The organism is Isoptericola hypogeus, assembly GCF_039531145.1.
GTDB classification, from domain to species: Bacteria; Actinomycetota; Actinomycetes; order Actinomycetales; family Cellulomonadaceae; genus Isoptericola; species Isoptericola hypogeus.
Genome location: NZ_BAAAPM010000008.1, coordinates 1 through 57,671, shown reverse-complemented (window position 1 = coordinate 57,671; position 57,671 = coordinate 1). Strand labels below are relative to the sequence as shown.

Annotated in this window: 46 protein-coding genes and 1 pseudogene (1 of these 47 running past the window's edge); 19 read left to right on the top strand and 28 right to left on the bottom strand. The window is 74.9% G+C overall.

Annotated elements, in window-relative coordinates:
* Positions 1-262, bottom strand: partial view of an AraC family transcriptional regulator gene (locus tag ABD254_RS15980; protein ID WP_344249553.1) — the 5' portion only. Its footprint begins 749 nt before the window's first position; only the first 262 of its 1,011 coding nucleotides appear in the window; the start codon lies at positions 260-262; the stop codon falls past the left edge of the window.
* Positions 263-395: 133 nt separating this feature from the next.
* Between ABD254_RS15980 and ABD254_RS15975 the strand changes: the two genes are divergently transcribed.
* Together ABD254_RS15975 and ABD254_RS15970 are read left to right on the top strand one after the other, a co-directional pair.
* Positions 396-1,073 (top strand): NAD(P)-dependent oxidoreductase, encoded by a 678-nt coding sequence (locus ABD254_RS15975; protein WP_344249551.1) that lies wholly within the window; start codon positions 396-398, stop codon positions 1,071-1,073.
* Positions 1,074-1,237: 164 nt separating this feature from the next.
* Positions 1,238-1,771: a GNAT family N-acetyltransferase gene (locus tag ABD254_RS15970; RefSeq protein WP_344249549.1), complete on the top strand. Its 534-nt coding sequence runs from the start codon at positions 1,238-1,240 to the stop codon at positions 1,769-1,771.
* 48 nt (positions 1,772-1,819) lie between these two features.
* On the opposite strand, the gene ABD254_RS15965 is transcribed toward ABD254_RS15970, so the two are convergent.
* From ABD254_RS15965 to ABD254_RS15940, 6 genes are all read right to left on the bottom strand, one after another.
* The gene (locus ABD254_RS15965) at positions 1,820-3,850 is read right to left on the bottom strand and encodes an ABC transporter ATP-binding protein (protein WP_344249547.1); all 2,031 of its coding nucleotides are present in this window, start codon (positions 3,848-3,850) and stop codon (positions 1,820-1,822) included.
* 85 nt (positions 3,851-3,935) lie between these two features.
* On the bottom strand, positions 3,936-5,687 hold the full coding sequence (locus ABD254_RS15960; protein ID WP_344249545.1) for an ABC transporter ATP-binding protein: 1,752 nt from the start codon (positions 5,685-5,687) through the stop codon (positions 3,936-3,938).
* Positions 5,688-5,751: 64 nt separating this feature from the next.
* A complete protein-coding gene (locus ABD254_RS15955) occupies positions 5,752-6,444 on the bottom strand; it encodes a TetR/AcrR family transcriptional regulator (protein ID WP_344249543.1) in 693 nt (230 codons plus the stop codon).
* A gap of 172 nt (positions 6,445-6,616) precedes the next feature.
* Positions 6,617-7,825 (bottom strand): SPFH domain-containing protein, encoded by a 1,209-nt coding sequence (locus tag ABD254_RS15950; RefSeq protein ID WP_425553830.1) that lies wholly within the window; start codon positions 7,823-7,825, stop codon positions 6,617-6,619.
* A 102-nt stretch (positions 7,826-7,927) separates the two neighbouring features.
* On the bottom strand, positions 7,928-8,407 hold the full coding sequence (locus ABD254_RS15945; protein WP_344249542.1) for an NfeD family protein: 480 nt from the start codon (positions 8,405-8,407) through the stop codon (positions 7,928-7,930).
* A 94-nt stretch (positions 8,408-8,501) separates the two neighbouring features.
* Positions 8,502-9,299 (bottom strand): ABC transporter ATP-binding protein, encoded by a 798-nt coding sequence (locus tag ABD254_RS15940; protein WP_344249540.1) that lies wholly within the window; start codon positions 9,297-9,299, stop codon positions 8,502-8,504.
* A 205-nt stretch (positions 9,300-9,504) separates the two neighbouring features.
* Here ABD254_RS15940 and ABD254_RS15935 point away from each other — a divergent pair, with 205 nt between their 5' ends.
* Entirely contained in the window at positions 9,505-10,284 is a 780-nt protein-coding gene (locus tag ABD254_RS15935) for a hypothetical protein (RefSeq protein WP_344249538.1), read from the top strand.
* A gap of 70 nt (positions 10,285-10,354) precedes the next feature.
* Here ABD254_RS15935 and glgA read toward each other — a convergent pair whose 3' ends face one another.
* Positions 10,355-11,659 (bottom strand): glycogen synthase, encoded by a 1,305-nt coding sequence (gene glgA, locus ABD254_RS15930; protein WP_344249536.1) that lies wholly within the window; start codon positions 11,657-11,659, stop codon positions 10,355-10,357.
* 133 nt (positions 11,660-11,792) lie between these two features.
* Between glgA and glgC the strand changes: the two genes are divergently transcribed.
* From glgC to ABD254_RS15910, 4 genes are all read left to right on the top strand, one after another.
* Positions 11,793-13,037 (top strand): glucose-1-phosphate adenylyltransferase, encoded by a 1,245-nt coding sequence (glgC, locus tag ABD254_RS15925; protein ID WP_344249534.1) that lies wholly within the window; start codon positions 11,793-11,795, stop codon positions 13,035-13,037.
* On the top strand, positions 13,030-13,752 hold the full coding sequence (serB, locus tag ABD254_RS15920; protein WP_425553829.1) for a phosphoserine phosphatase SerB: 723 nt from the start codon (positions 13,030-13,032) through the stop codon (positions 13,750-13,752). The genes glgC and serB overlap by 8 nt, the downstream gene beginning before the upstream one ends.
* 91 nt (positions 13,753-13,843) lie before the next feature.
* Positions 13,844-15,268 carry a purine-cytosine permease family protein gene (locus ABD254_RS15915; protein ID WP_344249532.1) on the top strand — a complete coding sequence of 475 codons (1,425 nt, stop codon included), beginning with the start codon at positions 13,844-13,846 and terminating at the stop codon, positions 15,266-15,268.
* Positions 15,269-15,339: 71 nt separating this feature from the next.
* Entirely contained in the window at positions 15,340-15,945 is a 606-nt protein-coding gene (locus ABD254_RS15910) for a cysteine hydrolase family protein (RefSeq protein WP_344250064.1), read from the top strand.
* A 36-nt stretch (positions 15,946-15,981) separates the two neighbouring features.
* Here the strand turns inward: ABD254_RS15910 and ABD254_RS15905 are convergent, their stop codons facing one another.
* The 3 genes from ABD254_RS15905 to fabG all read right to left on the bottom strand — a co-directional run bounded on the left by ABD254_RS15905 (position 15,982) and on the right by fabG (position 18,148).
* The gene (locus ABD254_RS15905; protein ID WP_344249530.1) at positions 15,982-16,533 is read right to left on the bottom strand and encodes a SixA phosphatase family protein; all 552 of its coding nucleotides are present in this window, start codon (positions 16,531-16,533) and stop codon (positions 15,982-15,984) included.
* Between the two features lie 27 nt (positions 16,534-16,560).
* Complete coding sequence (gene fabI, locus ABD254_RS15900; RefSeq protein ID WP_344249528.1) at positions 16,561-17,325, bottom strand: enoyl-ACP reductase FabI; 765 nt, start codon at positions 17,323-17,325, stop codon at positions 16,561-16,563.
* Between the two features lie 70 nt (positions 17,326-17,395).
* Positions 17,396-18,148 (bottom strand): 3-oxoacyl-ACP reductase FabG, encoded by a 753-nt coding sequence (fabG, locus tag ABD254_RS15895; protein WP_344249526.1) that lies wholly within the window; start codon positions 18,146-18,148, stop codon positions 17,396-17,398.
* Positions 18,149-18,501: 353 nt separating this feature from the next.
* On the opposite strand from fabG, the gene ABD254_RS15890 reads away from it, so the two are divergent.
* From ABD254_RS15890 to ABD254_RS15880, 3 genes are read left to right on the top strand one after another with little or no spacing between them, the layout of a single operon-like run.
* Complete coding sequence (locus ABD254_RS15890) at positions 18,502-18,981, top strand: DUF3099 domain-containing protein (RefSeq protein ID WP_344249524.1); 480 nt, start codon at positions 18,502-18,504, stop codon at positions 18,979-18,981.
* Positions 18,981-19,265 (top strand): hypothetical protein, encoded by a 285-nt coding sequence (locus tag ABD254_RS15885; RefSeq protein ID WP_344249522.1) that lies wholly within the window; start codon positions 18,981-18,983, stop codon positions 19,263-19,265. Before ABD254_RS15890 ends, ABD254_RS15885 begins: the two co-directional genes overlap by 1 nt.
* The gene (locus tag ABD254_RS15880; RefSeq protein ID WP_344249520.1) at positions 19,262-20,275 is read left to right on the top strand and encodes an SURF1 family cytochrome oxidase biogenesis protein; all 1,014 of its coding nucleotides are present in this window, start codon (positions 19,262-19,264) and stop codon (positions 20,273-20,275) included. The genes ABD254_RS15885 and ABD254_RS15880 overlap by 4 nt, the downstream gene beginning before the upstream one ends.
* Here ABD254_RS15880 and ABD254_RS15875 read toward each other — a convergent pair.
* The gene (locus ABD254_RS15875; protein WP_344249518.1) at positions 20,248-21,846 is read right to left on the bottom strand and encodes an ABC-F family ATP-binding cassette domain-containing protein; all 1,599 of its coding nucleotides are present in this window, start codon (positions 21,844-21,846) and stop codon (positions 20,248-20,250) included. The genes ABD254_RS15880 and ABD254_RS15875 overlap by 28 nt on opposite strands.
* A gap of 120 nt (positions 21,847-21,966) precedes the next feature.
* The gene (locus tag ABD254_RS15870; RefSeq protein WP_344249516.1) at positions 21,967-22,680 is read right to left on the bottom strand and encodes a Type 1 glutamine amidotransferase-like domain-containing protein; all 714 of its coding nucleotides are present in this window, start codon (positions 22,678-22,680) and stop codon (positions 21,967-21,969) included.
* 97 nt (positions 22,681-22,777) lie between these two features.
* Between ABD254_RS15870 and ABD254_RS15865 the strand changes: the two genes are divergently transcribed.
* The 3 genes from ABD254_RS15865 (at position 22,778) to ABD254_RS15855 (ending at position 25,731) form a co-directional block, all read left to right on the top strand.
* Complete coding sequence (locus tag ABD254_RS15865) at positions 22,778-24,256, top strand: DUF2809 domain-containing protein (protein WP_344249514.1); 1,479 nt, start codon at positions 22,778-22,780, stop codon at positions 24,254-24,256.
* Positions 24,257-24,355: 99 nt separating this feature from the next.
* Positions 24,356-25,000 (top strand): dihydrofolate reductase family protein, encoded by a 645-nt coding sequence (locus ABD254_RS15860; RefSeq protein ID WP_344249512.1) that lies wholly within the window; start codon positions 24,356-24,358, stop codon positions 24,998-25,000.
* Between the two features lie 122 nt (positions 25,001-25,122).
* Positions 25,123-25,731 carry a DUF2231 domain-containing protein gene (locus ABD254_RS15855; protein WP_344249510.1) on the top strand — a complete coding sequence of 203 codons (609 nt, stop codon included), beginning with the start codon at positions 25,123-25,125 and terminating at the stop codon, positions 25,729-25,731.
* Positions 25,732-25,753: 22 nt separating this feature from the next.
* On the opposite strand, the gene ABD254_RS15850 is transcribed toward ABD254_RS15855, so the two are convergent.
* Positions 25,754-26,752: an FUSC family protein gene (locus ABD254_RS15850; RefSeq protein WP_344249508.1), complete on the bottom strand. Its 999-nt coding sequence runs from the start codon at positions 26,750-26,752 to the stop codon at positions 25,754-25,756.
* A 222-nt stretch (positions 26,753-26,974) separates the two neighbouring features.
* Positions 26,975-28,015, bottom strand: a complete 1,041-nt coding sequence (locus tag ABD254_RS15845) for a LacI family DNA-binding transcriptional regulator (RefSeq protein WP_344249506.1) — start codon at positions 28,013-28,015, stop codon at positions 26,975-26,977.
* A gap of 158 nt (positions 28,016-28,173) precedes the next feature.
* Here ABD254_RS15845 and ABD254_RS15840 point away from each other — a divergent pair, with 158 nt between their 5' ends.
* The 6 genes from ABD254_RS15840 to ABD254_RS15815 all read left to right on the top strand — a co-directional run bounded on the left by ABD254_RS15840 (position 28,174) and on the right by ABD254_RS15815 (position 37,445).
* Positions 28,174-29,418, top strand: a complete 1,245-nt coding sequence (locus ABD254_RS15840) for an amino acid ABC transporter substrate-binding protein (RefSeq protein ID WP_344249504.1) — start codon at positions 28,174-28,176, stop codon at positions 29,416-29,418.
* Positions 29,419-29,422: 4 nt separating this feature from the next.
* Entirely contained in the window at positions 29,423-30,307 is an 885-nt protein-coding gene (locus ABD254_RS15835) for a branched-chain amino acid ABC transporter permease (RefSeq protein WP_344249502.1), read from the top strand.
* Positions 30,291-31,541, top strand: coding sequence for a branched-chain amino acid ABC transporter permease (locus ABD254_RS15830; protein WP_344249500.1), 1,251 nt, complete (start codon positions 30,291-30,293; stop codon positions 31,539-31,541). The genes ABD254_RS15835 and ABD254_RS15830 overlap by 17 nt, the downstream gene beginning before the upstream one ends.
* Positions 31,538-32,293 carry an ABC transporter ATP-binding protein gene (locus ABD254_RS15825; protein WP_344249498.1) on the top strand — a complete coding sequence of 252 codons (756 nt, stop codon included), beginning with the start codon at positions 31,538-31,540 and terminating at the stop codon, positions 32,291-32,293. Before ABD254_RS15830 ends, ABD254_RS15825 begins: the two co-directional genes overlap by 4 nt.
* Entirely contained in the window at positions 32,286-33,068 is a 783-nt protein-coding gene (locus tag ABD254_RS15820; RefSeq protein ID WP_344249496.1) for an ABC transporter ATP-binding protein, read from the top strand. The genes ABD254_RS15825 and ABD254_RS15820 overlap by 8 nt, the downstream gene beginning before the upstream one ends.
* A gap of 180 nt (positions 33,069-33,248) precedes the next feature.
* The gene (locus ABD254_RS15815; RefSeq protein WP_344249494.1) at positions 33,249-37,445 is read left to right on the top strand and encodes a PQQ-dependent sugar dehydrogenase; all 4,197 of its coding nucleotides are present in this window, start codon (positions 33,249-33,251) and stop codon (positions 37,443-37,445) included.
* A gap of 84 nt (positions 37,446-37,529) precedes the next feature.
* Here ABD254_RS15815 and ABD254_RS15810 read toward each other — a convergent pair whose 3' ends face one another.
* From ABD254_RS15810 to ABD254_RS15750, 13 genes and pseudogenes are all read right to left on the bottom strand, one after another.
* Positions 37,530-41,636, bottom strand: coding sequence for a helix-hairpin-helix domain-containing protein (locus ABD254_RS15810; RefSeq protein WP_344249492.1), 4,107 nt, complete (start codon positions 41,634-41,636; stop codon positions 37,530-37,532).
* A 13-nt stretch (positions 41,637-41,649) separates the two neighbouring features.
* Positions 41,650-42,636 (bottom strand): hypothetical protein, encoded by a 987-nt coding sequence (locus ABD254_RS15805; protein WP_344249490.1) that lies wholly within the window; start codon positions 42,634-42,636, stop codon positions 41,650-41,652.
* A 41-nt stretch (positions 42,637-42,677) separates the two neighbouring features.
* On the bottom strand, positions 42,678-47,081 hold the full coding sequence (locus tag ABD254_RS15800) for a hypothetical protein (RefSeq protein ID WP_344249488.1): 4,404 nt from the start codon (positions 47,079-47,081) through the stop codon (positions 42,678-42,680).
* Entirely contained in the window at positions 47,068-48,549 is a 1,482-nt protein-coding gene (locus ABD254_RS15795) for a baseplate J/gp47 family protein (RefSeq protein ID WP_344249486.1), read from the bottom strand. Before ABD254_RS15795 ends, ABD254_RS15800 begins: the two co-directional genes overlap by 14 nt.
* Positions 48,546-49,040, bottom strand: a complete 495-nt coding sequence (locus ABD254_RS15790) for a GPW/gp25 family protein (protein ID WP_344249484.1) — start codon at positions 49,038-49,040, stop codon at positions 48,546-48,548. Before ABD254_RS15790 ends, ABD254_RS15795 begins: the two co-directional genes overlap by 4 nt.
* A gap of 22 nt (positions 49,041-49,062) precedes the next feature.
* The gene (locus ABD254_RS15785; protein WP_344250062.1) at positions 49,063-49,386 is read right to left on the bottom strand and encodes a hypothetical protein; all 324 of its coding nucleotides are present in this window, start codon (positions 49,384-49,386) and stop codon (positions 49,063-49,065) included.
* Between the two features lie 38 nt (positions 49,387-49,424).
* Positions 49,425-50,228, bottom strand: coding sequence for a phage baseplate assembly protein V (locus ABD254_RS15780; protein WP_344249482.1), 804 nt, complete (start codon positions 50,226-50,228; stop codon positions 49,425-49,427).
* On the bottom strand, positions 50,225-51,253 hold the full coding sequence (locus tag ABD254_RS15775; protein ID WP_344249480.1) for a hypothetical protein: 1,029 nt from the start codon (positions 51,251-51,253) through the stop codon (positions 50,225-50,227). Before ABD254_RS15775 ends, ABD254_RS15780 begins: the two co-directional genes overlap by 4 nt.
* Positions 51,253-52,143: a hypothetical protein gene (locus ABD254_RS15770; protein ID WP_344249478.1), complete on the bottom strand. Its 891-nt coding sequence runs from the start codon at positions 52,141-52,143 to the stop codon at positions 51,253-51,255. Before ABD254_RS15770 ends, ABD254_RS15775 begins: the two co-directional genes overlap by 1 nt.
* Positions 52,140-56,189 carry a peptidoglycan-binding protein gene (locus tag ABD254_RS15765; protein ID WP_344249476.1) on the bottom strand — a complete coding sequence of 1,350 codons (4,050 nt, stop codon included), beginning with the start codon at positions 56,187-56,189 and terminating at the stop codon, positions 52,140-52,142. The genes ABD254_RS15770 and ABD254_RS15765 overlap by 4 nt, the downstream gene beginning before the upstream one ends.
* Positions 56,190-56,231: 42 nt before the next feature.
* Positions 56,232-56,648: a hypothetical protein gene (locus ABD254_RS15760; protein WP_344249474.1), complete on the bottom strand. Its 417-nt coding sequence runs from the start codon at positions 56,646-56,648 to the stop codon at positions 56,232-56,234.
* Between the two features lie 70 nt (positions 56,649-56,718).
* Entirely contained in the window at positions 56,719-57,249 is a 531-nt protein-coding gene (locus tag ABD254_RS15755; RefSeq protein ID WP_344250060.1) for a hypothetical protein, read from the bottom strand.
* 12 nt (positions 57,250-57,261) lie between these two features.
* Positions 57,262-57,671, bottom strand: a pseudogene (locus ABD254_RS15750) (hypothetical protein); the annotation flags it as partial.

The window sequence follows — 57,671 nt, the reverse complement described above, 5'->3', positions numbered from 1 at the left end:
GCACCAGCACGAGATCCCCCGGCGCGAGGTCGTACGTCTGGCCGTCCACGTCGACGACGGCGCGCCCGGTGAGCAGCAGGTGGTACATCAGGATGCCCGGCAGGGCCGGCAGCGCGATCCCCCACGGCTCGCTGAACCGGCCCGTGGAGCAGAACACGCCGGCCATCTCGAGGTCGCCGAGCACGTCGGCCCACGGGTCGTCCCGGCGGGGCTCGGTCAGGACCGCCGTGTCGGGCACGATCGACCCCGAGTTCTGCGTCATCACCCCATGGTCGAGCGTTCGGGACGATCGGTCAAGAGTTCCGGCGGAAGGCTCATTGTCCGTCCGGCGCCGGCCCTCCAGGCTGGGAGCACCGCGGGGCCACGACGGCCCCCAGCCCGGAAGGAGACCGATCATGGACGTTCTCGTGGTAGGAGCGACGCGGGGCACCGGCCTCGCCGTGACCCGGCGGCTCGTCGCCGAGGGGCACACCGTCACCGCGTTCGGCCGGACGGCGAGCGCCGCCTTCGCCGTGCCGGTAGGTGGGCCCGGCGTCGTCCGCCCCGTCGACGGCGACGCCCTGGACCCGGACGCCGTCACGAAGGCCGTCGCGGGGCACGACGCCGTCGTCGTCACGCTCGGCATCTCCGACAACCCGCTCGCGGTCCAGTGGCTGCGCCGGGCGAGCACCGCGTTCGACGTGCGCTCCCGGGGCACCGCGGTCGTGATCGGTGCCATGCGCGAGACCGGGGTGCGCCGCCTGGTCGCGCAGACCACGTACGGACTGGGCGACTCGTGGCGGCACCTGGACCTCCCGTGGAAGCTGGTGTTCCGGTTCGTCATCGGGCGGCAGTTCGCCGACTCCGCCCGGCAGGAGGAGGCGGTGCGCGCGAGCGGCCTCGACTGGACGATCGTGCGGCCCGTCTCGCTCACCGACGCCGACGCGGCCGCGGAGCCGGAGGCGCCGGCCCACGTCACGACCGACGACACCCGGCGCGGGCTCAAGGTCTCCCGCGCGCAGCTCGCGGGCGCGCACGCCGGCGCCCTCGCCGACCCTGCGACGATCGGCGCCACGCTGAGCGTCTCGGCCTGACAGGCCTCCGCGAGAGCGCATGGACACCCTTCCGTGACGCGATCCCTGCCGCCGACGGGGTTGCCCGGCGTTTGCTCGGCGGCAGAGATCGCGTCATGGAAGGGACGTCACGCACGGGTGGACCGCGGGGGCAGATGTCGGGGGCGCGTCCTATCCTCGCCGACGTGACGCACGCCCCCGCCCCCGCGCCCGCCGTGGTCGTCCGCGACCGCGTGCCCGCCGACCTGCCCGCGCTCGCGGAGGTCCTCGCCGCGCAGCGGCCGGCCTCCGGCTACCCGCACCGGTGGCCGCTGCCCTTCCCCGTCGAGGAGTTCCTCGTGCGCCCGGACGAGGAGCGCGCGTGGGTCGCGGAGTCCGGCGGCCGGATGCTCGGGCACGTCAGCGTCACCACCGTGCCCGACGACCGGTACGGGGCCATCTGGTCCGCCGGGGCGGGCCGCCCGGTCGCCGAGCTGGGCTGCGTGTCCGTGCTCTTCGTCGCCCCCGCTGCCCAGGGCCGCGGCGTCGGCGGCGCGCTGCTCGACGTCGCCGTGGCGCACCTGCGCGACCAGGACCGCACCCCCGTCCTCGACGTCGACGACCGCGACGGCGTGGCGCACGCCGTCTACCTGCACCGCGGGTGGCGCGTCGTGGGCGAGGCCAGGTTCGACTGGCAACGGCCCGAGGCGCCGCCCGCCCGGCTGCTCGTGCTGCCCTGAGGCGGCACGGCGGGCGGCGGACGACGCCCCGTCGTCGTGAGCCCGGGGCTAGACCCCCGCCGGGCCGACCACCACGTCCTCCTCGTCCACGGCGGGGGCGCTGAACTGCGACTCGTACAGCCGGGCGTACGCCCCGCCGGCGGCGAGCAGCGTGTCATGGTCGCCCTGCTCCACGATCTGCCCGTGCTCCATCACCACGATGGTGTCGGCGTCGCGGATCGTGGACAGCCGGTGCGCGATGACGAACGACGTGCGGTTCGCCCGCAGCGCGTTCATCGCCTGCTGCACCAGCACCTCGGTGCGGGTGTCGACCGAGCTCGTCGCCTCATCGAGCACGAGGATCTCCGGGTCGGCGAGGAACGCGCGGGCGATGGTCAGCAGCTGCTTCTCGCCCGCGGACAGAGCCGTCGCCTCGTCGTCCAGCACGGTGGCGTACCCGTCGGGCAGCGTGCGCACGAACGGGTCCACATGCGTGGCCTCCGCGGCGGCGAGGAACTCCTCCTCGCCCACCGTGGCGTCGTCGCGGACCCCGTACCGCAGGTTCTCCTCGATGGTCCCCTTGAACAGCCAGGTGTCCTGGAGCACCATGCCGATCCGCGAGCGCAGGTCGTCCCGCGTCATCGCGCGGCTGTCCACGCCGTCCAGCGTGATCCGGCCCTCGTTCACCTCGTAGAACCGCATGAGCAGGTTCACCAGCGTCGTCTTGCCGGCGCCCGTCGGTCCGACGATCGCGATCGTCTGGCCCGGCTCCGCGACGAGATCCAGGTGCTCGATGAGCGGCGTCGCGGGGTCGTAGGAGAACGACACGTCCTCGAACGCGACCCGGCCGCGCACGTGCGCCAGCCGGCGCGGCTCGTCCGGGTCCGGGCTCTGCTCGGGGGCGTCCAGCAGCTCGAACACGCGCTCCGCCGACGCGACGCCGGACTGGAGCAGGTTCATCATCGACGCGATCTGCGTCAGCGGCTGCGTGAACTGGCGCGAGTACTGGATGAACGCCTGCACGTCGCCCAGGGAGAGCTGGCCGGAGGCCACGCGGAGGCCGCCGACGACGGCGACCACCACGTAGTTGAGGTTCGCCAGGAAGCCCATCGTCGGCTGCATCGTGCCGGAGATGAACTGCGACTTCCGGGACGCGTCGTACAGCGCGTCGTTCTCCGCGCCGAACTTCGCCGCGGCCGCCTCCTGCCGCCCGTAGACCTTGACCAGCGAGTGCCCGGTGAACATCTCCTCGACGTGGGCGTTGAGCCGGCCGGTGGCCGCCCACTGGGCCACGAACTGCGGCTGCGACCGCTTGGCGATCTGCATCGTGAGGATCACGGACAGCGGCACGGTGACGAGCGCGACGAGCGCCAGCACCCACGAGATCCAGAACATCATCCCGAGCACGCCGATCACCGTGAGCACGGACGTCACGAGCTGCGCGAGCGTCTGCGTCGTCGTCTGCGCCACGTTGTCGATGTCGTTGGTGACGCGCGAGAGGATCTCGCCCTTGGCCTGCTTGTCCACGTAGCTCAGCGGGATGCGGTGGAGCTTGGCCTCCACCTCGTCGCGCAGCCGCCGCATCGTGTTCTGCACCGCGATCGTCATGATCCGCGCCTGCAGCCACCCGAAGAGGAAGGCGCCCAGGTAGATGGCGAGCACCCACATCAGGATCTCGGAGAGCCGGGTGAAGTCGACCCCCTGGCCGACGACGACACCGTTCATCGAGGCGAGCATGTCCGCCTGGGTCGTGTCGCCGGAGGCGCGCAGGCCCTCGACCACCTGGTCGATCGGTGTCCCGGCGGGGACCTGGGGCGACTCGATCGCCTTGCCGACCACGCCCGCGAAGATGACGTTGGTCGCGTCGCCCAGGATCTTCGGGCCCACGACGGTGAGCGCCACCGAGACGACGCCGCACAGGGTGAGCAGGACGACGCGCGCCCGCTCGGGTCGCATCACCCGCGCGAACCGCTTGAGCGACCCGGTGAAGTCCATCGCCTTCGCGCCGGGAGCCCCGCCGCCCATGCCCATCGGGCCGCCGCCGCGGGGGCCGCCGGCGGGACGCGCGCTCGCTGCCGGCGCCTTGCGTTCCGTGCTCATGCCGGGCTCCTCTCGCATGACCGCTGCGGTGCCTCGCTCCGCCAGCCCTCGTTCCTCGCGCTCGCTCCGCGGGGGCTCCTCGCGCTCATGCCGCCTCCTCGAGGGACATCTGGGAGGAGACGATCTCCTGGTAGGTCTCGTTGTCGGCGAGCAGCTCGGTGTGCGTGCCGCGCCCGACGATGCGGCCGTGGTCCAGCACGAGGATCTGGTCCGCGTCACGGATGGTCGCCACCCGCTGGGCGACGACGAGGACGGTCGCATCCTGCGTGCGCGGTCTCAGCGCCGCGCGCAGCCGCGCGTCCGTGCTGTAGTCGAGCGCCGAGAACGAGTCGTCGAACAGGTAGACCCACGGCCGACGCACCACGGCGCGCGCGATCGCGAGCCGCTGCCGCTGGCCGCCCGAGAACGTGGTGCCGCCCTGCGCCACCGGCGCCTCGAGGCCCTCGGGGAGCGCCTCGACGAAGTCGCGTGCCTGCGCGATCTCCAGCGCGGCCCACATCTCGTCCTCGGTCGCGTCGGCCTTGCCGTAGCGCAGGTTGTCGGCGATGGTGCCGCTGAACAGGAACGCCTTCTGGGGCACCAGCCCGAGCAGGGAGCCCAGGTCGCCGGAGGCCAGGTCGCGCACGTCGACGCCGTCCACGAGCACCCGCCCGCCGGTCACGTCGAAGAGCCGTGGCACCAGGTTGAGCAGCGTCGTCTTGCCCGCGCCGGTGGAACCGATGATCGCGGTCACCCGGCCGGGCGACGCAGTGAACGTCAGGTCGTGCAGCACCGGCTCGTCCGCGCCCGGGTACCGGAACTCGACGCCCTCGAACCGCACCTCGCCGCGCGGCCCCTCGCCGTCGGACAGGGAGGTGAGGCCGACCGCGGCAGCCGGCTCCGTGACCGAGGTCTCGGTGCCGAGCACGTCGCTGATGCGGCCCGCCGCCACCGAGGCGCGCGGCACCATCATCACCATCATCGTCGACATCATGACGGCCATGAGGATGTACATGATGTAGCTGAGGAAGGCCATGAGCGCGCCCACCTGCATCTGGCCGTTGTCGATCCGCTGCGCGCCGAACCACAGCACCGCGACGCTCGAGGCGTTCATGATCAGCATGACCATCGGGAAGGCCAGCGCCATGAGCTTGCCGGCGTTCAGCGACGTGTCGTAGAGCGCCTCGTTGGTGGCGCCGAACCGCTCCAGCTCGCGGCGCTCGCGGACGAAGGCGCGCACGACGCGCAGGCCGGTGATCTGCTCGCGCAGCACGCCGTTGATCGCGTCGATGCGCTTCTGCATCGCCTTGAAGTACGGCACCATCCGCCACATCAGCAGCCCCATGGCGATGCCCAGGACCGGCACCACGACGAGCAGCAGCGCGGACAGCTCGACGTCCTCCTGCAACGCCATGATGACGCCGCCGACCAGCATGATCGGCGCCATCACCATGATGGTGAAGGTCATGAGCACGACCATCATCACCTGCTGCACGTCGTTGGTCGTGCGGGTGATGAGCGACGGCGCGCCGAACTGGCCGAGCTCACGCGCGGAGAATCCCTGCACGGAGTCGAACAGGTCGCGCCGCACGTCGCGGCCGAGCGCCGTGGCGGCCCTGGCCCCCAGGAAGACCGCGCCGACGGCGCAGACGACCTGGGCGAGGCTCACGACCAGCATCCAGCCGCCCACGCGCATGATGTAGCCGGTGTCGCCCTGCGTCACGCCGTTGTCGACGATGTCCGCGTTGAGCGACGGCAGGTAGAGGGAGGCCAGCGTCGCGAGCAGCTGCAGCGCGAGCAGCAGCCAGACGGCTCCGGCGTACGGGCGCAGATAGGTCCGCGCCAGGGAGACGAGCATCAGAGGCTCCTGGGGTGGTGAGGCGGTGGTGTCGCCGGGCGGCGCGGCTGCGGGTTCGCCCGGTTCATGGCTGGGGTTCCTCGGTCCGATCCTGCGCGATGCCGTGCACGAGCGCATCGGCGACGACGCTCGCCGACGGAGCGGGCACGAGGTGATCGATCCGTCCGTGCGTGCCGGCGATGCTCGCCTCGAGCAGGGCGATCGCGACGTCGAGCGGCACCCGGAGGCGGTGCGCGTCGGGGGCGAGCACGCTCGTCAGACCCTCGACGGTGGCCCGGCGCTGCAGCTCCCGCTGCTCCAGGAGGTGGGAGCGGAAGTCCCGCACGTGCTCCGGCGGCGTCCCGCCGCCCGTGCGGTGGTGCAGCATCCGCAGCACACTCATCCAGCGCACGACGTCGGCCATGCGGCGCCGTCCGAGCTCGATGACCTCGGTGAGCCGGTCCTCGAGCGGGAGGGTCCTGTCGATCGCGGCCAGCTCGGTCCGCGTCTCCTCGGGCCCGGAGGCCCGGTGCAGACCCTCGACCGCGACGGCGCCCACGAGCGTGAGCTTGTCGCCGAAGGCCCGGAAGATCGTGCCCTCCGCGACCCCGGCGGCGTCGGCGAGCTCGCGGCTCGTGACGTCGACGCCGCGCTCGCCGACCAGCGGCAGCACGGCGTCGACGATCGCCGCGCGGCGGTCGTCCGGGGTCATCGGTGCGGCGCGACCGCCCACGCCCGGCGCCGGCCCGCCCGGCGGTGCTGCGTCCTGTGGCGACATGACCGCCACCCTAGATGAGTGAGCACTCACTCCGCAACGGGGTGCTCGGCACCTCCGCCCGGTCGGAACGTCGGCGGCCGGCCCGCGCGACGCCGACGCACGACGAGGGGCCGCCATCCGTGCCGGATGACGACCCCTCGCGTACCGCGCGCCGCCCGTCGCGGGCGGGCGGTCACTGCTGCTGCGGCGGCTCCTCCTGCTCGCCCCCGAGCGTGCGCGGCTCGGGCCCCGGGACCGGCGGCACCGGCGGCCGCTCCCCCGAGGGGCGCTGCCCGCGCGTCGCGCCCGGGTCGAACGGCGCGCCCGAACGGGTGCCCGCGCTGGTCGCGTCGGCCGTGGCCGCCTCGGCCTGCCGGCGCGCCTCGGCGAGGGCCTCGCCCGGGTCGGTGAGGGCCGACTCGCCCAGCATGGAGCTGCGCCGCCGCTGCGCCTCCGCGTCCTCGTCCTCGGCAGCCGCCGCCGAGGGCGGCGCGGGGATCCCGGGCGTGCCCGGCACTCCCCCGAAGCCCTGGGCGATCGAGCCGAGCGCCGCCGTGAACTCCGTCGGCACGACCCACAGCTTCGAGGCGGTGCCGTTGGCGATCTGGGGAAGCATCTGCAGGTACTGGTAGGCGAGCAGCTTGGGGTCGGCGTCGCCGGTGTGGATGGCGTCGAAGACCTGCAGGATCGCCCGCGCCTCGCCCTCGGCCGTGAGGATCGCCGCCTGGGCGTTGCCCTCCGCCCGCAGGATCTGGGACTGCTTCTCGCCCTCGGCCGTGAGGATCTGCGACTGCTTGACGCCCTCGGCCGTGAGGATCGTCGCGCGGCGGTCGCGCTCGGCGCGCATCTGCTGCTCCATCGCGCCCTGCACGCTCTGCGGCGGGTCGATCGACTTGAGCTCGACGCGGTTGACGCGCACGCCCCAGCGCCCGGTCGCCTCGTCCAGCACGCCGCGCAGCTGGCCGTTGATCTGGTCGCGGCTGGTCAGCGTCTGTTCGAGGTCCATGGACCCGACGACGTTGCGCAGCGTGGTGACCGTGAGCTGCTCGATACCGGTGATGTAGTTCGCGATCTCGTACACCGCCGACTTCGGCTCGGTCACCTGGAAGTAGATGACGGTGTCGATGCTCACCACGAGGTTGTCCGACGTGATCACCGGCTGCGGCGGGAACGAGACGACCTGCTCGCGCAGGTCTACCTTGGCACGCACCTTGTCGATGAAGGGCACCAGCCAGTGCAGGCCCGGCTCGAACGTCTTGCTATAGCGTCCGAGCCGTTCGATGACCTGCGCGGTGGCCTGTGGTACGACCTGCACCATCTTGAAGAGCGCCACGACCACGAAGACGACGAGTGCGAGGATGACGATCCACAACACGATGGTGCTGGCGGAGGGGTCGGACACGAGGGTCCCTTTCTGTCGACGTCGAACAGGGGCGCCGGCGGGCCGGCGGGTGGTGCGGGACGTGCGCGACGCCCGGCCGCGGTGACGCGGGCCGGGCGCCGATCAGGCGCTGTGCTCGGGCTGGGAGCGGGTGGACCCGGCGGGCTCGACGACGGCGGTGGCGCCGTCGATCCGCACCACGCGCAGCTCGGCGCCCTCGGGCACGCGGCCCGTGGAGTCGGGCACGCCGTCGTCGACCAGGCGGGCACTCCAGACCTCGCCCATGAGCTTGACGCGGCCGCCGGCCTCGGTGACCTCCGTGATCGCCACGGCGGGCCGCCCCACGTGGGCGGCGGCGTTCGTCTCGACGAGGGGGACCCGCTGACGCAGATGCTGCAGCAGCCAGGGCCGCAGCACGAAGAGCAGGAGCAGGGCGGTCACGCACGCGACGACGAACTGCAGCCACACCGGCCCGCCCGCCGCCGCGGTGACGGCCCCGCCGAGGGCGCCGCCCGCGAGCATGATGAAGACGAGGTCGAGCGACAGCATCTCGACGGCGGCGAGCACCAGCGCCGCGCCGACCCACCACAGCCACGAATCCATGGTCACCTCCGCCCGACCCCGGGCCGGGACCCTAATGTCGCGGCCACGAGGTTTTGCACAGACTTTACCAACCAAACCCCGTGCGCGGGAACACTCAGCGCCCGGCGGGTCGGGCGGCGCGCGCGAGCCAGCGCCCGCCGCCGTGGGCCACCATGAGGGGGATGCCGAAGGCCGCCGACAGGTTGTCCGCGGTGAGCACCTCCTCGATCGGCCCGGCCGCCTGCACGGAGGCGTTGCCCATCAGCAGCAGGTGGGTGAAGCCCGGCGGGATCTCCTCCACGTGGTGGGTCACCAGGACCAGCACGGGCGAGGCCTCGTCGGCGGCGAGCTCGGAGAGCGCCGCCACGAGCTCCTCGCGCCCGGCCAGGTCCAGCCCGGCCGCGGGCTCGTCGAGGAGCAGGATCTCCGGGTCGGTCATGAGCGCCCGCGCGATCTGCACGCGCTTGCGCTCCCCCTCGGACAGGGTGCCGTAGTGCCGGTCGGCGAGGTCGGCGACGTCGAACGCCGCGAGCAGGTCCTTGGCGCGCTGCTCGTCGAACTCCTCGTAGGCCTCCTGCCATCGGCCGGTCACGCCGTACGCGGCGGTGAGCACGACGTCGCGCACCCGCTCGTGGCCGGGGATCCGCTCCGCGAGCGCCGCGGACGAGAAGCCGATGCGCGGGCGCAGCTCGAACACGTCGACGCGGCCCAGCCGCTCCCCCAGCAGGTCGGCGGTGCCCGACGTCGGGTGCGAGCGCCCCGCGAGGATCTGCAGCAGCGTCGTCTTGCCCGCGCCGTTCGGGCCCAGGACGACCCAGCGCTCGCCCTCGTTCACCTGCCAGTCGATGCCGCCGAGGAGGGTGGAGGTGCCGCGTCGGACGGTGACGCCCTTCAGGTCGAGAACCGCGCTCATGAGGCCCGACCCTACCCGAGCGACCGGCGCCTCCCGGCACCCGCGCGCCGGGTCCGGCGCTCGTCGTCGGGCACCTCCTCCGGTGCCTCCGCGCGCGCCCGGCGCACACCCCGACAGGCGCCGCGACCTGCCCGGCGACCGGCCACGGGCCCAATGGGACGGACCGCCCTGCGGGGGTCCAACCCGAACGTCTACTGTGTGGCGGGTGGACGCCGACCCGAACGCCCTGCCGCGCAGCGTGGTGCTGGCGCTGTGGCTCGGATCCGTGGGCGCCGCCCCCGGGCTGGTGGTGCGCAGCGTGCAGGACGACGACGAGCCGCACACGGTCACGGGCCTGCCGGGCTCGGCTTCCGGCCTCGGCGACGCGGGCCTCAAGGAACTCGTCGCGTCCTGGTCCGCGGGCCCCCGCGAGGTGTGCGCGCTGCTCCCCGCGCCCGGCGACCCGGGCGGCGTCCCGGCCGCGGCCAACCCCGGCGCGACGGACGCCGGCGAGTGCGTGGTCGTCACCACCCCCGCCGGGTCGTTTGCCGCCGTCCCGGAGGTCACGGCCTTCGGCAGCGCCCTCGAGCCGGGCCACCTGGTCCGCTGGGAGGTCGTCCCGGTGCCGGCCTGGTCCACCCTCGTTGCCGGCGCGCTCGGTTCGCTCGCCGACGCCGAGCGCGAGCTCCGTACCAACCTCGTGGTCGCGACGGACGCGCTCGACACCCTCGACGTGGCCCGGTGGCGCGACGACGCCGCCGACGCCATCGAACGGGTGCGGCGCACCACCACCGCCGGCTGGCCGGTCCCCACGCTCGACGGCCGCCGCGCCCGGGTGCTGCAGCTGGCCACGAAGCTCCTGGCCATCGTCGACCTCGCCACCGCCGACGACGGGGGCGCGGTCAACCTGTGGCAGTCCGACCAGCGCTCCACGGCGCTGCGCGAGGTCGAGCGCACGGCCCGGCACGCCCTGTCCGCCGCGACCTACGCCACGCTCCCCGGCTGACCCGCCGACGGCCCGGGCCGCGCGTCCGAGGCCTACCGAAGGTCACCACCCGAGGCCGGCCTCGACCGGCTCAACCAGCGGGTGCTGCCAGGACGGCCCGGTAGACGTCCATCGTCCGCTCGGCGATCGCCGACCACGCGAAGTGCTCCTCGGCTCGACGACGGCCCGCGGCCCCCATCACGGCGGCGCGGGCCGGGTCCTCGACGGCGGCGGTGAGCGCCGCGGCGAGGTCGGCCACGAACCGCTCCGGGTCCACGGGCGTCCCCGTCCCGTCGTCCGCCTGCTCGATCGGCACCAGCGCGCCCGTGACACCGTCGTCGACGACCTCGGGGATGCCGCCCGTCGCCGTGCCGACGACCGGCAGCCCGACCGCCATCGCCTCCAGGTTGACGATCCCCAGCGGCTCGTAGACGGACGGGCACACGAAGACCGTGCACGCCGCGAGCACGGCGACGAGGTCGGGTCGCGGCAGCATCTGCTCGATCCACACGACGCCCGCCTCCTCGGACGAGCCGGACGGCCCGGACGACCCGCCGCGCGCACGCCGCAGGTCGTCCACCAGCGCGCGCACCTCCGCCAGGATCTCGGGGGTGTCCGGGGCGCCCGCGCACAGCACCAGCTGCACCTCGCGCGGCAGCCGGGCGGCGGCCCGCAGCAGGTAGGGCAGGCCCTTCTGCCGGGTGATGCGGCCCACGAAGACCACCGCCGGGCGCTCGGGGTCGATGCCCAGCTCGCGCACCACGCGCTCCGCCGCCGCGTCGCCGGCGGGCGGGCGCTGCCAGCCCGCGAGGTCGATGCCGTTGTGCACCACGTGCACGCGCGCCGGGTCGAGCTCGGGATAGACCCGCAGGATGTCGGCCCGCATGCCCGCCGACACGGCGATCACGCCCGCCGCGCCGTGGTACGCCGTGCGCTCCGCCCACGACGACAGCGCGTACCCGCCGCCGAGCTGCTCGGCCTTCCAGGGCCGCAGGGGCTCCAGCGAGTGCGCCGTGACGACGTGCGGCGCCCCGTGCAGCAGCGAGCCGAGGTGGCCCGCGAGGTTGGCGTACCAGGTGTGCGAGTGCACGACGTCGGCCCCCGCCACGTCCGCGGCCATCTCCAGGTCGACGCCGAGCGTCCCGAGCGCCGGGTTCGCATGCGCGAGCCTCGCCGGCACCGCGTAACCCGTGACGCCGCCGTCGCCCGGGTCGGGGCGCTCGCCGTCGAAGCAGCGGACCCGGACGTCCGCATGGGGACGCAGCACGGCCGACAGCTCGGCCACGTGCACCCCCGCCCCTCCGTAGACGTGGGGCGGGTACTCGCGGGTCAGCAGGTCGACCCGGACCGGGGTGCTCGACCCGATGCCCGGCGACGTGCTCGGCGGCGTGCTCACGCCGCCCAACCTATCGCCCGGGGGCCGACCCGCCCGGGCGGACCCGGGACGGATCCGAGGTCGTGGCCGGTCCGCGGCGGGTGTCGCGCCGGGTCGCGCGGCGCGGCGACCGCCGAGGTCCTAGGGTCGGGGCATGGTGACGTCGCACCCCCGCGTGCTCGCGATCGTCCTCGCCGGCGGCGAGGGGAAACGGCTCATGCCACTGACGGCGCACCGCGCGAAGCCCGCGGTGCCGTTCGGCGGGATCTACCGGCTGGTGGACTTCGCCCTGTCGAACCTCATCAACTCGCACTACCTGCAGGTCATCGTGCTGACGCAGTACAAGTCGCACTCGCTGGACCGGCACATCTCCAAGACGTGGCGGATGTCGGCGCTGCTGGGCAACTACGTCTCGTCGGTGCCCGCGCAGCAGCGCGTCGGCAAGCACTGGTACCTCGGCAGCGCCGACGCGATCTACCAGTGCCTCAACATCATCGACGACGAGCGGCCCGACATCGTCGTCGTGCTGGGCGCCGACCACGTGTACCGGATGGACTTCTCCCAGATGGTCGACGCGCACGTGTCCTCGGGCGCCCGGGCCACCGTCGCGGCGATCCGGCAGCCGATCTCGTTCGCGGACCAGTTCGGCGTCATCGACGTCGAGCCGGACGACCCGACGCGGATCCGCGACTTCCTCGAGAAGCCCGTCAACCCCGTGGGACTCCCCGACTCCCCCACCGAGATCCTCGCGTCGATGGGCAACTACGTGTTCGACGCCGACGCCCTGGTCGAGGCGGTCACGAAGGACTCGTCCGACCCCGACTCCCGGCACGACATGGGCGGGGACATCGTCCCGGCGTTCGTCGCCGAGGGCACGGCCGGGGTGTACGACTTCATCCGCAACGACATCCCCGGCTCCACCGACCGCGACCGCGACTACTGGCGCGACGTCGGCACGATCGACGCCTACTTCGAGGCCAACACGGACCTCATCGCCGTGCAGCCGGTGTTCAACCTCTACAACATGGACTGGCCGGTGTACACGGGGTACACCGGGCTGCCGCCGGCGAAGTTCGTGCACGCCGGCGCCGGGCGCCTCGGGCACGCCGCCGACTCGATCGTCTCGCCTGGTGTCCTCATCTCCGGCGCGACGGTCGCAGGGTCCATCCTGTCCCCGGGCTCGCACCTGCACTCCTGGGCCACCGTCACGGACTCCGTCCTGATGGACAACGTCCAGGTGCAGCGGCACGCCCAGGTCCACCGCGCCATCCTCGACAAGAACGTGGTGGTGGGCGAGCGGGCACGCGTCGGCGTCGACCACGAGCAGGACCGGGCCCGCGGGTTCACCGTCACCGACTCGGGGATCACCGTCGTCCCGAAGGGCACCGTCCTTGCCTGACCCCACGCACCTCGACCGTCCCGCGCACGACCCCCACCCCGCCCCGCCCGCTCCCCGCCGGCTCGTGGTGACCGACGTCGACTCGACGTTCATCACGGCCGAGGTCATCGAGCTGATCGCCGACCACGCCGGGACGCGCGCCGAGGTGGCCGCCGTGACCGAGCGGGCCATGCGCGGCGAGCTCGACTTCGCCGGGTCGCTGCGCGAGCGCGTCGCGACCCTGGCCGGCGTGCCCGTCTCGGCCCTCGACGCCGTGCGCGCCGAGCTCGAGCTAACGCCGGGCGCCGCCGAGCTGCTCGCCGAGACCCGCCGCCGCGGCTGGGAGTTCGGCCTCGTCTCGGGCGGGTTCGCCGAGATCCTGGAGCCGCTCGCCGCGTCGCTCGGGATCCGGCTGTGGCGCGCCAACCGGCTCGAGGTCTCCGGCGGGGTGCTCACCGGCCGCACGCTCGGGCCGGTGATCGACCGGGCGGACAAGGCCGCGACGCTGCGCCGCTGGGCCTCCGAGTGCGGGATCGCGATGATCGACACCGTCGCGGTGGGCGACGGCGCGAACGACCTCGACATGATCGAGGCCGCCGGCATCGGGATCGCCTTCGCCGCCAAGCCCCTCGTGCGGGCGCAGGCGCCGTTCAGCATCGACGGCCCGCGGCTGGACGCCGTGCTCGACGTCGTCGACGAGGTGGACGCCGCCGCCGGGCGCCCGCCGGCCCCCTGACACCGCGCGGTCCCCGCCCTCGGGCGGCGTCCGGCCTGATGGTCGCGGCGCAGCCGTAGCGGCCCGGACCGCGCCGCGGGAGGATCGTGGGATGGCGACCACCGTCGAGACCAACGCGCTCAACACGATCGACGAGTCCGAGCGGCACGGGCGCCCGCGCGACCTGTTCTGGCCCTGGTTCGCGGCGAACGTCTCCGTGCTCGGGCTGGGGTACGGGTCGTACCTGCTCGCGTTCGAGGTGTCGTTCGCCCAGGCGGTGGCGGTCGGGGTCGTCGGGATCGTCGTCTCGTTCCTCTTCTGCGGGTTCGTCTCGCTCGCCGGCCGGCGCGGCTCGGCGCCGACGATGGTGCTCAGCCGCGCCGCGTTCGGGGTGCGCGGCAACGCCCTGCCGTCGCTGCTGTCCTGGGTGCTGACGGTGGGCTGGGAGACGGTGCTGGTCTCGCTCGCCACGCTCGCGACCGCGACCGTGCTGGGCACCCTCGGCTGGGGCGGCGGCACGGTCACGCAGGCGGTGACGCTCGGCGTCGTGGCGCTCGTCGTTGTCGCCGCCGGGGTCTTCGGGTTCCAGCTCGTGATGCGCCTGCAGCAGGTGATCACGGTGCTGACGGCGGTGCTCACCGTCGTGTACGTGGTGCTGGTCGCCGGCCACGTGGACTGGGCCACCGTCGCGTCGATCCCGCCGGGCACCGCCCCGCAGGTCGTGGGCGGGCTGGTCTTCATGATGACCGGGTTCGGGCTCGGCTGGGTGAACATGGCCGCCGACTACTCCCGCTACCTGCCCCGCTCGGCCTCCGGGCCGGGCGTCGTCGGCTGGACGACGTTCGGCGCCTCCCTGCCGCCCGTGCTCCTGCTGGTCGCGGGGCTGCTGCTCGCCGGGTCCGACCCCGCGCTGGCGGACGCGATCGGGACCGACCCGATCGGCGCGCTCGCGGTGCTGCTGCCGACGTGGTTCCTCGTGCCGTTCATGCTCGTCGTGCTGGCGGGGCTCGTCGGCGGCGCGGCGCTCGACATCTACTCCTCCGGCCTGGCGCTGCTGTCCCTGGGGCTGCCCGCGCCGCGCTGGGCCGCCGCGGCGATCGACGGCGTCCTCATGGTGCTCGGCGCGATCTACGTCGTCTTCGTCGCCGACGAGTTCTTCGGCCCGTTCCAGGGTTTCCTCATCACCCTCGGCGTCCCGATCGCCGCGTGGTGCGGGGTGCTGCTCGCCGACATCGCGCTGCGGCGCCGCGACTACGCGGAGCGGGACCTGTACGACCCCGCCGGCAGGTACGGGCGGGTGCGCTGGTCGGCCGTCGGGCTCGTGGTGATCGGCACCGCGATCGGGTGGGGCCTGGTCACCAACACCTACGCCGGCTGGCTCGCCTGGCAGGGCTACCTGCTGGGGCCGCTCGGCCTCGGCGGTCGCACGGGCACGTGGGCGGGCGCGAACGTCGGCGTGCTGGTGGCGCTCGCGCTCGGCTTCGTCGTCACCCTGGCGGTCACCGCCCGCTCGGTGCGGCGGCAGGAGGAGCGGTGAGCGCCGGGGCGCCAGGCCCGGCGGCCGAGGCCGAGCCGGCGGCGGGCGACGCACGGCTCGTCGTCGTGGACATGCAGCGCGTCTTCGCCGAGCCGCCCAGCCCGTGGGCGTCCCCGGGCTTCCCGGGCGCCCTGGCCGGAGTGCGCCGCCTGCTGCCGGCGTTCGCCGGCCGCGTCGTGCTCACCCGGTATGTCGCGCCGGCCGAGCCGCGCGGCGCCTGGGCCGACTACTTCGCGGCGTGGCCGTTCGCGCTCGTGCCCCCGGACGACCCGTGGTACGACCTGGTCGACGGGATGGTCGACGGGATGGTCGACGGGATGGTCGACGGGATGGTCGACGGGATGGTCGACGGGACGGGCGACGGGATGGACGACGGGATGGTCGACGGGCCCGGGCGGGCGCCCGTCGTCACCCGGACGACGTTCGGCAAGTGGGGCCCCGAGCTGGCGGCGGCGACCGGCGGCGCGACGACGTTGGTGGTGGCCGGCGTCTCGACGGACTGTTGCGTGCTGTCCACGGTGCTCGCGGCGGCCGACGCCGGCCGGCGGGTCCGCGTCGTCGCCGACGCGTGCGCCGGGGCGAGCGCCGCCGACCACGAGCGGGCGCTCGACGTCATGCGCCTGTACGCGCCGCTCGTGGAGGTCACGACGGTGGCCGACGTCGTCGGCCCCCGCTGAGGCGCGGGCCGACCAGCGAGGCCGGGCCGACGAGGGTCAGGACGGACGGCCGACGTGCACCAGCCGCGCCGACGACCGGCCCCAGTCGGCCCACGGCCGGTCGGTCGACTCCAGCACCGAGTAGGTTGCCGTCGGCACACCCACGCGCACCTGCGCGAGCGCCGCGTCGTCGGAGCCCTCGTCGGCGAGGTAGGCGGCCGTGGCCGCCATCGTCGGCTCGTGCCCGACGACGAGCACGGTGCGCCGCGAGGCGGGGACGGTGCGCAGGAGGTCGAGCACGTCGCCGACGCTCGCCTCGTAGAGCTCCTCCCGCACCTGGAGCGAGACCGCGGACGCGCCGTCGAGATGGGCCGAGGCGAGGTCCCACGTCTGGCGGGTGCGCAGCGCGGACGAGACGAGCGCGACCTCCGGGACGAGGCGACCGGCGGTGAGCGCCATGCCGACCCGCCCGGCCTGCCGGCGTCCGTTGAGGGCCAGCGGGCGCTGGACGTCGGGGACGACGCCACGGCCGGGCTCGGCCTTGGCATGGCGCAACAGCACGAGCCGCCATCGCGGCGCGGCGCCCTCAGGCTGAGTTACCGCTCTCATGCGCTCCGTCTCATCACGTCGGTCCGGTCACTGGCCCATCGCGTGGACACCGCCGTCGACGTGGACGATCTCACCGGTCGTGGCGGGGAACCAGTCCGACAGGAGCGCCACCACGGCGCGCGCGGCAGGCTCCGCGGTCGTCTGGTCCCAGCCGAGCGGGGCCCGCTGCGGCCAGGCGTCCTCCATGGTCGCGAAGCCCGGGATGGACTTGGCGGCCGTGGTGCGGATCGGCCCGGCGGAGACGAGGTTACACCGGATGCCGTGCGGCCCGAGGTCGCGCGCCAGGTAACGGTTCGCGGACTCCAGGCCGGCCTTCGCCACGCCCATCCAGTCGTACACGGGCCAGGCGAACGTGGCGTCGAACGTGAGGCCGACGTAGGCGCCGCCCGTCATCAGCGGGCGGGCCGCCTCGATGAGCGACTTGTACGAGTACGTCGAGATCTGCAGCGCCGTGGCGACGTCGTCCCACCCGGCCGACAGGAAGTTGCCGCCCATCACGGACTGGGGCGCGAAGCCGATGGAGTGCACGACGCCGTCGAGGGTGTCAGTGTGCTCGCGCACGCGGTCGGCGAGCGCGCCGAGGTCCTCGCCGCTCGTCACGTCGAGCTCGACGACGGGCGCCTCGGCCGGCAGCCGCTTGGCGAACGCCTGGGTGAGCTTCATCTGCCGCCCGAACGAGCTGAGGATGACCTCGGCCCCCTGCTCCTGCGCCAGCCGGGCCGCGTGGAACGCGATCGAGCTGTCGGTGAGGACGCCGGTGATGAGGAGCTTCTTGCCGTCGAGCAGAGCCATGATGACCTTTCGCTGGGTGCTGGTGGGAGCGTAGCGGCCCGTGGCCGCCGGGGGGAGGCGAGCGGCTGGGTCAGTGCCCCATGCCGAGGCCGCCGTCGACCGGGACGACCGCGCCGGAGACATAGGCGGCCGCGTCGGACGCGAGGAACTCGACGACTCCGGCGACCTCGTCGGTGGCGGCGAACCGCCCGGCGGGGATCGACGCCTTGTACTGCTGCTGGGTCGCCTCGGGCAGGGCGGCCGTCATGTCCGTCTCGACGAAGCCGGGCGCGACGACGTTCGCCGTGATCCCGCGGCCCCCGAGCTCCCGCGTGATGGACCGGGCCATGCCCACCAGCGCGGCCTTGGACGACGAGTAGTTGACCTGGCCCGGGCCGCCGTACAGGCCCACGACCGACCCGACCAGCACGATGCGGCCCTTGCGCGCCCGGATCATGCCCTTCGAGGCGCGCCGCACGCACCGGAACGTGCCCGTGAGGTTGACGTCGAGCACGGTCTCGAACTCCTCGTCGCTCATGCGCATGAGCAGCTGGTCGCGGGTCACGCCCGCGTTGGCGACGAGCACCTCGACCGGCCCGAGCGTCTTCTCGATCTCGGCGAAGGCGGCGTCGACGGCGGCGCTGTCGGTCACGTCGGCGACGAAGCCGTGCACGCCGGCGGGCAGCTCACCGCTGCGGTAGAGCGTGGCGACCGTGTCCCCCGCGGCGACGAAGCGCTCCGCGATGGTGCGGCCGATGCCGCGCGCGGCGCCGGTCACGACGACGACGCGGCCGGTCGGACCGGTGGCTGCAGTCTCGGGCGGCGTGGCGGGGGCGTCGGTCACGGTGTGGTCTCCTCGGTCGGCGGACGGTCTGCGGGTGGGTGCGTCGGGCCCGCGCTGGTCGGCGGCGCGGCCGGCCGTCGTGCGCCGGGGCCCCGAGGCACCCGGACGACGGTACCCCGCGCCAGGCCCCCGGCCTGGTCGCGACGAGCCACAGGAGACCTCGGCCGTTTGTCGGATCCCTACAACCCTCGCGGGACGGGTCCGGCCGCGGCCGACCCCCGCCGGGCGCGCTCCGGCGCTGGTCGGGAGCGGGTGGGCGGCGGGTCGGGGGCGGGTCGGCGGCGGGTCGGCGGCGGGTCGGCGGCGGGTCGGGGGCGGGTCGGGGGCGAGGTCGAGCGCCGTAGACTGGCCGGGTGAGCAACGCCCACGCGACCTCGCCCGGGCCGCTCCCGTCGGGGCACCGCCGGCCGGCAGGGGGTCAGCACGTCGAGGTCCCCTCGATCACGAGCGCCCCCGAGACGCTCGCCGAAGACCAGGCCCGCCGCACGCGCCGGTACCTGGTGCAGATGGGCCTGCGCCTCGTCCTCTTCCTCGCCGCGATCTTCCTCGCCAAGGGTGTGCTGTGGCTGCAGCTGGTGCTCCTCGGCTTCGCCGTGGTGCTCCCCTACTCCGCGGTCCTGTTCGCCAACGCGGGCCGCGACCGCGTCTCCTACGACACGTCGCCCGTGACGCCCCGCGCGCCCGCCGCCCTGCCCCGGACGCCGTCGGCCGAGGCCGACGGCCGCGTCGTCGAGCACCGCGTCGTCGAGCACGAGGACGACGCGACCGGCGACGAGGCGACCGGCGACGAGGCGACCGGCAGGCCCGGACGCACCGAGGGGACGGACCGCTGATGGACGTGCTCGGGCTCGGCGCCGACCCCGTGGCCGGCGAGCTGGTCTGCTCCGCGAAGGGCTGCCGCTCCGAGGCCCGCTGGGGCCTGCTGTGGAACAACCCCCGCCTGCACACCCCCGAGCGGCGCAAGGTCTGGCTCGCCTGCGACGACCACCGCGAGCACCTCGAGCAGTTCCTCGGGGCCCGGTCGTTCTGGAAGCAGACCGTCCCCGTCACCGACCTCGACCGCGCGACCGACCAGGGACCCGACGTGCCGACCGACCAGGAGCCCGGCCGAGCGTGAGCACCTCGACGACGCCCGCGCCCGAGGCCGCGCCCGCCCCGGCGGCGCCCCGCACCCGGCGCCAGTGGATCACCCTCGGTCTCGCCGCGGTGCTGCTCGCCGCCCTGTGCGTGCTCGCCGCCTTCTGGCAGTGGCACCGCTACACCGACCGCGAGGCGCAGATCGACCTCGTCGAGGCCAACTACGCCGCCGAGCCCGTCCCGCTGGGCGACGTCGTGCCCGCCGCGGGTTCGACGCTCGCCGGCGACGACGTGTGGCACCCGGCCGTCGCCACCGGCACCTACCGGCCCCAGGACACCGTGCTGCTGCGCAACCGCCCGGTGGGCGGCAAGCCGGGCTTCCATGTGCTCGTCCCGTTCGAGACCACCGCCGGAGACGGGTCCCGGCTCGTGCTCGTCGTGGACCGCGGCTTCGTCCCGCTGGGCGAGGACGCGAGCTCGCCCTCGTCCGTGCCCGCGCCGCCCGAGGGCGACGTCGAGGTCGTGCTGACGATGCGCGCCGACGAGCCGGCGTCGGGCCGCGGGGCGCCCGCCGGACAGGTGCAGGCGATCAGCACCGACCAGGTGCTCGCCGCGGGCGCGGACGGCGCGGCGTGGGCCGACGGCGCGACGGCCGGCGCGTACGGGCAGCTGCGCAGCGAGGACCCGGCGCCCGCGACGACCCTCGGCGCGCTGCCGGAGCCGGACACGGACCCGGGCTCGCACCTCAGCTACACCGTGCAGTGGTGCATCTTCGCCCTGGGCGCCGTCGGCGGCTACGTGGTGCTGTGGCGCCGCGAGACGCGGCCCGTGACGGTCACCGCCGGGGACCTCCTGGCCGCGGGCGGCCCCGACCCGGACCCGGACGGCACCCCGGGGGCCGGGGTGCGCGCCCGCCGCGCGCCGCGCCGTCGCGTCGACGAGGACTACGAGGACGCCCTCCTCGACGCCGCTCACGAGCAGCCGCCGCCAGCCGGCGCGGAGGCCGGCCGGCGCGAGGCGCGTCAGGCCAGCGACACCAGCTCGGCGTAGTCGTCCGACCAGAGGTCCTCGTCGCCGTCCGGCAGCAGGAGCACGCGGTCGGGCTCGAGCGCGTCCACGGCACCGTCGTCGTGCGTGACCATGACGACCGCGCCCTCGTACGTGTTGAGCGCGCCGAGGATCTCCGCGCGCGACGCCGGGTCGAGGTTGTTCGTGGGCTCGTCGAGGAGCAGGACGTTCGCGCTCGAGACGACGAGGGTCGCGAGGGCGAGGCGTGTCTTCTCCCCGCCGGAGAGCACGTGCGCGGGCTTCTCGGCGTCGTCCCCGCTGAACAGGAACGAGCCGAGCACCGAGCGCACCTGCGTGTCGGTGAGGTCGGGGGCGGCGTGCCGCAGGTTCTCCACGACGGTCGCGTCCATGTCCAGGGTGTCGTGCTCCTGGGCGTAGTACCCGATCTTCAGCCCGTGCCCGGGCACGACCCGGCCCGTGTCGGACTCCTCGACCCCCGCGAGGATGCGCAGCAGCGTCGTCTTGCCGGCGCCGTTGAACCCGAGCACGACGACGCGCGACCCGCGGTCGATCGCGAGGTCGACCCCGGCGAAGACCTCCTGCGAGCCGTAGCTCTTGGACAGCTCCTCGGCGGTGAGCGGGGTGCGGCCGCACGGAGCCGGCTTCGGGAACCGCAGGTGCGCGACCTTGTCGGCGCGCCGCTCCCCCTCGAGGCCGGACATCATGCGCTCGGCGCGCTTCATCATGTTCTGCGCGGCCGTCGCCTTGGTGGCCTTGGCGCGCATCTTGTCGGCCTGCGCGAGCAGCACGCCCGCCTTCTTCTCGGCGTTGGCGCGCTCGCGACGACGGCGGCGCTCGTCCTGCTCGCGCTGGGCGATGTAGGCGTCCCAGCCGAGGTTGTACTGGTCCAGCTCGCCGCGGTTCGCGTCCAGGTGGAAGACCTTGTTCACGGTGGCGCGCAGGAGCTCGACGTCGTGGCTGATGACGATGAACCCGCCCGAGTACGACTTGAGGTAGTCGCGCAGCCAGACGATGGAGTCGGCGTCGAGGTGGTTGGTGGGCTCGTCGAGCAGCAGCGTCTCCACCCCGGAGAACAGGATGCGGGCGAGCTCGATGCGGCGCCGCTGGCCGCCCGACAGCGTGTTCAGCGGTTGGGCGAGCACGCGGTCGTCGAGGCCGAGGTTGCTGGTGATGCGGTGCGCCTCGGACTCCGCGGAGTAGCCGCCGGCGGCGAGGAAGCGGGCCTCGAGCTTGGGGTACCGCTCGAGCGCCGCGTTCTGCGTCTCCGGGTCGGCGGACGCCATGAGGCCCTCGGTCTCGCGCATCTGCGAGACGATCCGGTCGAGGCCGCGGGCGCTGAGCACGCGGTCCATCGCGACGACCTCGAGGTCGCCGGTCCGGGGGTCCTGCGGGAGGTAGCCGATGTCCGTGCCGCGCGTGATCTTCCCGCCCGTCGGCAGCGTGTCCCCCGCGAGCGTCTTGGTGAGCGTCGTCTTGCCCGCACCGTTGCGGCCGACGAGGCCGATGCGGTCGCCGGCGGCGACGCGGAACGTGGCCTCGTGCAGCAGGACGCGGGCGCCGAAACGCAGCTCGACGCCGTGGGCGGTGATCAAGGCAGGGGTGTCCTTCGGAAAGATGGTGGGGGCCTCGGACAGTCTAGGCCGCCCGTGGGCACCTCACGAGGACCTAGGTCACACCAGGGCAGGGTCTCGCGGCGCGGTGCCCCGGCAGGGTCAGGACGACGCGCGGAGGTACCGCGCCGGGACCGGGGTCTCGGTCGCGCGGTCGCCGTCCCGCTCGACGCGGAAGACGGGCCGGTCGGGCCGCTCGCACACGGCCTCCACGAGCTCGCCGTCCACGAACCACACCGCCGCGTACTCGTCGACGGCGTAGCCATCGGCCAGGACGCCGTCGCCGACCCAGCCGAGGTACTTCTCCCGTCGTCCCGGCTCGCCGAGATAGTGCGGGCAGGCGCTCCCGGCGACGAACCCGAGACCGTCGCGCAACGGCGCGAGCGGGCCGAAGGAGTCGGTCGACGAGCCGTCGAACCAGCAGTTCATCCCCGCGCTGATGCCGGCGAGGATCGTCCCGTTCGCCGCCGCCTTCTCCAGCACGCCGGGGAGCCCGTGCAGGCGCCACAGCGCGAGCAGGTTCGCCGTCGACCCGCCGCCGACGTACACGACGTCCTGGTCGAGCAGCATCGTGGGGTCGGAGTAGCCCCAGGGGTCCTGGCAGAACAGCGACAGCACCGACGTCTCGGCCCGCCCGGCAAACGCGGCCTCGAACCGCCGCGCGTATATGCCGGCGTCGCCGCTCGCCGTCGGGACGAAACACACCTTCGGCACGGGCTTCCCTGTGAGGTCGAGCAGGTGGTCGTCGATGGCGGAGGCCCCGTCGTCGGACATCGAGAAGCCGCCGCCGCCCAGCGCGAGAACCGTTCCGATCATGGGTCGCACCCTACGGAGCGGCCGCCGTCCGGCGCTCCCCTTATTGCGGACGGCCGCTCCCGGCGGCCCGCTCGGTCGCGATCGGTAAGGTTCGCGGGTGACACGCACCCCCCGCACGGCGTCGGCCCTCCTCGCCGTCGTCGTGGTCCTCGCCGGGCTCGGCGGCCGCACCGTGCTGTCCCCGGAGATCGGCGGGCCGCTCGGTGACGCGCTCTTCGCCACGCTCGTCGTGCTGCTCGTGGCGCTGGTCCGCCCGCGCACGACGCCGGTCGTGGCCACCGTCGTCGGCCTCGCCGTGTGCGCGGCGATCGAGCTGTCGCACCTCACCGACGTCCCGGCGCAGGTGCTCGAGCGCCTCCCGGCCGCGCGGTACGCGCTCGGCACGACGTTCGGCGCGTCGGACCTGGCCTGGTACGCGCTCGGCGCGGTGGTGGGCGGGGCGCTCCTCGCCGTCGTGACCCCGCGGCCGCGTGTGGTCGACCTGTCGCTGCGGCACGGTCGGGTGCCGCACGCGCCGAGGCGGCGCGCGAGGTTCGCCGTGCCCGTCGTGCTCGGGACGGCGCTCCTGGTCGCGACGGGCGGCGTCGGATGGTTCGTGTGGACCGAGTCGCAGGACCTGACCGCTCAGGTCGCCGTGGCGCAGGACGCGCTCGACGACTCTGCGGGCAGGGTGGCGGACGACGCCGTCCGGACGGACCTGGCCGCGGCGATCGACGACGCCGACGCCCTGCTGGGCTCGACGCCGGTCCTCGGGCGGCTGCCGGGGGACGCCGCCCGGGCGCGCGAGGAGCTCGAGCGCGACACCGCGGGCGTGGAGCGCTCCCGGCTGGCGTTCGCCCTCGCCGAGGCGAGCGTCGCCCGGGACGCGCTGGGGCCGGTGACCCGCCGGGCCGAGCGCGTGCTGGCCGCGACCGACGAGCTCGCCGAGGCCGGCCAGGGCGCCGCCGAGGCGGACAGGTCCGCGGTGCGCGACGCCCTCGCGACGGCGGACGAGGCGCTCGACGCCGCACGGTCGGACCGGCTCGAGGCGGAGGACGCCACCGGGGTGGAGGGCGCCGCCGCGAGCCTGGCCGCGGGCCGCGACGAGCTCGACACCGCCACCACGAACCTCATGACCGCGCAGGACGCCGTCGTCTGCCCCGAACCCGACCAGGTCTGGTTCCCGCAGGCCGGGAAGCTCGCCGCGGACAGGCTCGCGCCGATCCCGTGGGCGCCCGAGCACGCCGTGCGCGCCGACGTGCTGGACGACCTCGTGGCGCTCGACGAGGCGTACCTGGCGCAGTTCGGCGAGCACCTGACCGTCAACTCCGCGTACCGCGACCTCGCCCAGCAGGTCGAGGTGTACAACCCCGACGACCCCAACCCGCTGGCCGCGCCGCCCGGCTGCTCGAACCACGGGCTGGGCACCGCCGTCGACCTGAGCATGGGCCCCGAGGGGTTCGACAGCCCGCGGTACGCCTGGCTGAAGGAGCACGCCGAGCAGCACGGCTGGACCCACCCCGACTGGGCCGAACCCGGCGGCCGGCTCCCGGAGCCGTGGCACTGGCAGTCGGTCGGGACGCCGGTCGAGTACTGAGCGGCCGAGGCTCGCGCGACGCCCGGACGCGCGCCGATGAGTCGGCCGCCGTCCGCGGGTCTGCACCCCATCACCCGCCGACACGACCGGGAGCAGACCATGGGCCTCATCCAGATCGAGATGTTCGCCACCCTCGACCTCGTCGCGCAGGCGCCTGGCGGTCCGGACGAGGACCCGGCCGGGTTCCCGTTCGGCGGCTGGCAGGCGCCGCTGCTGGACGAGGTCGCCGGGGAATGGATCCAGGCCGCGTACGACGAGGGGACGGACGCCCTCCTGCTCGGACGGCGGACCTACGACATCTTCGCCGCCTACTGGCCTCACCAGTCCGGCGGCCAGGACGGCGACATCGCCACGCTCTTCAACCGCGTCCCCAAGTACGTCGCCTCGCGCGGCAACCCGCAGCTCGACTGGGCCAGGTCCGTGCTGCTGGGCCCGGACCTGGCCGCGGCGGTGCGCGAGGTCCGCGACCGGCACGAACGGATCCGGGTCGTCGGGAGCCTCGACCTCGTGCAGACGCTCCTGCGCGAGAAGCTCTTCGACCGCCTCGACCTGTGGGTGCACCCGATCGTGCTCGGCGTGGGCAAGAAGGTGTTCGACGGCGGGGCGGTGCCGACGAACCTCACGCTCCTCCAGCCGCCGGCCGCGAGCCCGAAGGGCACCGTGTACCTGCGGTACGGTCTCGCCGGCGGCACTCCGGCCACGGGCGACATGGCCGCACCCGACCGCGGCGTCGGGCAGGCGTGACGATCGCCGCCACGCCGCCGCCCGGGCGCGAGCGGGCGAACGCCGTCCTAGTTTCGGGAGTGAGGTCCGACGAGCGGCTTCGAGCCCAGGAGCGCTCCGCCCTCCCGGCCACGAGGAGACCCATGCCCGACGACGGCCCCCTGTCCGCCCCGCTCGCGCGCGGTGCCACCCGGCTCGAGACCGAGCCCCGGCTCGACCCCCTGGCGCAAGGACTCGGCCGGCTCGCCGAGGCCGTCGTGCCGCCACCGGGCCGCCTGCACGACGAGCTGCGCGGGCGCTCCCTGGGCCACCCGGCGCACGCCGTGCTCACCGACCTCCCTTTGGGGCTCTGGATCGGCGCCGCGGCGCTCGACGTCACGCGTCCCGAGGGCCACGAGGCCGCCGCCCGCCGGCTCGTGGGGCTCGGGCTGCTCAGCGCCGCGCCCACCGTCCTCGCGGGGCTGGCCGACTTCCGCGCCCTCACTGCACCTGCGCGGCGCGTCGCCGCCGTCCACGCGGCGGCCAACGCCACGGGGAACCTGCTGGTCGGCGCGTCGTGGTGGGCCCGGCGGTCGGGGCGCCACCGGCTGGGGCGCCTGCTGACCGCCGCGGGTCTCGGCGCGGCCGGCGTCGGCGGCTATCTCGGCGGGCACATCGCCCAGACGATGCGCGAGCCCGTCGCCGTCCCCGACGGCGGGCACGACGGGCACGACGGCGGGCACGACGGCGGGACCCTCCCGACGACCGGGTGAGCGCCGCGCCGCGGGCGGGGGCTCAGGCCGCCAGCGCGTCGACGGCCCGGCGCAGCACGACCACGAGGGCTCCGGCCACCAGGTGGACGTCGCTCGCCCCGTCCCGCGTGGACGCGACGACGTCCCGCAGCTCGTCGACCGCCTCCGCGAAGCGCGTCGCGGACGCCCGCTCCTCCGCGTCGGTCTCGGCGGGCCGCAGCGCGCCGGCGAACGCCTGCAGCGCGACGGCGAAGGTGGGTCGCAGCCGCGGGCCCAGCGCGACGTCGTCGCGTCCCTCGCCCTCCCAGGTGACGAGGAGGCGCACGACCTCGTCGACCACCTCCGCCGCCGTGCCGAGCTCGCGCGCACGGCGGTCCTGGCGGGCCGCGCGGTCACCGTCGTGCCGCGCCCTGCGGTTGGCACGCGCCGCCTCGCGCATCTGCGCCAGCGCGACGCGCGCCTGCTCGATCGTGGGGTCGAGCGCCCGGCGCCGTCGTTCCCACTCGTCGGGCTCGAGCGGTCCGGTGTCCTCGAGCCAGGCGGAGAGCGCCTCGACCTGCTCCACGAGCCCGTCCCGCAGCCGGTCGAGCGCGAGCTCCGACGGCGTGACCGGCAGCGGCGGGAGCAGCAGGTTGACGCACACGCCGATCGCCGCGCCCACGACGACCAGCCCGGCGTAGGCACCGACGTACACCAGCTCGTCGCCGTTGCCGAGGATGAGGACGAAGATTGCCGACGTCGGCGCCCAGCCGCCCATCTCCCCGAGCACCCGCCACCCGGCGCACAGCAGCGCGGCGCCGACCGCGATCGCGACCCCGAACGGGCTAGGCAGGGGCAGCACCTGGGCCACGAGCCCGATGCCAGCGCCGACGAGCAGCGCGCCGATCGCCTGGAGCGACTCGCGCACGGAGCGCGCCACCGTGCTGGTCGTCGCGACGACCGCGCCGAGCGGGGCGTAGTACGGGTACTCGGAGAACGGCGCGGGAGCGAGGACACCGACGAGCCACGCGAGGCAGGCCGCGAGCGCCCCTTTGCCAGCCATCGACCAGCGGGGGTGGCGCACCCATGCCCGTCGGACAGCCCTCGGGCGCGCCTCGACGGCGATCACCGCGAGCCGTCCCGCCCTTCTCGGTCGGGGCGTCTCGGCCGTCCTGGGCGCGCGATGTCGGTCCACGCCCTGATGCTCGCCGCCGACGCCGATGCCCGCACCACGGACCGGGTCCGCGCTGGACAGCCGCGTGCTGAGGGGGCGGCGCCCAGGGTCTCACCGGGGCGGCGCCGTGGAGTCCCGGACGATCAACCCGTGGCCGGTCGGCTTCCGGCGCGGGCGCGCGGCGCGGGGCCGGAGCGCGAGCTCGAACGCGGTCGCGCCCATCTCCGACATGGGCAGGCGCGCGGTGGTGAGCGCGGGGGCGAGGTCCTGGGCGACCTGGATGTCGTCGAAGCCGGTCACGGACACGTCGTGGGGCACGGCGACGCCGCGTTCGCGCAGGAGCGAGAGCACGCCCGTCGCCATGGCGTCGTTGAGGGCGAGGATCGCCGTGGTCCCGGGATGCCGGTCGAGCACCTGACCGGCGGCGCTCCGCCCTCCCTCACGGGTGAACGGCGCGTACACGACGGGCAGCCCCTCCGGGTCGAGGCCGTGCGCGGAGACGGCGGCGCGGATGCCCCCGAGCCGGTCCGCGACGGTGCTGAGGTGGCTCGGGCCGGCGACGACCGCCATCCGGCGGTGCCCGAGCCCGAGCAGGTGCGCGGCGACGCTCTCCGCTGCCCCGATGTTGTCGGGCAGGACGGCGTCGCAGCGCAGGTGGTGGCGCCCGATGACGACCACGCGCCCGCCGCCGACCTGGAAGTCGTCGAGCTCGCGCGCGACCTCGGCCTCCATCGCCGGGTCCACGTAGCCGGACCCGGCGACGACGATGGCACCGACCCGGTGGGCCCGCATGACACGGACCTGGGCGGCCTCCGCGCTCGAGTCGCGCTCGGTGTGGCTGATCTGCACGCTCCACCCGTGCTCGGCGGCGGCGCCGACCACGCCGCTCGCGATCTCGGAGAAGTACGGGTCGCCGATCTCGTACACGAGCAGCCCGGCCACCGACGTCGTCCCCCCGGCGAGCGTGCGCGCGTGGGGGTTGGCGACGTACCCGAGCTCGGCGGCGACGTCGCGCACGCGGGCGGCGACGAGCTCGGAGACGCCGTCGCGGCTGGCCAGCGCCCGCGACGCGGTCGCCATCGACACGCCGGCCCGCCCCGCCACGTCGACGAGGCGGGGCTGGGACCGCACCGCGGCCGGTTCTCGACGCACCCACTGCTCCGTTCACCCGGGTTCGCTGTGACGCTTGCCACAGCCGATGCCCGTAATCTACGGTAGCGAAAGCGCTTACCGGAAGCGCTTACGTACCTCGGCTGCACACCCCGGGCAGCAGAGGGCCTCACTACGACGAAGTAGGGAGAGTCACCTCCATGTCCCCACTGACCACCCCGGTCCCCTCCCGGCGACGGAAGCTCGCCGCCGCAGCCGCCTGCCTGACCGCGTCGGCGCTCGTCCTGACCGCGTGCGCCGACGGTGGGGCGGGCGACGAAGGGTCGGACGACCCGATCGTCGTCGGCATCTCCCTGCCGCTCACCGGCGACTTCTCCGAGCCCGGCAAGGGCGTCCAGCGCGGCTACGAGGCCTGGGCGCAGTTCGTCAACGAGGACGGCGGCCTGCTCGGCCGGCAGGTCGAGCTGAAGATCCTCGACGACCAGTCCAACGCCGACCGCGTCGTGCAGGACTACGAGGCGCTCATCGCGCAGGACGAGGTCGACCTCGTCTTCGGGCCGTTCTCGACCCGCCTCGTCGTCCCGAGCGCCCGCGTCGCCGAGGAGTACGGGATGCTCTTCGTCGAGCCGGCCGGCGCCGCGGCGGAGGTGTTCGAGCAGGGCTTCGAGAACCTCTTCTACGCCGCCCCGGCGGTCGCGGACGACCACTACAACTACCTCGCGGACCACATCCTCGCGATGCCGGAGGGCGAGCGGCCCCAGACCGTCGCGGTCGCGTCGATGGACGACCCCTTCGCCCAGGGCACCGCCTACGGCCTGCGCGACAAGCTCGCCGAGGCGGGGCTCGAGATCGTGGTCGACGAGGTCTACCCGCCCAACACGACCGACTTCTCGTCCATCGCCGCGAAGATCAGCGACTCCGACGCGGACATGGTCATCGGCGGCACGCAGTACCAGGACGCGGTGAACCTCATCGTCGCGCTGCAGCAGCTGAACTACCAGCCGGACCTCGCCGCGTTCTCGACCGCGCCGACCAACCCCGAGTTCTCCGCCGCCATCGGCGCGAAGACCGAGGGCATCCTCTCGCCGACCGGCTACACCGAGACCGCGAGCTGGGAGTCCAACGTCGACTTCGTCGAGCGGTACACGGAGCTGCACGGCACCCCGCCCGGCGAGGACGAGGCGAACGCGTACACGACCGGGCAGGTCGTCGCGGCGGCGGTCGAGGCGGCCGGCTGCGCCGAGCAGGGCGAGTGCCAGCAGCAGCTCGTCGACTGGCTGCGCACCAACGAGGTCGAGACCGTCGTCGGGCCGCTGACCTGGGACGAGACCGGCAAGCCGCAGGGCGCGCACCTCATCCAGCAGTACGTGGACGGCGAGATCCAGATCGTCATGCCGGAGGACGCCCAGGAGGCGGACTTCATCCACCCGAAGCCGGAGTGGTGAGCACGTGACCACCACCCTCCTCTTCCAGAGCCTCGTGCTCGGCGTGCTGCTGGGAGGGCTCTACGCCCTCCTGGCGGCGGGCCTCACCCTCTACTTCGGCGTGATGCGCGTCGTGATGATCGCCCACTCGGCGTTCCTCATCCTCGCCGCGTACCTCGCGTGGTACTTCAACGAGCAGACCGGCATGGACCCGCTGCTCTCGCTCGTCGTGACGGTCCCGCTGTTCTTCGGGGTCGGCGTCGGCATGCAGCGGCTGCTCATCACACGGCTGCGACCGGTGACGCTCACCATGATGTCGGTGCTCCTCACGTTCGCCGTGGCGCTCTTCATCGAGGGCATGATCGGCTTCGTCTGGAGCGGCACCCAGCGGCGCATCCAGCTCCCGTACTCGGGTGCGAGCCTCGACTTCTTCGGGGCCCGGATCGCCGTCGTGAAGCTCGTCGCGTTCGGGCTGGCCGTCGTCTCGCTCGCCCTGCTGTACCTGGTCATGAAGCACACCCGGTTCGGCCAGGCGCTGCGCGCCACCATCCAGCACCGCGAGGCCGCCCAGCTCGTCGGGATCAAGACCGACCGGGTCGCCGGCTTCGGCTTCGGCCTGGGGCTCGCCACCGCCGCGATCGGCGGGACCGCGCTGTCGCTCGACGCGACGATCTACCCGTCGCTGCACTGGCACTGGATCGGCCCGCTCATGGCGATCATCGTCGTCGGCGGGCTGGGCTCCATCCCGGGTGCCGCGATCGCCGCCATGGTGCTCGGCATCGGCCAGAGCCTGCTCCAGGTGCCGCTCGGCACCACGTGGGCGCAGACCATCTTCTACGTCGCCCTCTTCGCGACGCTGATGCTGCGACCCCAGGGATTCTTCGGAGGTCGCCTTGCCCAACGCTTCTGACATCCGTCCCGCGGGCCGTCCCGCCAGCGCCGGCGGGGCGAGCAGCGCGGCGCCCGACGGCGCCGGCTCGGGCCCCGCGCCCGCCGCTCCCCCGACGCGCCGGCCCTGGGGCCGCGTCGTCCGCCTCGGCGCGCTCGTCGTCGGCGTGGCCCTGGTCCTCGCGTTCCCCGCGATGGCGCCCAACGCGTACATCCTGTCGGCGGGCATCGTCGTCGCGAGCTACGCGTGCACCGCGACCGCCTGGAACTTCATGGGCGGCTTCACCGGCTACGTCTCGCTCGGCCACGCGGCCTTCTTCGGGCTCGGCGCCTACGGCACCGGCCTGCTGATCCGCGACGTCGGGCTCCCCAGCTTCGTCGCATGGCTCGTCGCGGGCGTCCTCGTCCTGCTCGTCACGATCCCCGTGGGGATCGCGGCGCTGCGCGTGCGCGGCGCGTCGTTCGTGATCGTCTCGATCTCGTTCGTCCTCATCCTGCTGCTCGTCTTCCAGGCGTGGGGGTCGTTCACCGGCGGGTCCGACGGCCTCGTCGTCCCCCGCCCGTTCCCCGACCTGCTGCGGCCGGAGCACCACCAGGTGTTCTTCTACCTGTTCGCCGCGCTCCTCGCGGCCATGCTCGTCGCGTGGTGGGCGATCGACCGCTCACGGTTCGGCACCGGGCTCAAGGCCGTGCGCGAGGACGAGGACAAGGCCCAGGCGCTCGGCGTCCCGACGCGCAACTACAAGCTCGTCGCGTACGTCGTCTCGGCGACCTTCACCGGCCTCACGGGCGGCATGTACGCCCTCTGGTTCGGCGACCTGGACCCCATCTTCCAGTTCTCCATCATGCTCGGCTCCTACATGGTCCTCATGGCGCTCTTCGGCGGGGTCCGGCACCTGTTCGGCCCGCTGCTCGGGGCCGTCGTCGTCGGCACGGGCCTCGAGTACTTCAAGCTCGAGTTCGGCGACACCCAGTTCCACCTCGTCGCCACGGCCCTGCTGCTCGGCATCGTCGTCCTCTTCATGCCGGACGGCATCATCCCGGCCGCCCAGGGGATCCTCAAGCGGTTCGGCCCGCAGGACTCCTCGATCCGCGAGATGACCGCGGCCGAGCTCCTCGAGCGCAACCGTGCGGCGTCCGCCGCGACGTCCCCGGCCGACGGCGAGCCGCAGCCCGCGGCGCCGGCCGACGCCGGGCGCACCGAACGGCGCGGCGCCGCCCCGACCGCCGAGGCCACGAGAGAGGACGAGTCATGACGACGACGGCGCCACCGAGGACGCGCAACCTCGAGACCGTGGGGCTCACGAAGTCGTTCGGCGGCGTCCACGCCGTGCGCGACGCGACCGTGACGTTCCACCACGGCAAGATCAACGCCCTCATCGGCCCCAACGGGTCGGGCAAGACGACCTTCTTCAACTGCGTGACGGGGATGATCAAGCCCGACGCGGGGACGGTCACGTTCCACGGCGAGGACATCACGCGCAGGGCGCCGCACAAGATCGCGCGGGCCGGGATCGGCCGCAGCTTCCAGCTCTGCCGCATCTTCCCCCGCATGACCGTGCTGGAGAACATGCTCGTCGCGGTCCGCCGGACGAAGACCCGCGAGCTCCTCAAGGGGGCGCGCAACCCGGAGGAGATCGACAAGGCCCGCGCGCTGCTCGTGCGGGTCGGCATCGACCACCTCGAGAACATCGAGGCCCGCAACCTGTCCTACGGCCAGCAGAAGCTGCTCGAGCTCGCGGGCGTCCTCATGGGCGACCCCGACACGATCATGCTCGACGAGCCCGCCGGCGGCGTGAACCCGGCCCTGGTCGGCCGGATCGGGACGCTGGTGCAGGACCTCAACGCCGAGGGCAAGACGTTCCTCGTCGTCGAGCACAACATGGACATGGTCATGAGCCTGTCCCACCACGTCATCGTGTTCGACCGGGGCCGCCCCATCGCCGAGGGCAGTCCCGCCGTCGTGCAGTCGGACCCGCGAGTCCTGGAGGCCTACCTTGGTGTCTGACCGGACCCCCGATCCCGGGGCGAAGCAGGAGTGCCTCCTCGAGCTGGACGACATCCAGGCCGGCTACGGCCGGGCGGCGATGGTGCTGCGCGGGCTGACGATCCGGGTCCCGGCCGCGACGGTCGTGTGCCTCGTCGGCCCGAACGGGGCCGGCAAGTCCACCGTCCTGAAGGTCGCGAGCGGCCTGCTCAAGCCGCGGTCCGGACGGGTCCTCGTCGGCGGCCGGGACGTCACCGGCCAGGGGCCGCAGGAGATGCTGTCGTCCGGGCTGGCGCACGTGCTGCAGGGCCACAGCGTCTTCCGCGAGATGACGGTCGCAGAGAACGTGCTGCTCGGCGCCTACTCGATCCGGGACCGGGCGAAGGTGGCCGAGCGGGTCGAGTTCGTGCAGAACCTCTTCCCGATCGTCGGCGAGCGGTGGAAGCAGCTCGCCGGCCTGCTGTCCGGCGGGCAGCAGAAGCAGGTGGAGTTCGCCCGGTCCCTCATGGTCAGCCCGCAGGTCGTGCTCCTCGACGAGCCGTCGATGGGTCTCGACCCCAAGACGACCGCGACCGTGTTCGAGCAGGTGGTCCGGATGCGCGACGCGGGTGTCGCCGTGCTCCTCGTGGAGCAGAACGCCCGTCGCGCCCTCGAGACGGCCGACATCGGCTGCGTCCTCGACCTCGGCCGGGTCCACATCACCGGGCCCGCCCCCGAGCTCCTCGCCGACCCGCAGCTCTCCGAGCTGTACCTCGGCGGGCGGCCGTCCGGTTCCCCGGTCACGACGAACGGGTGACCCGGCCACGCACGCGCGCCGGCCGACGACCCTGACCGTCGCGGCCGGTGCCGTCGCGCCCCGGCGCCGCCCGGGGCGTGACGGCCTCATCTCCCGCGGGACGCGATGCCGCGTCGCGGCGGGTGGCAGGAACAGCAGTCGGCACGGACCTGATCGACAACGACGTTGAGAGGATCGCAGATGCACGAGCACTCCACACCGGCGCGGGCGACCGGCCCGCGGCGACACGCGCCCCGCGCCACAGCCGCGAGCGCCGCGCGGGTCACGGCGGCGGTCGCCGCGACCGCACTCGTCGGGACGCTCCTCACCGGCGGGCCCGCCGCCGCGGAGGAACCGACGGCACGGGAGTTCACCGAGACGCTCGACTTCGAGCAGTACGAACGCTCCGCCCTCGACGGGCAGGACGGCTGGACGGCGTCGTCGGCGCCCCGAGTCGTCGCCGACCCGCTCAACGCGAACAACCAGGTCCTCGAGTCCGTCGGCGGCGGGCAGCGGTCCTATCGCGCGATCCCGGAGATCGCCGACGGCGACACCGGCACGCTGTTCTTCCGCTTCATGCGGACCGGGAGCGTCGACACCTCGTTCGGCATCACGGACGTCGACGCGCCGGCCGACTACGTGAACAGCCGCGCGTACGTCAACAACCAGAACAACGACGTCATGCTCGCCCGCGACGGCGGGGCGTTCACGCCGGTCGGCACCTGGTCGCGCGACACCTGGCAGTGCGTCTGGCTCGTCGCCGACAACGCGTCCGACCAGGTCGCGGTCTACAGCCAGGGCGGCCCGTACGAGGAGATCACCCGGCTCCCCGAGGGCGCCGCGGAGCAGTTCGGCTTCCGCCAGGCCGTCTCCGGCGGGCTCGACCGGTTCTTCTGGATCAACGGGTCCAGCAGCGCCGGGCGCCTCATGCTCGACGACGTCGCCGTCGACACCGCGGGCGAGAACCTGGCCGTCCCGACCGGGAACCCGGCCGACTGCGCCGCCGGCGGCACCGAGCCGGCCGAGCCGCTGCTCAACCCGCTGCCCGACCCCGCGCCGTCGAACCTCGGGATCGAGGTGACCGAGCTCGCGCAGCTGCCGGAGTCGCACACGACGCCCGCGACGCAGGACCAGCGCCTCGTGCGTCACAACCGCATCACCCACCTCGACGAGATCCCGGACGGCTCGGGGCGCCTCATGGTGCCGGACAACAACGGGACGCTGTATACGGTGGACAAGGCGACAGGCGAGCACACGGCCTACCTCGACGTGCGGGGCGCGTTCGTCGACAACTTCCACAACAGCGCGGGCCTGGGCACGGGCCTCGGGGCGGCCGAGTTCCACCCGGAGTTCGCCGAGAACGGCAAGTTCTACACGGTGCACACCGAGGGCGGCACCGCGCTGACCGAGGACACGCCGGACTTCCCGGGGTTCGGCAACACCGCCTTCCACAGCGTCGTCACCGAGTGGACCGCCACCGACCCGTCGGCCGACGTCTTCGCGGGCACCAGCCGCGAGATCCTCCGTGTGCCGTTCGCCGGGCGCGTGCACACCGTCCAGCAGATCGCCTTCAACCCCACCGTCTCCGAGGGTGACGCCGACTACGGCAACCTCTACGTCCTGTCGGGCGACGGCGGCAACGGCGTCGGCAACGGTAACCCGCAGGACCTGGCGACCCCGCAGGGCAAGATCCTGAGGATCGACCCGCTGGGCGACGACAGCGCGAACGGGCGGTACGGGATCCCGGCCGACAACCCGTTCCTGGGCGAGGCGGGCGCGTTGCCCGAGATCTACGCCGTCGGCATGCGCGACCCGCACCGCATCAGCTGGGACACGGGCGGCGACCACACGATGTACCTGGGGCACATCGGCGAGTGGCAGGTCGAGTCGATCTACGCGGTCGAGCCCGGCGACAACTTCGGGTGGTCCGTGCGCGAGGGCTCCTTCCTGGCGGACAACCGGCAGATCTATCCCCTGCCGGCCGACGACGCCGAGAACGGCTTCACCTACCCCGTTGCCGCGTACGACCACGACCGTGACCCGGGCCAGACCGGCGACGCGGGCGTCGCGAACAACGGCGGCTTCGTCTACCGCGGCGACATCCCGGAGCTCGAGGGCCGGTACCTGTTCACCGACCTCGTGCGCGGCTGGGTGCTGGCCACCGAGGCGGACGAGATGGTCCGCAACGACGGCGACCTCGAGGACCTCGCCCAGATCGAGCAGCTGCGCGTGTTCTCCGGCGGTGAGGAGACGACGTTCCAGGAGCTGGTCGGCGACCAGCGCGTCGACCTGCGCTTCGGGTCCGACGCCGACGGCGAGCTGTACCTGATCTCCAAGGCCAACGGGAAGATCTGGAAGGTCACCGGCGCGCGGCACGTCGCCGCGTCCGACCCGTTCGCCCTGCCGGAGCTCGCGCCGAACCTCGTCGCGCACTACGACTTCGACCACCCGGTCGCGGGGGCGCCGACGTCGGAGGCCGACCAGGGCTGGTCGGGCACGAACATCGGGCTCGTCAACGGGGGCGTGGAGATGCGCGTCGCGGACCGGGCCTACCCGGGCGCGGGCGAGGCCCTGCAGACCCAGCAGATGAGCCCGACCACGGCGTCGAACGACGACTGGAAGGCCGGCGTCTACGACCCCGAGGGCGTGGACTCCCTCCGCGCCTTCGCCGGCACGGACGAGGCCACCGTCATGGGGTGGTTCAAGCCGACCGGCCTGCACCCGGCCCTGAACTCCGGGACGGCGAACCCCGACGACCGCTACAACGCGATCGGGCTGGCCGGGGTCCTCACGGGGACGTCGGACGGCCACGCCGTCCGTGCGCTCCTCGAGGTCATCACGGTCGACGGCGAGCTCAAGCTCGTCGCCCTCGGCCGCCGCGTCGACGGCGCGGGGTCCTGGACGTTCGCGGCCGACCTGCCGTGGGACCAGATCCTCGAGCGCAACACGTGGGTGCACCTCGCCGCGACGTTCGACTTCGCGGGCGGCGAGATGAAGCTCTACATGAACGGCGAGGAGCTCGAGGGCGAGTACACGGCCTCGAACCCCTGGGGCGCCGGAGCCACGTCCCCGTCCGACCCGGCCGGCCTCAAGATCGGCGGGAGCTTCCCGCAGGACACGCGCGAGGCGAACCCCTTCACCGGGCGGATGGACGACCTCATGTTCCTCGACGTCGTCCCGACGCCCGAGCAGGTCGCCGCGCAGTACGCCCTGTTCGGCGCCGCGCCCACGGAGCCGCCCGCGCCGCCGTCCTGCACGCCCGGCGGCGAGCAGATCACCGACGTCATGGCGGCGGAGAACTGGGCGCCGCGGACGCCGTCGAAGTGGCAGTTCCCCGGCGACCAGATCATCCTCGCGGAGGTGGGCGACAACCCGAACGACGGCATCCGGCGGCCGTTCGAGTACGCCACCCTCACCGAGGGACCCGAGCTCGGCTCGTTCGAGCTCGGGGCCGAGGTCAGGCTCGACGCCCCCGCGTCCGTGAACAACCGGGACGTCATCGTGGTGTTCGGCTGGAGGTCGGACACGCAGTACTACTACGCCCACCTCTCGCAGGACAACACGATCTACGCCCACAACGGCATCTTCAAGGTCGACGGGAAGGACCGGGAGCGGATCGACGACCAGTGGGACGGGGCGGTCGGCGCGCCGCCCGCCGTCACGGACGAGGAGTGGCACGACGTGCGCGTCGTGCGCTGCGCGGACAGCGGCGACATCGCCGTCTACGTGGACGGTCTCGACACCCCGCTCCTGACGGCGAACGACACGACGTTCCCCTCCGGCCGGGTCGGGTTCGGCTCGTTCGACAACACCGGTCGGCTCCGCGACCTGACGGTCACGACGACGGACACCACCGACCCGACCGTCACGGTCAAGGAGGGCGAGGAGTTCACGGTCGGCGGCGACGGCCGGTACGCCAAGGTCTCGTTCAAGCTGCACGACGCCGGCAAGGTCGACGGCCTCACCCTCAACGGGGTCGCCAAGGACCTCACCGACGACGTGTGGTCCGACCTGAACTTCGTGAAGCCCGGTTCGTTCGGGGCCGTCGAGGGAGCCAACACCCTCGTCGTCCACGACGTCGCCGGGAACAGCACGACCGTCCGGTTCGTGCTCGACACCACCGGCCCCACGGTGACCGTCAAGGAGGGTGAGCAGTTCACGGTCGGCGGCGACGGTGTCTACAGCAAGGTCTCGTTCAAGCTCCACGACGCCGGCAAGGTCGACGGCCTCACCCTCAACGGGGTCGCCAAGGACCTCACGAACAACGCCTGGTCCGACCTGAACTTCGTGAAGCCCGGTTCCTTCGGGGCCGTCGAGGGCGCCAACACCCTCGTCGTCCACGACGCCCTCGGGAACGGCACCACCGTCCGGTTCGTCCTGGACACGACGGCGCCGTAGCCCGGCACGCCGAACCCGTTCGGCACGTCCCCGGCGGGACGCCGCGTTCGCGGCGTCCCGCCGGTTCTCTCGTCCGCCGCGTCGTTACCTCGGTGCAGGACGTTCCGCACCGGGCGCCTCGAACGACAACGTCCGCCGCCCCCGCTCGGCGACGAGCCTCGCGGCCTCGGCGACGAACCCCGCCGCCATCGCCACGGACACCCCCGGCAGGCTCGCCACGTCGGCGACGTCCGCCCGGGCGAGGGCCACCAGGTCCGCCAGCCCGCGGGCCGCGAGCTCGCGCGCCCGGACGGGCCCGATCCCGTCGAGGTCGATCGGTCGTACGTCCACGCGCACGACCGTCCGCACGGCCGCCGTGGCGTCGCGGCCAGGGACGGCGGTCACGTGCAGGCGCGGCAGGGCGACGGGCCGCGCCGCCTGCGCCACCGCGCCGCCGTGCCGCAGCCGGCGCGCCCCGCAGGACGGGCACGCCGAGACCGCCACGGCTCGCCCGGCGCCGGTCGCCGCCGTCGTGGCCCGCGCCGGCTCGGAGCAGCCGCACGCGGAGCAGTACGCCCCGGAGCCGTCGCCGGACCCCACGGGCGTCGGCGGGCACAGGCCGCCCGCCGGCAGCGGCGCCGGCCGCTCCGACGCCCGCTCGAACCGCACCGTGACGTCGGTCAGCCGCAGCTCGCCCGGCGCCTGGGAGGCGAACGCGATCCCGACCTCGACGGGCGCCGCGACCCGCAGCGAGAGGGCACGGACGTCGACGGACGTCGACGGCGGCAGGACGACGGTCAGGACCGCCTCGACCGCGCCGTCGGGCACCGTCGCGGTGGCCAGGCGATCGTCGAAGTCGAACGGGTCGAGCGGCAGACGGAAGGCCTCCCCGACGGGCACCGGCAGCGCGCCGGATCCGGCGGGCTCGCCGGCGAAGGCCACCTCGACCACCGCTCCCGACTCCCCGTCGACGCGCGCGTCCACCTCGAGCGACAGCACGTCCCCGGGCGTGACGGCGAGGACCCGCGACACCCTGGAGGGGACCGCCCCCGTGTTCGACAACCTCGTCACGCTGCCGTGCGCGACGACCCCCGCCGCCGGGTCGGGCGCCTCCCACGGCCCCAGCGCTGCCTGCGCCGTGGACGCGAGGCTCGCCGCGCCCACCGCGGCCACGCCGTCGGGCGTCGAGAAGGCGACCTCGGCCTGGACGGCCCCCGCGGGAGCCACGAGCGTCGCCTCGTGGTGCGGGAGCACCGCGACCTCGTCACGGACGTCCGGGTCGAAGACCGCGATCGGCACCCGGTCGACGCGCTCGGGCTCGCAGCCCTGTCCGCGCCAGCGCACCTGGGCCGTCGCGCCCTCGGTGTCGGTCAGCCCGTCGAAGGCGAACCGGTAGCGCAGCCCGCCCACGGCCGGCAGCACCTGCGCGATCGCGGCGGGGCCCCGCGCTCTCCCGACGTCTCGCCGCCCACGGCCCACGGCCAGGTCGCCGAGCACCGCGACGACCCCGCCCGTGTCCAGCCGCGTCGGTCGAGCGCCGCCGGCGGTGACCTCCCAGTCCTCGGGGACCGCCGGGCCGAACGTGAGCACCCGACCGCCGCCGGCCCCGCGGGTCGCCACCACGGCGTGCAGCGCGGGCGGGCTCAGCGCGACCGTCGTCGGATCCTCGGCGCCGACCCCCACGCCGCCGCGGGTGATCCGACGCCGCCGCACGTCGAGCACGGCCGTCCCGCGGTCCAGCACGACGACGGCGAGCTCCCCGGCCGCGTCCACGGCGATCCCGCGGCCGGTGTCGAGGTCCTCGGCCTGGGACGTCGGCAGCGCCACCTCGTCGAGCAGCACGAGGTCGCTCGCGCGCAGGAAGCGCACGCTCTCCCGGCACAGGACGAGCACGTGCGGCGGGCCGGTGGCCGCCGCGGGCGCGAACGCCAGCGCCCGCGCCCGCGGCACCTCGACCTCACGGCCGTGCCGGGTCGCGAGCGCGTCCCGGTCGGCGAACACCACGAGGTGGTCGGTCAAGCCCTCGCCGCCGGCGTCCTCGTCGGGCCGGTGCACGAGCAGCCCGACGGCGCCGTCCGGCCCGACCGCGAGGCGGTGCGCCCGTCCCCTGACGGACGCCTGCGGCAGCCGCTCCCACGGCACCGGCGTCCCGGCGGGCCCGGTCGCGGCGCGCCACGCGTCCCAGCCGACGAACCGGACCGTGGCCTCGTCGTCCTCGTCGCCCGCGTCGCCCGCGAGGTAGACGCCCGACCCGTCGGGCGCCGCGACGAGCTCGCGCACGTCCAGGGGTGGCACGACCGGCGTGCCGACGACCCGGTCGTCCTGCGCGTCGACGAGGACCAGCCGGCCGGTGCGGGCCGCGCTCCCGGTCTCGAACGACGCGGTCGGGGCCACGGCGGCCAGCACGAGCCGGCCCGCCTGGTCGACGGCGATCCCGCGCGCCGTCCCGGGCCCGAGCGCGACCCCTCCGAGGGCCGCGCCGCGCAGCACGTCGAACCGTCCGTAGCGGACCCCGCCGTCCGGCGCCTCCTCCGTGGCAGGGACGTCCACCAGCCCGTGGACGACGGTCGCGTCCGTCGCGAACCCCGCGGCGACGAGCGCACCCCCGTCGAGCGGTCCGACCGTTCCTCCGAACCCGAGCTCGCTGCCCACCCGCAACCAGTCGGCGAAGTCCCCGTTCGCCACGAGCTCGCCCGTCGGGCCGCCGGCGCCGGCGACCGACAGCGTCTGGTTGACCGCGTCGGCGAGCTCGGGCATGGCCAGGTCGACGTCCACCGTCCCGGACGCGGCGAACCGCTGCAGGTCGACCACCGTCTCGGTCTCCGCGACCGTCGTGCGCAGGTCGACCGGCAGGGTGAAGACGGGCGGGGTGCTCCGCAGCCGGAACGGCGCCGCGTGGGCGCCCGGCCCCTCCGCCCGCCACGACAGCCCGCCGTCGCGGGTCCGCTGCAGCCCCACGACGTCCGGGGCGGGCGGCACGCCGTCGGTCGCGCCCCCGGAGGCGGCGCCCCCGGGCCCCGCGCTCCAGGCCGCCGTCCCGTCGCGCACCTGGAGCACGACCCAGCGCCGCACGCCGGCGTCGGCCTCGAGCTCGCCGCCCAGCGGCAGGCTGACCCAGGTCGGCGTCCCCGCGGAGTCCCGGGTCAGCCGCGTCTCGGCCGGGCGCGGCAGCGCCGAGCGGCGGCCGGGCTTGCCGTCCAGGTCGTCCACGACGTCGACGGCGAGCACCGCCGTCGCGGTGACCGCGGTAAGGAGCAGGTCGATCGAGGTGGCGATCACGGGCGCCACGGGCACGAAGGGCTGGGCCAGCCCGCCGCCCCCGGCGACCTCGACGAGCGCGGGCGCGGGCGGCGTCGTGACCGGGCCGAGCACGACGCGGCTCTCGTCGAACGCACCGCGCGCCCGGCCCGCCGACCCCACCGCGACCAGGCCCGGGGGGACGGCGACCGACAGCGCGCCCTGCTCCGGTCGCCCGCCGTAGGCGTACCGCGCCTGGACCGCGCCGACGCCCGGCGGCGTGGCGGACGCGACGTGCTCGACCTCCAGGTCGAGCGCGACGTCGAGGCGCGCGATCGAGTCCGAGTGCAGCACGCACCGCAGCACGTGCACCCCGTGCTCGACCGGGAGCTGCGCCATCAGCGCCTGCAGCACCGGCGCGAGGTCCGGCGTCGTCACCGGCTCGACGAGGTCGCCGACGTGCGCGAACAGCGTCGGTCCGCCGGCGAGCGCCAGCGCCACGTTGCTCGGCGGTGACGCGACGCGGACCTCGCTGAGGTCGGTCGCGTCCGCCACCCGCAGCCCGGCCACCGCGATGCCGGGCACCGGGACCGACCCGGAGGCGTCGGCGGCGAGCTCGAAGGGATCTCCCGGCCCGAGCCCGCCGTCCTCGTTCACGGCCAGGAACCCCCCGCCGAGGTCGACGAGCAGCCGCCCGTCCGCCAGCCCGGTCCCGACCAGGCCGGCGAGCCGCCGCCGCGCGTGCAGGTCGACCTCGACCGCGCCGCCCGCGACGACCTTCCCCGCGCCCCAGCTGCCCGTCGCGCCGGTGAACGCGACCGTCTCGAGGAACCTGCGGTCGTCGTCGGCGGCCACGGGCGTGATCGTGGCGGTCGCCCGGCGCAGCACGCTGCCCACCGGCAGCCGCCGCAGCACGACCTCGCGGTCGCGCTCGAACGGCGTGCCGGCGCCCGTCAGGGACGTGGTCAGCAGCATCGCTCTCCGCCTCTCAGACCTTGAGCAGCACCATGAGCTTCAGCTCGCGGTCGTACGTGTCGGTCGGGCTGTCGTGCACGGGCTCGCCGCTGTCCCCCGTCTCGAACTGGTCGAAGCTGCGCCGCGGCGTGCCCTCGTACCAGAGCGCCGTGCGGTTGTCGTCGAGGTGCTGGACGAAGACGTTCGGCGGCTCCGGGCGCAGCATCTTGCTGTCGTCGTTCCCGTGCATCACCCCGTTCTCGGGGACGCCCACCGTCTTGCGCGGCCGGTAGTGGAACACCATGTCGTCCCAGTCCCCGTTGGCCTTGAGCTGGCGCACCGACTGCTTCTCCTTGCAGCACCTCTCGAACCAGGGCGACCAGGCGTACTGGTCGTCGGAGAACCGGTCGTTCGGAGCGGCGAAGAACTTCTCCCAGAACTCGTTGACGAGGTCGTCGAGCGAGGAGGTGTCGGTGTACTCGACGCCGTACCGGGTGAGGAGGGCCGCGAACGGCACGCCCTCGTCGGGCCCGTCGGGGGGCTGGACGTCCACGACGATGCGCCTGCCGTCGGCGTCGGTCACCCGCATGCGCCGCTCCTGGGTGTGGTGCAGGAAGAACGTGACCCACGTCGGGCGGGACTCGTCGTCCTCGCGGGCCACGACCTTGAAGTACTGCAGCACGTAGAGGTCGACCAGCGGCGCCGTGCCGAGGCCGTGCTCGAGGACGTCCTTCTCCCCTGCTGTGAGGACGCGGAAGAGCTGCTGGTAGCCGGTGCGCCCGCGCACGTCGTCGAGCACGCGCCGGGTGACCTCCTCGGTGAGCGCGGCCAGGTCCTTGCCCTCCAGCCGGGCCGAGTCGTCCGCGGACTCCACGTGCGTCACCGCCTCGGCCGCGGCCTGCGAGGTGTCGTGGATGTCCTCGCGGATCTTGGACTGCATCTCGTTCCAGTCCTCTGCGGTGATCGCGTCACCGGGCTGCCGCTCCACGTAGGGAGCGGTGTCCGTCGTGGTCTCGCTCATCGTGTCTCACTCCTCGGTCGTGCGGTGGGGTCGCTGGGGCGTCAGCCGGCGGCGTGGTCGAACGGTGGGCCGGGCACGCCCTCGCGGGCGACGGCGGCGTGCACGCCGGCCGCCTTGGCCGTGCCGACGCCGGCCGGTCCGGGGGCGAGGAGCGCGACGGCGAGCGACGGCGACGGGGGCCCGAGCACCACGGCCCGGGCGCTCTCGAAGCGGTCGCCGCCGACGCGGACCTCGACGTCGTAGGTCGCGGGTCCTGCCAGGCGCGCGGCCACCGTGATGCCGTCGCCGTGCGTCCCGGCGTCGCGGGAGGCGAGCTCGAGGAACCCGCCGGCGAAGCCCTCGTCCGCCACGTACAGGCGCGCCCGGACCCCCGGCGCGCCGCCGGTCAGCGGCTGGGGGTCGCGGAACGGCAGCGTCGTCGCGCGCCAGCCGATCGGCACCTGGCGCACCATCGTCGCCGTGAGCACGGGCACCTCGTCGGCGACCCGCTTGCGGACGTGGTCGGGCTCGACGTCCTCGCCGGGCTCCGTGACGACGCCGGCCACGACCTGCGGGGCCCTGCTCCCCAGTCGCGCCTCGCCGAACGTCGAGCCGAACCGGCGGTCGAGCTCCGCGGGCAGGTGCACGACGAACGAGCCCGGCTGGTGCGCGTCCCACGTGACGGTGACCTCGGCGGTCGAAAGCCGGTCGCCCGTCGCGGCGAAGACCGCGGGCACCGCCGTCGGGGCGAAGCGGCTCAGGTCGAGCACGCCCTCCTGCGTGCCCGCTCCCCCGGCGAACCGGTCGCCGTCGACCCACTCGTCGTCCCACGGGCTGCCCCACGAGCTGGCGAACCGGGCCGCGTCGTAGCGCGCGACCCGGTGCTCGGTCCACACCCACGAGCTCGCCCCCCGGCGCACGGTCAGCGGGGCGGGCCCCCCGGCCCTCGGCACGACCTCCAGCTCGTCGTCGCGCAGCGCGCGCGTGGTGCCCCGCTCGGAGAGCGTCCCGGCGACGGTGCCGTCCGCACGGGCCTCGAGCACCAGCGTGCCGCCGGCGCTCACCGCACCCGCCAGCTGCACCGACCACCCCGCGCCCGGGTCGGCGATCCCGGGCGCGGCCAGCCCCGCGGCCGTCCTCACCTCGACCCGCCCGGGCACCGCGGCCGCGCCGGCGTTGACCAGGGCGAGCCGGCTGCCGTGCCGCACCGGGCCGCCCGCGCTCGCCGGCGACGGCGGGTACTCCTGGAGGTCCACGTGCCGGACCGCGAGCACGTCCACGCGGCTGTCGGGGCCCGCCGTGGGTGACGTGAGGAGCAGACGCGCGTCCTCGCTCGCGCTCGCCACGCCCGGCGCCGCGGCGTCGAGGGCAGCCACGACGTCGGGGAGCTGGGTCTGCCGGGGCAGCGGCCCCGCGACGTCGACGTCGACGGGCGCCCCGCCGTCGACCGCGAGCCGCAGCACCGAGCGCCGGGACAGGTCCACGGGCGCGAGCAGGTCGACGTCGCCCTCCACCGCCGCGGGGGCGGGGTCGCTGCCGCGCGCCTCCGCCCCGGCCGCGACGAACAGCACGGGCGCGGCGTCCTCGGCCCCGGCGCGGCCGACCGTCACGCTGCTGCCGGAGCCCGTGGTCGGCGAGGCGACCCGCAGCCCCACGCCGCCGGGGAGGTCCACGGTCGCGGCGTGCGCGGCGGTCTGGGCGTTGATCGCGGCAGCCAGGTCCGACGCCTGCGCGTCCGCGCCCTCGGCCAGGCCGGCGGCGAGGTCGACGACCACGGCGGGACCGCCGTCGACGCCGACGCTCAGCAGGGTGCCCACGCCCAGCGCCACGCCGCCGGTGAGGTCGATGGTGCCGACGACCGCGGCCGCCGTGGGCGGGGCGCCGGCGTAGGTGCGCGGGGGCGTGACGCCCAGCAGCCGGGCGGTCGCGTCCGTGCCGGCCGCCGGCGCCTCGACCGCGAGGGCGCTGCCCGCGCCGCGCGTCGCCGACGTGAGCACCAGGTGGCGCCCGTCGTGCGCGGCGACCTGCGCTCCGAGGGCGAGGTTGATGCGCGACACCAGCGCGGACAGCACCCGCACCGACGGCGCGGCGCCGTCGCCCACGGGCACGTCGACGGTCGCGGCGCCGTCGACGCCCAGGCGCAGCGCGGCGTCGGGCTCGAGCAGGACCCCGTCGGACAGGTCGGTCGTACCGACGAACGACACCCCGGTCGCCGGGGTGCCGCCGGCCGCGACCGGCTCGGGTCCCAGCACGGCGTCCAGCGCGTCGCGCGAGCGCGGCGGCTCCAGCGCGACGCGGGAGCCCGCGCCCGTGGCCAGGTCGACGAGCGTGATCGTCCGGCCGTCGGTGGCGGCCGCCAGCCTGCTCACCCCGGCGGCGTCGGCCGCCGCCCGCAGCCGCGCGACGACCTCCGCCGGGGTCGTGGCCCGCGGGCGCGGACCCGACACGTCGGCGTCGAACGCCGCGTCGCCCACCCGCACCCGCAGGTAGGTGCGGCCGCGCAGGTCCACGCCGGCCGACAGGTCGTCGGTGCCGGTGAGGCGGGCGCTCGTGGCCGCGACCCCCGACGCCGACCGCGCGGTGAACCCGAGGAGCGTCGTGGCGGCGTCGTCGGTGACGCGCGCCCGGGTGACGAACCGCCGGGCGGAGCGCTCGACGATCGGCAGCACCGCGAGCCGGCCGCCGGCGCCGGGATCCCGGGAGACGAGGACCAGGTGCGCCCCGTCGTCGCTCGCCACGGGGTCGGTCTCGGGCACGCCGAGCGCGCGGTTGACGGCCGCGGCGAGCTCGTCCGGCGTCACGTGCGCGAGGTCTCCCGCGCCGTCGCGGAGATCGACGGTGACCGGGTCGGCGCCGTCGAGCGCGAGGCGCAGCAGGTGCCGGGCACGCAGGTCGGCGCCGCCGGACCCGTCGTCGCCCACGGTGAGGTCGACCGCGCCCGTCAGCGCGGCGGTGACCGCGGGCGCGCCGCGCGCCGAGCGCGGCCGCAGCCCCAGCAGCACCTGGGCGGCGTCGTCCTCGGTCTCCTCGACGGTGAGCAGGCCCGCGGAGCCGGCGGTGGAGGAGGCCAGGGTGAGACGGTCCCCGTCGTGCGAGGCGACCTCGGCCCCGAGCGCCTCGTTGACGGCTGCGACGACCTCTCCCGGCGTGGTGGCGCGCGGGTCGGAACCGGCCACGTCGACGCTGACGGGCGGCTCCGCGTCGACGGCCAGGGCCAGCTGCGAGGCCCCGCTCAGGTCGACGCCCAGCCCGATGCCGTGGTCGGCGGTGACCGCCGCCCGACGGGGCGGCGCGCCGACCGCGAGCCGCGGCGCGGCGCCGAGCAGGAGGCCGGCGGCGTCCTGGGCCGCGGCGCTCTGCACGGCGACGGAGCCGGCCGGGCCGGCGGTCGGCGACGTCAGCGTGAGGAACCGGCCGTCGTCGGACGCGACGGGGGCCCCGAGCCCGGCGTTGATCGCGTCGGTCACCTCGCCGACGTCGACGGCGCCCGGGTCCGTCGACGCGCCCGCCGCGCAGTCGACCTCGGCGAGGAGGTGCCCGTCGACGAGCAGGCGCAGGTAGCGCGCGACCCTCAGGTCGAGCGCGACCGACAGGTCGGCCGTGCCGGTGATGCGGGCACGGGTGGCGTCGGCGCCCTGGTAGACGCGGGGGCGCAGGCCGAGCACGAGGTCGGCGGCGTCGTCCACGTGGTCGCCGACCAGCACCGACGACGCCGGGCCCACGGTCGTCGAGGTCAGCACGAGCCGCCCGGCCGCGTCGATCGTGGCCACCGGCGCCCCCAGCGCCGCGTCGATCGCGGCGGCGACCTCCTCGGCGGTGACGTGGGCCGGGTCGCCCGCGCCCGCCGCGAGCGCCACGGGCGTCGTCCCCGGCCCGTCGACGGCGACCGCCAGGTGGGAGCGGCCGGACAGGTCCACGCCCCCGCGCAGGTCGACGGTGCCTGCCAGCCGCGCGGGCGCGGCGTCCCGGCCCTCGATCACGACGCCGGACGCCGAGCCGGACGCCGAGCCGGACGCCGAGCCGAGCACGGCCTCCGCGGCGTCGGCGCCGTCGCGGCGGGTCGTCACGAGCACCGGGTCCCGGCGGTCCCACCAGGCGTCCAGCGCGGCGTCGTCGAGGTGCAGCCCGAGGGCCTCGGCGGCGGTGCGCAGGATGCCCGGCACGGTGACGGTGCCCTGGAGCTGGGTGCGCACGAACCTGCGCAGGTGCTCGCGGAACTCCTCGACCGCCTCGTCGGGGCGCGGGGCGAGCCCGTACAGCGCGGCGAAGGCGGCCAGGTCGGCGACCCGCGGCTCGCCCGCGTCGGCCACCTCGACCCAGTGGGCGCGCATGACCGCCACGAGCGCGTTCTCGGCGGCCTGCAGCTCCCCGCCGTAGGCGTCCGCGAGCGCCCGCAGCGCCGAGGGGTCGGTGCGCAGCGCGAACGTGGGCGGCAGGTTCGCCAGGACCCGGTCAGCCTTCGGCATCGCCCACCTCCACGAGGACGTCGTCGACGCTCATGGCCAGCGCGATCCACCACGGGTCGCCGTCCAAGGTGGCGGACACCTCGTAGGTGCCGGCCTCGAGGTCGGCGTCCGACGCCGGGGCGCCGGGGGCGGAGGTCGACCGGAGGAGGGACCTGTCGGGCACGGGAGCCTGCGCGCCCGTGAGGTCGGCGCGCGCGACCACGACGTCCTTCACGACGGCGGCGGCCACGTCGTCGACGCCGGTGATCGCCTCGAGCAGCGCGGCGCCGTCGGCCACCTGGCCCCGCGTCAGCCCGTCGACGTAGGCGCCGACGGCGGCCACCACGTCGGCCCGCACCTGCGCCTGCCCTGGGCCCGACAGCCCGGGCCTGATGGTGGCGAGGACTCGCGGGGTGATGAACACGTAGCGGGCGACGAGCGTCGCGAGGACCCCGGCGGCGCGGGTGTCGTGCACGGCGGCCACGAGGCTCGGCAGCCGCTCGGGCTCGGCGTCGACGACGACGGTCACGGTGCCGGGCTCCGAGCGGTGCCCCGCGGGGCCGTTCGGGTCGAAGAACTCCACCGGCGTCCCGCGGCCCTCGCGGATGACGCGCTCGAGGGCGGCGAGCGTCGCCTTGCCGAGCGAGCGCAGCACGGCCTTGGCGCGCGCACGCAGCTCGTCGTCGGACTCGTCGGCGGCGGCGCGCAGGGTCGGGTCGAGGTTGGAGACGCGCGCGATGCCGGCGATCGGCTGCGCCTGCTCGCTGATCGTCCCGGCCGCGACGATCCCGTCCTCGCCGGCGAACGCGACGTCGGCCCGCGCGGGGACGTCGATGCGCACCTGGCCGGCCTGCAGCGTGCGCAGCTGGCTCGTGACGAACACCTGGCCGCCGGTGGCCACCAGCCGGGTCCCGACGGGGATGGTGACCGCGCCGTCGACGCCGTCGGCGCGGAAGAACGTCACGAGCCCCTCGGCCAGCTCCGCCGTCTTGCGGGTCACGTCGAGGATGGCCACGACGAAGTCGAGCGACCGTCCGGTCGCGGTGTCGACGAACGCCGAGAGGTAGGCGAGGTTGATCTGCTCGTACACGGTGGCGATCTCGCGCCCCACCGCCTCGGTGAGGGTGCGGGTGACGGAGCCGACGTTGATGTCGGACAGGGGCGAGCGGGACTCGGCGCGGAAGTAGTCGACGTAGAACGTCGTGTCGTCGTCGGGCAGGGTGCCGTCCTCGAGCCACACCACGGAGTTGGTGGCCGCGGAGTGGACGAAGTCGATGCGTGCGAGGAACGTGCGCGGCACGCCGGAGGCGGTGCCGGTGATCCCGCGCACGCCCGAGACCGGGTCGGCCGGCTCGGCGAGGGCGTACGTGAGGACCTTGAGGTCGAAGCGGACGGGCTCGTTGACCACCCCGCCGACGACGGACGTGAGGATGTCGTCGACGAGGTCCCCGAACGGGCGGTGGACGAGGGTCACGGTGTCGCCGTTCACGACGCGCCTCCTTCGAGCGGCAGGGGGAACACGAGGTTGAGCTCGCTCACGCCGTCGACGACCCGCACGGCGGCGCGGACGTCGAGCGTGGTGGGCGCCGCGCGCCGGGTCTCGACGGTCAGGTCCAGGACCTCGGCCACCCGCGGCTCGGCGGTCAGGGCCTCCAGCGCGTAGAGCCGCGCGCGGTGCCGGGTGGCGGGCGTGTTGGGCTCGCCGACGAGCTCGTGCAGGCGGCTGCCGTAGTCCGGGTGCCCCAGGTGGGCGAGCTCGCCCTTCTGGGTTCCGAAGCGCAGGAGCAGGGCCTGGCGCAGGTCGTCGACCCCCGTGAGGCGCTGGAGGTCCTGCGGCGAGGCGTCCGGGGCGCCCGGCAGCCGCTGCTGGGGGCGGGGGGCCGTGAACAGGTCGGAGCCGCGCTCGCGCTGCTCGGCGAAGGTCAGGTCGCCCAGCAGGCGCAGGTCCGCGCCCAGCAGGGCGTCCAGGTCGACCGTCATCCTCGCTCACCTCCTCGGCGGGTCATGGCGCCCACCCGTCGACGACGAAGGTCGCGGCCGGCGGCCCCAGCACCAGCAGGACGCCGCTGCCCGACGGGATGCGGTCGAGCGTGCGCACGAGCCCGCGGCCGCCGACGGTCACGCCGGTGCTGGCCGGCTGGCCGATGACGAGCGGGTAGGGCACGCCGGAGACGGAGTTGACCATGGTGCAGATCGATCCCGTGGTGGCCAGCGGCATCCCGTTCGCGGTGATCACCGGGGGCAGGACGGCGACGATCGTGCCGGTGTCGGGCGCCCCGGTGACGCCGGGCATCACGACGACCGACGCGCCGATCGAGACGGGCATGCCGGGCACGTGCGACTCCCTTCCTCGCGACGTCCTCCTCAGGGGGAGAAGGACGTCTGACCTTTCACGGACACGAACGAGCCCTGGACCGTGGCCGACGCCCCGGCCTTGAGCGTGGCGCCGACCTGTCCCTCGAGGGTGGCGGTCGTCCCGGCCTTGGCGGTGAGGCCCGTCGCGGCCGTGAGCGCGAGCGACCCGCCGGCCTCGAGCGCGAGGTCGCCGGCGGCCCTCATGGTCACCGCGCCGGCCGACTCGACGGCGACGTCGCCGTCCTGGTCCATGACCAGCGTCGTGGAGCCGGAGCGCACCGTGACCGTGCCGCCGCTCGACCCGGACTGGTCGAGCACGAGCTCGGTCTTCCCGGCCGTCGCGGTCACCGAGCCGTCGACGATGCGCACCGTGATCTTCGGCGGCAGCTCGATGACCACCTCGCGCGGCGGGTCGGCGTCGCGGTGGTTGCGGACGGCGGCGAGGACCGACTCGTCGTCGGGCGCGGCGAGCGGCGAGCGGAAGACCGTCTCGTCGGTGGTGGACAGCGGCGGGCGGTCCTCGTCGTCGTACAGCCGCCCGACGACGACGGGAGACCCGACGTCGCCGTGGTCGAACGCGAGCAGCACGAGGTCGCCCACGTTCGGGATGGTCACGGTGCCGACGTGACCGGTCGCGACCGGGACCCGCTTGAGCTCCAGCCCGCTGTTCTTCAGCCGCACATCGACGCCGTAGTTGTCGTCGTCCGAGCCGTCGGAGTGCGGGTGCACGGCCTGCACGACGCCGAGCTCGGTGGTCCGCACGGCGGCGAGCTCGTGCCGGACGATGGCCGCGATGGTGTCGACGAGCGTCATGACACACCCCCGGGCGCGGGCATCGAGCGGGCGGTCACGTCGGTGAGGAAGCCGTCTGTCTTGGTCAGCCGGTGCTCGACCGCGCGCACCTGGTAGGTCCCGTCGAGCCGGTCGACGCCCGCGCGCTCGGGGAACCGCTCGAGCTCGACGAGGTCGCCGAGGCGCACCTGCGGCCGGCCCTGCAGCCGCACCCGCACCCCGACCGCCGACGCGGTGAGCACGTCCGCGATCGCCCGCGCGGCGGTCCCCGCGGCGGCCGCAGTCCGCAGGGCCGCCTGCTCGACCAGGAGCACGGGCGTGCCGGAGCCCGCGGAGCCGCGGTAGGTCTCGAAGTCCTTGGTGAGCCAGGCCCACGACTCGTCGCCCTTCGAGGCGCCCGGGCTCTCGCCGTAGGTGAGGACGGTGGCGGCCCGCGGACGCTCGCGACACTGCTCGGCGCCGAGCACGTGCTCGCCGTAGGTGAGCACGTGGGCCGTGCGGGTGCCCGCGGGAGCCTCGAAGACGAGCCCGCCGTCCGGCGTGACGTAGGTGTCGAACCCGGCGAGCCGCGCGAGCTCGCGCACGTGGCGGGCGGCGCTGCGCCGCGAGTCGACGACGTAGGCGGGCAGCTGCGGCCCGTCGGAGACGCGCTCGACGTCGAGCCCGGCCTCGGCGGCCAGCGCGCGCACGACGTCGCCGGCGGAGCCGTCCTCGAAGGTCTTGTCGACCGACGTCCGGGTCAGCGCGTCCGCCGTGCTGTGGCCGACGACCCGCTCGGTGCGCAGCCCGGGCTCCACCGCCACGACGGCGCCGGTGAGCACGCGCACCAGCCCGGCGTCGCCGTCGGCGTACCCGAGCTCGACGGCGACGTCGTCGCCCGGCTCGGCCCGCAGCCCGCCGACCTGCCCCTGCACGAGGGTGACCGAGTCCACGGGCGTGTCCAGGTCGAGCCGCACGTGCAGCTCGACCGCGGTCGAGGCCCGGGGCTCGGCGGTGGTGTCGACGACGTGGTCGCCGATCGTGATCCGGTAGGCGGGGCGCAGCATCAGGAGCTCCCGGCCAGCCAGGCGGCGAGCTCGGGGCTCGTCGTCGCCGGGTCGCGCGGGTCGGCCAGCTCGGCGGCCACGGCCGCGCGCAGCCCGGCGTGCTCCGGCCCGAACACGTCGCCGGGTGCGGGTGGGGCCGGCTGCGGCGCCCGCACGAGGTTCGGCACGTACACGCCGAGGAGGCGCTCCCGCAGGTCGCCCAGGCGCGGGTCGAGCGCGCTGGAGAGCATCGCGCGCACGAGCGCGGCGCGCTGCCGGGTGCTGAACGCCCCCGTGAACGTCGCGTCCTCGTAGGCCGCGACGAGATAGGCCTCCTGCGCCTCGACGCGCGTGCCGGGGTCGGCGGCGACGGCCAGGAGGCGGTCGAACCGGTCGGGGTCGGTGCGCACCGCCTCGCGCACCAGGACGTAGACGACCTGCGCCGCGTCGCGCCCCGCGTCGGCGCGCACCCGCCCGGCCTCGGCGAGCAGCTCGTCGGAGAGCAGGTGCCGGGCGACGAGCGACAGCGCGAGGCGGACGTCGTCGGCCACCGCGGCCGGGGCGTCGGGGACCAGCGCCAGGCAGTGCTCGGCGGCGAGCAGCTCCGCGGGATCGCGCGACACGCCGTCGCAGAACGCGACCAGCCGCTCCCCCGCCGCGGCGGTCCCCCACGGGTCGGCCGCCGACCGCAGCACGACGGGCACGTCGACGCGGGCGCCGGGCTCGGCCGCCACGGCACCCTTGAGCACCTCGACGACCTCCACCCGGACGGCACCGGTGCGCACCGGCCGCCCGTCGGCCGGGTCGGGGGCGGGGCTCCCCACCCGTACCTCGGCGACGTCCACGACGAGGATCACGGGGGCCGTCAGGACCACCGAGGTGACGGGGCTGGGGACCGTGGGCGTGCTCATGCGCGGGCGTCCTGGACGAGGGTGTTGAGCGCGGTGGGCGGGCGGACCTCGACGCCCGTGGCGGCGGCCGCGACCGCCGGGGTCAGCGGCGTGCGGGCGGTGATCGTCGAGGCGGGCGGCGCGACGACCGCGATGGCCCCGGTCGCGGGGTCGATCGTCCACGTGCCGTCGAGGGACCACACGACGCGCTCGACCACGGCGTACAGGCGGTCGGCCGGGTCCCCCGTGGCCCCGGACGCCGCGGTGGCGTTGGTCCACAGCGTGAGGTGCGCGTCGAACCGGATCCGCAGCACGAACCGCGTGACGCGCGCGGCGGCGACGACCGGGTGGCGGCCGTCGATGGTGATCCCGGGGCTGTCGACGGCCTCGACGATCCACCGCTCCCCCAGCGCCTGGGGCGCGCGGGGCGGGCGGATCCGGCTGCTGGTGAGCGACGACGTCTCCCCGCCCGAGCCGCCACCGACGCGGCCGGTGTCGAGCAGGGGCGGCGCCAGGATCGCGGGCGCGGGGTCGCCGGGCTGGAGCTCGCCCCCGGGGCCGGTGGCCGCGCCGCCGTTCGACGCGAACACGAACGGGGCCGGGTGCACGGTGGGCGGGGCAGTGGTGGGGTCGGTGAAGGTCGGCGAGAAGCTCGTCGCGTCGATGATGCCGTTGGTCCACGACCCGAAGAACCGGGTGACGTCCCGGCGCCCTACGGCGCCGCCCGTGACGACGTCGACCTGCGCGACGAGGTGGATGGCGGCGGTTCCCGGCGCGGCGATGCTGAAGACGCCGGAGCGGACCTGGATGCCGTTGTTCGCCGCCGGGGTGACGGCGAAGTTGGCCGCCGTGGCGACCGAGCTGTCCAGGGACAGCGTCGCCCGCCCCAGCACGACGTTGCGCACGATCGACGGCTCGCGGTCGATGCGGTGGTCGTAGCCGCCGTTGCCGTTGCCGTCCACGAACGCCCGCACGTGGAAGGTCCCCGTGTTGTCGGCGAGCAGCGTCGCGGCCAGGGCGTTGCCGGGGTCGGGGGTGACGGTGGGCGCGGCGGCGGCGTGCAGGGCGACGATCGCCGCCGCGTCGTCGCCCCCGTCCGCGGCGGGGAGGCCGGCCGCGCGCTGCGCCCCCCACAGCACGGGCACCCCGGCGGGCCGGACCGTGACCGCGAGCCGGACCGGGTCGGCGGCCTGGACGGACCCCTCGAACAGGGGCACGGCCGGGTTGACGCGCGGGTTCTCGTCGAAGTCGGCGGGCACCGGCGCCGCGGGGGCCGCGGGCACGACGTGCGGCGGCGTCGGGCCGTTCGGCGGGGGCGGCACGGCGCGGGCGGTGCGCGGCGGGGTGCCCGGGATCGTCACGGTCAGGTCGCGCAGCTCGGCGACGGTGAGCTGGACCCGGTCGCCGTCGGGCTCGACGCCGTCGATGCCGAGCTGCAGCACCGTGTCGCGCAGCGCGGCGCTGACCCCCGTTCCCTCGACCCAGAAACGGGTGCCGCCGGCTGCGATCCCCGCGTTCGGGAGCAGGTTCGGCAGGGCCACCGGCGCCTGCCCCGGCGCGGCCACCTCGTCCGCCGCGGCGAAGACGCGGGTGCGCGCGTCGAGGGCCGCCAGCACGAGCGTGCCGGCGAAGTCCGCCGGCCGGGCCTGCCGGACGGTGAGCATGGCCCGGCCGGCGTGGTTGCCCGCGTCCTGCACCTGGACGAACCGGCCGGGGTCGATCTTCGCGGCCTCGGACAGCGGCGCCGGGTCGACCCCGACCGCGGTGCGCGAGGCGTGCAGGTCGCAGAACAGCTCGACGGCCGTCAGCACGGCCGACGCCGACAGGCCGGGGGTGCCCCCGACGGTGAGCTGCAGGGTCAGGGTCACGTCGCCCACGGCGCCGCTCGCCGCGCCGCCCTCGGCGAACAGGGTGACGCCGGTGACCAGGCGCGCGGCGTCGAACACGTTGTCCGCGCCGTCGAAGGTCAGCTCGGTGCCGCCCGCGGCGGCGTCGAAGATACGCACCCGGTCGCTCGAGCGGTCCAGCCGCCCGCTCCCGGTGAAGGGCCCCGACACCGTCAGCCGCACCGGCCGGCGAGCCGGGCTGGTGTGCGGCTTGCGCACGACGACGACGTCGGGCGCGGTCAGGCCCGGCTGCACGGACGCGACGGCCCGGTCGACCACGACGACGTCGGCCGGCGCCGACCCGTCCAGCCGCAGGCAGACGGCGTTGCCCGTGACGTCGGCGATCGTCTGGTCGCGGCGCCGCAGCAGGAACGGGCCGTCGACCGACAGCACGAACCAGCCGGGCGGCTTCTGCGGGGGCGCGCCGGGGAAGGTGAAGGCGCCGTCGGCGGCGGTCCGGGCCGGGATCGGGGTGCCCGCGCGCTGTGCGCCCGCGACGAGGACCTCGCCGCCCAGGTACTCCCCGTCGCCGGCCTGGAGGACGTGGGGACGGTCGGCGAACGGGGTGCCGTCCTCGAACGTGATCCGCCCGGCGACGGTGAACGAGCCCTGCTCGGCGGCGGTGCGGCACCAGGGCCGGTTCGCCGGCGGCGCCCCGCCCGCGCCGGGCGGGTTGGTGGGGCACGGCTGGTCCCACGGGACCACGAAGGCGTCGACCGCGGTGGCCGTGCCGTCGTCGAGGCACCACCCGCCGCCGCCCGCGCCGTCGGGCACGAGGTCGAGGGTGCGGGGGCGCGGCACGGGCGTGGGCATCCGGTCCTCGTGCACGAACATCAGCTCGACGCGGCGGTTCGGCCGCCACGCGGTCGGCACGTTCTTCACCGGGTCCTGCTCGCCGCACCCCAGCCAGCGCAGCGGCCCGCTGTCGCACCCGGCGTCGTCCCGGTTGGCGAGCAGACTGGCCACGGGCAGGTCGAGCGGCTCGTCGTCGAGGTACTCCCCGACGAGGACCGGCCAGGTCGCGTCGCCGACCACGCCGTCCGGCACCAGGCCGTGGTCGGCCTGGAAGGCGCGGACCGCCGCGTCGGTCAGCTCGGGGTCCTTGCCGACGTTGCCCCGGAAACGGCCCAGCGCCTGCAGCATGTGCTGGATCTCGCGCGTGCCCCACGTGTCCGCGACGGTCACCACGGTCCCCGCGGGCCGGGCGCGGCGCAGCGCGTCCCACTCGGCGACCGAGCGGGCCCGCTGCGACGCGGCCGTGAGCATCGCGAACACGGCGCGGCCGCGGCGCTCGGACAGCGACTGGTTGTACTCGTCCGAGCCGGCCTTGTCCGTGTGCCCCACGACGAGCAGGTGCGCCTCGGGGTGGGCCTTGGCGTGCTCGACGACCTGCCGCAGCACGTGCCGCTCGCACGGCTCGAGGAACGCCGAGTCGAAGTGGAACGTCACGGCGTAGACGGTGGCCACGCGCGAGCCGCGCCGGAGCACGATGCGCACCTGCGTCAGCTCTCCCTCGCGCACGACGGCGGGGGCCGAGCCGGTGAGCACCTCGCGGGCGCCCGTCGGGGTGCGGGTGTCGTCGACGAGCGCGGTCAGGGTGTAAGCGCCGGCGGGGAACGGGTCCTCCAGCCAGGTGTCGGGACGCGTGCGGGTGGTCAGCTCGCCGGGGAACGTGTCGGCCGGGTCGGCCGGGGTCCCGGCCACCGTGACCTTGACCCGGTCCATGTCGAAGGCCGGGTCGCCCTCGACCTCGACCGTGACCGCGAGCCTGCCCTCGGTGACCGGGGGTGGCGGGGGCGGCGGGATCACCACCTCGCGCTCGTCGACGGGCGTGGCCTCGGTGAGCTCGCGCAGGTCGAGGCCGTACTCGAACACCGCGGGCCGGCCGGCGAGCTCGCGCACGTCCATGCGCTCCACGAGCACCCGGTCGACGGCGGTCGCCCCGGTGATGTCGGAGACGAACGGCACCGGGTCGCCGGCGTGGAAGCGCGCGCGCAGCTCCTTCAGGCTCGACGCGACGTCGGGCGCGGAGAGGATCCCGGTGAGGCGCACGCGGGCGCCGCGCCGGCCCAGGTCCTGCAGGAAGTCGCCCTCGAGCCCGGGGACCCGGTGGCGCGTGACCACCTGGTCCTCGTCGGCGTCGACCACCTGGACCTGCTCCAGCTCGAGGTCCCCCAGCATCGGGCGCACCGTGTCACCTCCCTCGCCCCGTCGGTCGTGCGGTCAGGCCTTCAGCGACACCAGGTGGGCGCGCACCGCGTCGATGAGGCCGGTCAGCTCGGTCTTGAGCGCGTCGACCGAGGGCAGGCCCCCGACGACGTCCGCGATGTCGCCGATGGTGCCGATCGCGCCGGCCTCGTCGGGCAGCAGCTTCTTCGCGGCGTCGAGCAGCGCGGGGATCTTCCCGGTGAAGCCGGAGACCTCGGCCAGGCCGGGGATCGCCCCCACGTCGAACGACGCGATCTCGGCCTTGAGCTTGTCGAGCAGGCTCACCAGCTCGTCGATGAGCTCGTTGACCTGCGGCACCATGCTCGCGATCGCCTGGATGGCGGGCTTGATCGTGGCCACGTTCTCGTCCAGGAAGGTCTTGAAGTCGGTCAGCACCGCCTTGAGCTGTTCGAAGAGGTTCTCCTCGGCCATGACGTCCACTCCTTCGTCGGTCCTGCGGGTCGTGCGGTGTGCGCGAGCGCGTGGAGGCACCGGGCGGCGGTCAGCCCGAGGCGGCGTTGGCCTGCCGCAGCCGGCCCAGCAGCTCGGTCAGCGGGGTCACGAAGCTCTCGAGGCCGGTCGAGAACGGCAGCGCCAGGTCCAGCCCCTCGAGCAGGCCGTCCGTCAGCCCGGCCGCGTCCGCGAGGATGTCCGCGCCGAGCGGGTCGACGGGGGCCGGTGCCACCGGCTCGAGGTACTCGCGCAGGGTCACCGTGTACGCGTACCGGTCCGGGCGTCCCGCGAGCTGGCGCACCTGCAGGTCGTCGACCAGCACCTGCTCGATCGACGTGTCCGTGGTGATGTCGGCCACCCACTCGACCGGGTCGCCCGTGCGCAGCCGGTCCTTGAGCGTCGAGACCAGGTCGAGCGCGGCCGGGTCGGTCGCCACCCCGTGCACGGTCAGCGCCGTCGGGGCGCGGCCGAGGTTCTGCAGCATGCTGCCGTCCTTGCCGGGCGCCTTGTGCTCGGCGACGGCCCGCACGTCGGTGCTGCGTACCGCCTGGACCTGCGGCAGCTCGGCTCCGGCCAGCATGGGGCGCACGGCTCACACCTCGATCCCGTGGCGGCGGGCAGCGTCGTCGAGGATGCGGGTCATCGCGCGCTCCAGGTCCGGTTCGGCGACGCCCGCCGCCGCCAGCGCCGTGCGCACGTCGGGCGGCGCCGGCACGTCGGCGGCCCACGCCTCGCCCGTGAAGGTCGCGGGCGACGTCGGCGGGCGCGACGCCTCGTCGCGCAGGCGTGCGGGCGTCCCGGGGTCCTCGGCGAGACGAGCGAGGTCGCGCAGGGAGCGCACACCTCGCGCGGAGCCCTCGCGGGCCGCCGGCCCGACGACCGGCGGGGACGGCGCCCCGCCAGCGCGGTCCGGGTGTCCGGGGGCGAGCGGGGCGAGCGGGGCGAGCGGGCGGAGCCCCGTCGGTCCGGCCACCACGGCCGGCGCGGCCGGCGGCCGGTCCG

Coding starts and splice junctions, on each gene's coding strand:
- ABD254_RS15975 (WP_344249551.1), top strand. CDS start 396: ATGGACGTTCTCGTGGTAGGAGCGACGCGGGGCACCGGCCTCGCCGTG.
- ABD254_RS15965 (WP_344249547.1), bottom strand. CDS start 3,850: ATGAGCACGGAACGCAAGGCGCCGGCAGCGAGCGCGCGTCCCGCCGGC.
- ABD254_RS15960 (WP_344249545.1), bottom strand. CDS start 5,687: ATGCTCGTCTCCCTGGCGCGGACCTATCTGCGCCCGTACGCCGGAGCC.
- ABD254_RS15955 (WP_344249543.1), bottom strand. CDS start 6,444: ATGTCGCCACAGGACGCAGCACCGCCGGGCGGGCCGGCGCCGGGCGTG.
- ABD254_RS15945 (WP_344249542.1), bottom strand. CDS start 8,407: ATGGATTCGTGGCTGTGGTGGGTCGGCGCGGCGCTGGTGCTCGCCGCC.
- ABD254_RS15940 (WP_344249540.1), bottom strand. CDS start 9,299: ATGAGCGCGGTTCTCGACCTGAAGGGCGTCACCGTCCGACGCGGCACC.
- glgC (WP_344249534.1), top strand. CDS start 11,793: ATGGTGACGTCGCACCCCCGCGTGCTCGCGATCGTCCTCGCCGGCGGC.
- ABD254_RS15915 (WP_344249532.1), top strand. CDS start 13,844: ATGGCGACCACCGTCGAGACCAACGCGCTCAACACGATCGACGAGTCC.
- ABD254_RS15910 (WP_344250064.1), top strand. CDS start 15,340: ATGCAGCGCGTCTTCGCCGAGCCGCCCAGCCCGTGGGCGTCCCCGGGC.
- ABD254_RS15905 (WP_344249530.1), bottom strand. CDS start 16,533: ATGAGAGCGGTAACTCAGCCTGAGGGCGCCGCGCCGCGATGGCGGCTC.
- fabI (WP_344249528.1), bottom strand. CDS start 17,325: ATGGCTCTGCTCGACGGCAAGAAGCTCCTCATCACCGGCGTCCTCACC.
- ABD254_RS15885 (WP_344249522.1), top strand. CDS start 18,981: ATGGACGTGCTCGGGCTCGGCGCCGACCCCGTGGCCGGCGAGCTGGTC.
- ABD254_RS15870 (WP_344249516.1), bottom strand. CDS start 22,680: ATGATCGGAACGGTTCTCGCGCTGGGCGGCGGCGGCTTCTCGATGTCC.
- ABD254_RS15860 (WP_344249512.1), top strand. CDS start 24,356: ATGGGCCTCATCCAGATCGAGATGTTCGCCACCCTCGACCTCGTCGCG.
- ABD254_RS15855 (WP_344249510.1), top strand. CDS start 25,123: ATGCCCGACGACGGCCCCCTGTCCGCCCCGCTCGCGCGCGGTGCCACC.
- ABD254_RS15850 (WP_344249508.1), bottom strand. CDS start 26,752: ATGGCTGGCAAAGGGGCGCTCGCGGCCTGCCTCGCGTGGCTCGTCGGT.
- ABD254_RS15840 (WP_344249504.1), top strand. CDS start 28,174: ATGTCCCCACTGACCACCCCGGTCCCCTCCCGGCGACGGAAGCTCGCC.
- ABD254_RS15825 (WP_344249498.1), top strand. CDS start 31,538: ATGACGACGACGGCGCCACCGAGGACGCGCAACCTCGAGACCGTGGGG.
- ABD254_RS15815 (WP_344249494.1), top strand. CDS start 33,249: ATGCACGAGCACTCCACACCGGCGCGGGCGACCGGCCCGCGGCGACAC.
- ABD254_RS15810 (WP_344249492.1), bottom strand. CDS start 41,636: ATGCTGCTGACCACGTCCCTGACGGGCGCCGGCACGCCGTTCGAGCGC.
- ABD254_RS15805 (WP_344249490.1), bottom strand. CDS start 42,636: ATGAGCGAGACCACGACGGACACCGCTCCCTACGTGGAGCGGCAGCCC.
- ABD254_RS15800 (WP_344249488.1), bottom strand. CDS start 47,081: ATGCCGAAGGCTGACCGGGTCCTGGCGAACCTGCCGCCCACGTTCGCG.
- ABD254_RS15790 (WP_344249484.1), bottom strand. CDS start 49,040: ATGACGGTCGACCTGGACGCCCTGCTGGGCGCGGACCTGCGCCTGCTG.
- ABD254_RS15785 (WP_344250062.1), bottom strand. CDS start 49,386: ATGCCCGTCTCGATCGGCGCGTCGGTCGTCGTGATGCCCGGCGTCACC.
- ABD254_RS15780 (WP_344249482.1), bottom strand. CDS start 50,228: ATGACGCTCGTCGACACCATCGCGGCCATCGTCCGGCACGAGCTCGCC.
- ABD254_RS15775 (WP_344249480.1), bottom strand. CDS start 51,253: ATGCTGCGCCCCGCCTACCGGATCACGATCGGCGACCACGTCGTCGAC.
- ABD254_RS15770 (WP_344249478.1), bottom strand. CDS start 52,143: ATGAGCACGCCCACGGTCCCCAGCCCCGTCACCTCGGTGGTCCTGACG.
- ABD254_RS15765 (WP_344249476.1), bottom strand. CDS start 56,189: ATGCTGGGGGACCTCGAGCTGGAGCAGGTCCAGGTGGTCGACGCCGAC.
- ABD254_RS15760 (WP_344249474.1), bottom strand. CDS start 56,648: ATGGCCGAGGAGAACCTCTTCGAACAGCTCAAGGCGGTGCTGACCGAC.
- ABD254_RS15755 (WP_344250060.1), bottom strand. CDS start 57,249: ATGCTGGCCGGAGCCGAGCTGCCGCAGGTCCAGGCGGTACGCAGCACC.